59 protein-coding genes (1 of these 59 cut by a window edge) are annotated in these 55,465 nt (G+C 65.2%); 26 read left to right on the top strand and 33 right to left on the bottom strand.

Annotated features, from left to right (window positions below):
- A protein-coding gene (locus ACZY0B_RS19555) for a hypothetical protein (RefSeq protein WP_463765862.1) crosses the window boundary here: on the bottom strand, window positions 1-40 show its start. It extends 434 nt beyond the left edge of the window; only the first 40 of its 474 coding nucleotides appear in the window; the start codon lies at window positions 38-40; its stop codon lies beyond the left edge, outside the window.
- Between the two features lie 36 nt (window positions 41-76).
- Here ACZY0B_RS19555 and ACZY0B_RS19550 point away from each other — a divergent pair, with 36 nt between their 5' ends.
- The 3 genes from ACZY0B_RS19550 to ACZY0B_RS19540 are packed head-to-tail and all read left to right on the top strand — an operon-like array spanning window position 77 to window position 2,890.
- On the top strand, window positions 77-1,393 hold the full coding sequence (locus tag ACZY0B_RS19550; protein ID WP_463765861.1) for an NADH-ubiquinone oxidoreductase-F iron-sulfur binding region domain-containing protein: 1,317 nt from the start codon (window positions 77-79) through the stop codon (window positions 1,391-1,393).
- Window positions 1,390-1,686 carry a ferredoxin gene (locus tag ACZY0B_RS19545; protein ID WP_463765860.1) on the top strand — a complete coding sequence of 99 codons (297 nt, stop codon included), beginning with the start codon at window positions 1,390-1,392 and terminating at the stop codon, window positions 1,684-1,686. The genes ACZY0B_RS19550 and ACZY0B_RS19545 overlap by 4 nt, the downstream gene beginning before the upstream one ends.
- Before the next feature lie 28 nt (window positions 1,687-1,714).
- The gene (locus tag ACZY0B_RS19540) at window positions 1,715-2,890 is read left to right on the top strand and encodes an acyl-CoA dehydrogenase family protein (RefSeq protein ID WP_463765859.1); all 1,176 of its coding nucleotides are present in this window, start codon (window positions 1,715-1,717) and stop codon (window positions 2,888-2,890) included.
- 9 nt (window positions 2,891-2,899) lie between these two features.
- Here the strand turns inward: ACZY0B_RS19540 and ACZY0B_RS19535 are convergent, their stop codons facing one another.
- The 3 genes from ACZY0B_RS19535 to ACZY0B_RS19525 are packed head-to-tail and all read right to left on the bottom strand — an operon-like array spanning window position 2,900 to window position 5,547.
- A complete protein-coding gene (locus tag ACZY0B_RS19535) occupies window positions 2,900-3,856 on the bottom strand; it encodes an LLM class F420-dependent oxidoreductase (protein ID WP_463765858.1) in 957 nt (318 codons plus the stop codon).
- A gap of 12 nt (window positions 3,857-3,868) precedes the next feature.
- Entirely contained in the window at window positions 3,869-4,612 is a 744-nt protein-coding gene (locus ACZY0B_RS19530) for a hypothetical protein (protein WP_463765856.1), read from the bottom strand.
- Between the two features lie 11 nt (window positions 4,613-4,623).
- Entirely contained in the window at window positions 4,624-5,547 is a 924-nt protein-coding gene (locus tag ACZY0B_RS19525; RefSeq protein ID WP_463765890.1) for an NAD-dependent epimerase/dehydratase family protein, read from the bottom strand.
- Window positions 5,548-5,733: 186 nt separating this feature from the next.
- On the opposite strand from ACZY0B_RS19525, the gene ACZY0B_RS19520 reads away from it, so the two are divergent.
- The 7 genes from ACZY0B_RS19520 to ACZY0B_RS19490 all read left to right on the top strand — a co-directional run bounded on the left by ACZY0B_RS19520 (window position 5,734) and on the right by ACZY0B_RS19490 (window position 11,872).
- Window positions 5,734-6,054: a hypothetical protein gene (locus ACZY0B_RS19520; protein WP_463765855.1), complete on the top strand. Its 321-nt coding sequence runs from the start codon at window positions 5,734-5,736 to the stop codon at window positions 6,052-6,054.
- 137 nt (window positions 6,055-6,191) lie between these two features.
- Window positions 6,192-7,847 (top strand): thiolase C-terminal domain-containing protein, encoded by a 1,656-nt coding sequence (locus ACZY0B_RS19515; protein ID WP_463765854.1) that lies wholly within the window; start codon window positions 6,192-6,194, stop codon window positions 7,845-7,847.
- The gene (locus ACZY0B_RS19510; protein ID WP_463765853.1) at window positions 7,844-8,722 is read left to right on the top strand and encodes an alpha/beta hydrolase; all 879 of its coding nucleotides are present in this window, start codon (window positions 7,844-7,846) and stop codon (window positions 8,720-8,722) included. The genes ACZY0B_RS19515 and ACZY0B_RS19510 overlap by 4 nt, the downstream gene beginning before the upstream one ends.
- Window positions 8,722-9,537: an NAD(P)-dependent oxidoreductase gene (locus ACZY0B_RS19505; RefSeq protein ID WP_463765852.1), complete on the top strand. Its 816-nt coding sequence runs from the start codon at window positions 8,722-8,724 to the stop codon at window positions 9,535-9,537. The genes ACZY0B_RS19510 and ACZY0B_RS19505 overlap by 1 nt, the downstream gene beginning before the upstream one ends.
- The gene (locus ACZY0B_RS19500; RefSeq protein WP_463765851.1) at window positions 9,534-10,340 is read left to right on the top strand and encodes an NAD(P)-dependent oxidoreductase; all 807 of its coding nucleotides are present in this window, start codon (window positions 9,534-9,536) and stop codon (window positions 10,338-10,340) included. Before ACZY0B_RS19505 ends, ACZY0B_RS19500 begins: the two co-directional genes overlap by 4 nt.
- Window positions 10,341-10,455: 115 nt before the next feature.
- Complete coding sequence (locus ACZY0B_RS19495) at window positions 10,456-11,661, top strand: cytochrome P450 (protein WP_463765850.1); 1,206 nt, start codon at window positions 10,456-10,458, stop codon at window positions 11,659-11,661.
- Between the two features lie 10 nt (window positions 11,662-11,671).
- The gene (locus ACZY0B_RS19490; protein ID WP_463765849.1) at window positions 11,672-11,872 is read left to right on the top strand and encodes a ferredoxin; all 201 of its coding nucleotides are present in this window, start codon (window positions 11,672-11,674) and stop codon (window positions 11,870-11,872) included.
- 3 nt (window positions 11,873-11,875) lie between these two features.
- Here the strand turns inward: ACZY0B_RS19490 and ACZY0B_RS19485 are convergent, their stop codons facing one another.
- The 9 genes from ACZY0B_RS19485 to ACZY0B_RS19445 all read right to left on the bottom strand — a co-directional run bounded on the left by ACZY0B_RS19485 (window position 11,876) and on the right by ACZY0B_RS19445 (window position 19,561).
- Window positions 11,876-12,169 (bottom strand): DUF1330 domain-containing protein, encoded by a 294-nt coding sequence (locus ACZY0B_RS19485; protein ID WP_463765848.1) that lies wholly within the window; start codon window positions 12,167-12,169, stop codon window positions 11,876-11,878.
- A 19-nt stretch (window positions 12,170-12,188) separates the two neighbouring features.
- Window positions 12,189-12,389: a ferredoxin gene (locus ACZY0B_RS19480; RefSeq protein WP_463765847.1), complete on the bottom strand. Its 201-nt coding sequence runs from the start codon at window positions 12,387-12,389 to the stop codon at window positions 12,189-12,191.
- Window positions 12,386-13,660, bottom strand: a complete 1,275-nt coding sequence (locus tag ACZY0B_RS19475) for a cytochrome P450 (RefSeq protein WP_463765846.1) — start codon at window positions 13,658-13,660, stop codon at window positions 12,386-12,388. The genes ACZY0B_RS19480 and ACZY0B_RS19475 overlap by 4 nt, the downstream gene beginning before the upstream one ends.
- A 156-nt stretch (window positions 13,661-13,816) precedes the next feature.
- The gene (locus ACZY0B_RS19470) at window positions 13,817-14,332 is read right to left on the bottom strand and encodes a hypothetical protein (protein WP_463765845.1); all 516 of its coding nucleotides are present in this window, start codon (window positions 14,330-14,332) and stop codon (window positions 13,817-13,819) included.
- Complete coding sequence (locus ACZY0B_RS19465) at window positions 14,329-14,946, bottom strand: TetR/AcrR family transcriptional regulator (protein ID WP_463765844.1); 618 nt, start codon at window positions 14,944-14,946, stop codon at window positions 14,329-14,331. Before ACZY0B_RS19465 ends, ACZY0B_RS19470 begins: the two co-directional genes overlap by 4 nt.
- A 115-nt stretch (window positions 14,947-15,061) precedes the next feature.
- The gene (locus ACZY0B_RS19460; RefSeq protein ID WP_463765843.1) at window positions 15,062-16,210 is read right to left on the bottom strand and encodes a thiolase family protein; all 1,149 of its coding nucleotides are present in this window, start codon (window positions 16,208-16,210) and stop codon (window positions 15,062-15,064) included.
- 4 nt (window positions 16,211-16,214) lie between these two features.
- The gene (locus ACZY0B_RS19455) at window positions 16,215-17,027 is read right to left on the bottom strand and encodes an enoyl-CoA hydratase/isomerase family protein (protein ID WP_463765842.1); all 813 of its coding nucleotides are present in this window, start codon (window positions 17,025-17,027) and stop codon (window positions 16,215-16,217) included.
- The gene (locus ACZY0B_RS19450) at window positions 17,024-18,190 is read right to left on the bottom strand and encodes an acyl-CoA dehydrogenase family protein (RefSeq protein ID WP_463765889.1); all 1,167 of its coding nucleotides are present in this window, start codon (window positions 18,188-18,190) and stop codon (window positions 17,024-17,026) included. Before ACZY0B_RS19450 ends, ACZY0B_RS19455 begins: the two co-directional genes overlap by 4 nt.
- Before the next feature lie 72 nt (window positions 18,191-18,262).
- Window positions 18,263-19,561 carry an amidohydrolase family protein gene (locus ACZY0B_RS19445; protein ID WP_463765841.1) on the bottom strand — a complete coding sequence of 433 codons (1,299 nt, stop codon included), beginning with the start codon at window positions 19,559-19,561 and terminating at the stop codon, window positions 18,263-18,265.
- Window positions 19,562-19,944: 383 nt separating this feature from the next.
- Here ACZY0B_RS19445 and ACZY0B_RS19440 point away from each other — a divergent pair, with 383 nt between their 5' ends.
- The 8 genes from ACZY0B_RS19440 to ACZY0B_RS19405 all read left to right on the top strand — a co-directional run bounded on the left by ACZY0B_RS19440 (window position 19,945) and on the right by ACZY0B_RS19405 (window position 26,026).
- A complete protein-coding gene (locus tag ACZY0B_RS19440) occupies window positions 19,945-20,478 on the top strand; it encodes a carboxymuconolactone decarboxylase family protein (RefSeq protein WP_463765840.1) in 534 nt (177 codons plus the stop codon).
- Between the two features lie 14 nt (window positions 20,479-20,492).
- Window positions 20,493-21,770, top strand: coding sequence for an aromatic ring-hydroxylating oxygenase subunit alpha (locus tag ACZY0B_RS19435; RefSeq protein WP_463765839.1), 1,278 nt, complete (start codon window positions 20,493-20,495; stop codon window positions 21,768-21,770).
- On the top strand, window positions 21,754-22,077 hold the full coding sequence (locus tag ACZY0B_RS19430; protein WP_463765838.1) for a hypothetical protein: 324 nt from the start codon (window positions 21,754-21,756) through the stop codon (window positions 22,075-22,077). Before ACZY0B_RS19435 ends, ACZY0B_RS19430 begins: the two co-directional genes overlap by 17 nt.
- A 3-nt stretch (window positions 22,078-22,080) precedes the next feature.
- Complete coding sequence (locus tag ACZY0B_RS19425) at window positions 22,081-23,301, top strand: metal-dependent hydrolase family protein (RefSeq protein WP_463765837.1); 1,221 nt, start codon at window positions 22,081-22,083, stop codon at window positions 23,299-23,301.
- Window positions 23,279-23,728 carry a nuclear transport factor 2 family protein gene (locus ACZY0B_RS19420; protein WP_463765836.1) on the top strand — a complete coding sequence of 150 codons (450 nt, stop codon included), beginning with the start codon at window positions 23,279-23,281 and terminating at the stop codon, window positions 23,726-23,728. Before ACZY0B_RS19425 ends, ACZY0B_RS19420 begins: the two co-directional genes overlap by 23 nt.
- Window positions 23,725-24,831, top strand: a complete 1,107-nt coding sequence (locus ACZY0B_RS19415) for an acyl-CoA dehydrogenase family protein (RefSeq protein WP_463765835.1) — start codon at window positions 23,725-23,727, stop codon at window positions 24,829-24,831. Before ACZY0B_RS19420 ends, ACZY0B_RS19415 begins: the two co-directional genes overlap by 4 nt.
- A 73-nt stretch (window positions 24,832-24,904) precedes the next feature.
- A complete protein-coding gene (locus ACZY0B_RS19410; protein WP_463765888.1) occupies window positions 24,905-25,666 on the top strand; it encodes an acyl-CoA dehydrogenase family protein in 762 nt (253 codons plus the stop codon).
- A gap of 45 nt (window positions 25,667-25,711) precedes the next feature.
- Window positions 25,712-26,026, top strand: a complete 315-nt coding sequence (locus tag ACZY0B_RS19405) for a DUF4190 domain-containing protein (protein ID WP_463765834.1) — start codon at window positions 25,712-25,714, stop codon at window positions 26,024-26,026.
- Here the strand turns inward: ACZY0B_RS19405 and ACZY0B_RS19400 are convergent.
- Window positions 26,023-27,198 carry an acyl-CoA dehydrogenase family protein gene (locus ACZY0B_RS19400; protein WP_463765833.1) on the bottom strand — a complete coding sequence of 392 codons (1,176 nt, stop codon included), beginning with the start codon at window positions 27,196-27,198 and terminating at the stop codon, window positions 26,023-26,025. The two genes, ACZY0B_RS19405 and ACZY0B_RS19400, sit on opposite strands and share 4 nt — an antisense overlap.
- A 240-nt stretch (window positions 27,199-27,438) precedes the next feature.
- Here ACZY0B_RS19400 and ACZY0B_RS19395 point away from each other — a divergent pair, with 240 nt between their 5' ends.
- Window positions 27,439-28,089, top strand: a complete 651-nt coding sequence (locus tag ACZY0B_RS19395) for a TetR/AcrR family transcriptional regulator (RefSeq protein ID WP_463765832.1) — start codon at window positions 27,439-27,441, stop codon at window positions 28,087-28,089.
- 163 nt (window positions 28,090-28,252) lie between these two features.
- Window positions 28,253-29,104 carry a mycofactocin-coupled SDR family oxidoreductase gene (locus ACZY0B_RS19390; RefSeq protein WP_463765831.1) on the top strand — a complete coding sequence of 284 codons (852 nt, stop codon included), beginning with the start codon at window positions 28,253-28,255 and terminating at the stop codon, window positions 29,102-29,104.
- 3 nt (window positions 29,105-29,107) lie between these two features.
- Here the strand turns inward: ACZY0B_RS19390 and ACZY0B_RS19385 are convergent, their stop codons facing one another.
- Both ACZY0B_RS19385 and ACZY0B_RS19380 read right to left on the bottom strand, forming a co-directional pair.
- Window positions 29,108-29,524, bottom strand: a complete 417-nt coding sequence (locus tag ACZY0B_RS19385) for a DUF5313 domain-containing protein (RefSeq protein ID WP_463765830.1) — start codon at window positions 29,522-29,524, stop codon at window positions 29,108-29,110.
- A 20-nt stretch (window positions 29,525-29,544) separates the two neighbouring features.
- On the bottom strand, window positions 29,545-30,036 hold the full coding sequence (locus ACZY0B_RS19380; RefSeq protein WP_463765829.1) for a MarR family winged helix-turn-helix transcriptional regulator: 492 nt from the start codon (window positions 30,034-30,036) through the stop codon (window positions 29,545-29,547).
- Between the two features lie 117 nt (window positions 30,037-30,153).
- Here ACZY0B_RS19380 and ACZY0B_RS19375 point away from each other — a divergent pair, with 117 nt between their 5' ends.
- Window positions 30,154-30,993, top strand: a complete 840-nt coding sequence (locus ACZY0B_RS19375) for an SDR family NAD(P)-dependent oxidoreductase (RefSeq protein WP_463765828.1) — start codon at window positions 30,154-30,156, stop codon at window positions 30,991-30,993.
- Here the strand turns inward: ACZY0B_RS19375 and ACZY0B_RS19370 are convergent.
- The 8 genes from ACZY0B_RS19370 to ACZY0B_RS19335 form a co-directional block, all read right to left on the bottom strand.
- Complete coding sequence (locus tag ACZY0B_RS19370; RefSeq protein WP_463765827.1) at window positions 30,990-33,437, bottom strand: CaiB/BaiF CoA-transferase family protein; 2,448 nt, start codon at window positions 33,435-33,437, stop codon at window positions 30,990-30,992. The genes ACZY0B_RS19375 and ACZY0B_RS19370 overlap by 4 nt on opposite strands.
- 2 nt (window positions 33,438-33,439) lie before the next feature.
- Entirely contained in the window at window positions 33,440-34,567 is a 1,128-nt protein-coding gene (locus ACZY0B_RS19365) for a M24 family metallopeptidase (RefSeq protein WP_463765826.1), read from the bottom strand.
- Entirely contained in the window at window positions 34,557-35,801 is a 1,245-nt protein-coding gene (locus ACZY0B_RS19360) for a M24 family metallopeptidase (protein ID WP_463765825.1), read from the bottom strand. Before ACZY0B_RS19360 ends, ACZY0B_RS19365 begins: the two co-directional genes overlap by 11 nt.
- Window positions 35,798-36,862 carry an amidohydrolase family protein gene (locus ACZY0B_RS19355; protein WP_463765887.1) on the bottom strand — a complete coding sequence of 355 codons (1,065 nt, stop codon included), beginning with the start codon at window positions 36,860-36,862 and terminating at the stop codon, window positions 35,798-35,800. The genes ACZY0B_RS19360 and ACZY0B_RS19355 overlap by 4 nt, the downstream gene beginning before the upstream one ends.
- Before the next feature lie 176 nt (window positions 36,863-37,038).
- Complete coding sequence (locus ACZY0B_RS19350) at window positions 37,039-38,283, bottom strand: cytochrome P450 (protein WP_463765824.1); 1,245 nt, start codon at window positions 38,281-38,283, stop codon at window positions 37,039-37,041.
- Window position 38,284: 1 nt separating this feature from the next.
- On the bottom strand, window positions 38,285-38,479 hold the full coding sequence (locus tag ACZY0B_RS19345; protein WP_463765823.1) for a ferredoxin: 195 nt from the start codon (window positions 38,477-38,479) through the stop codon (window positions 38,285-38,287).
- A gap of 11 nt (window positions 38,480-38,490) precedes the next feature.
- Window positions 38,491-39,153 carry a TetR/AcrR family transcriptional regulator gene (locus ACZY0B_RS19340; RefSeq protein WP_463765822.1) on the bottom strand — a complete coding sequence of 221 codons (663 nt, stop codon included), beginning with the start codon at window positions 39,151-39,153 and terminating at the stop codon, window positions 38,491-38,493.
- A 90-nt stretch (window positions 39,154-39,243) separates the two neighbouring features.
- Window positions 39,244-40,053 (bottom strand): SDR family NAD(P)-dependent oxidoreductase, encoded by an 810-nt coding sequence (locus tag ACZY0B_RS19335; RefSeq protein WP_463765821.1) that lies wholly within the window; start codon window positions 40,051-40,053, stop codon window positions 39,244-39,246.
- 137 nt (window positions 40,054-40,190) lie between these two features.
- Between ACZY0B_RS19335 and ACZY0B_RS19330 the strand changes: the two genes are divergently transcribed.
- The 3 genes from ACZY0B_RS19330 to ACZY0B_RS19320 all read left to right on the top strand — a co-directional run bounded on the left by ACZY0B_RS19330 (window position 40,191) and on the right by ACZY0B_RS19320 (window position 43,644).
- Entirely contained in the window at window positions 40,191-41,075 is an 885-nt protein-coding gene (locus ACZY0B_RS19330; protein WP_463765820.1) for a hypothetical protein, read from the top strand.
- Between the two features lie 74 nt (window positions 41,076-41,149).
- Window positions 41,150-41,902 (top strand): SDR family oxidoreductase, encoded by a 753-nt coding sequence (locus tag ACZY0B_RS19325; protein WP_463765819.1) that lies wholly within the window; start codon window positions 41,150-41,152, stop codon window positions 41,900-41,902.
- A gap of 110 nt (window positions 41,903-42,012) precedes the next feature.
- On the top strand, window positions 42,013-43,644 hold the full coding sequence (locus tag ACZY0B_RS19320) for a multicopper oxidase family protein (RefSeq protein ID WP_463765818.1): 1,632 nt from the start codon (window positions 42,013-42,015) through the stop codon (window positions 43,642-43,644).
- On the opposite strand, the gene ACZY0B_RS19315 is transcribed toward ACZY0B_RS19320, so the two are convergent.
- Genes ACZY0B_RS19315 through ACZY0B_RS19280 form a run of 8 tightly spaced genes read right to left on the bottom strand, consistent with a single transcriptional unit; the run spans window position 43,641 to window position 52,774 of the window.
- Complete coding sequence (locus ACZY0B_RS19315) at window positions 43,641-44,459, bottom strand: alpha/beta fold hydrolase (protein WP_463765817.1); 819 nt, start codon at window positions 44,457-44,459, stop codon at window positions 43,641-43,643. The two genes, ACZY0B_RS19320 and ACZY0B_RS19315, sit on opposite strands and share 4 nt — an antisense overlap.
- Entirely contained in the window at window positions 44,459-45,451 is a 993-nt protein-coding gene (locus ACZY0B_RS19310) for a cyclase family protein (RefSeq protein ID WP_463765816.1), read from the bottom strand. Before ACZY0B_RS19310 ends, ACZY0B_RS19315 begins: the two co-directional genes overlap by 1 nt.
- Complete coding sequence (locus ACZY0B_RS19305; protein WP_463765815.1) at window positions 45,439-46,266, bottom strand: coniferyl-alcohol dehydrogenase; 828 nt, start codon at window positions 46,264-46,266, stop codon at window positions 45,439-45,441. Before ACZY0B_RS19305 ends, ACZY0B_RS19310 begins: the two co-directional genes overlap by 13 nt.
- 29 nt (window positions 46,267-46,295) lie before the next feature.
- Complete coding sequence (locus ACZY0B_RS19300) at window positions 46,296-47,600, bottom strand: LLM class flavin-dependent oxidoreductase (protein WP_463765814.1); 1,305 nt, start codon at window positions 47,598-47,600, stop codon at window positions 46,296-46,298.
- An 18-nt stretch (window positions 47,601-47,618) separates the two neighbouring features.
- Complete coding sequence (locus tag ACZY0B_RS19295; protein ID WP_463765886.1) at window positions 47,619-49,316, bottom strand: FAD-binding protein; 1,698 nt, start codon at window positions 49,314-49,316, stop codon at window positions 47,619-47,621.
- Between the two features lie 11 nt (window positions 49,317-49,327).
- Entirely contained in the window at window positions 49,328-50,245 is a 918-nt protein-coding gene (locus ACZY0B_RS19290; RefSeq protein WP_463765813.1) for a 3-carboxyethylcatechol 2,3-dioxygenase, read from the bottom strand.
- Window positions 50,193-51,911, bottom strand: coding sequence for a bifunctional 3-(3-hydroxy-phenyl)propionate/3-hydroxycinnamic acid hydroxylase (locus ACZY0B_RS19285; protein WP_463765812.1), 1,719 nt, complete (start codon window positions 51,909-51,911; stop codon window positions 50,193-50,195). Before ACZY0B_RS19285 ends, ACZY0B_RS19290 begins: the two co-directional genes overlap by 53 nt.
- Complete coding sequence (locus ACZY0B_RS19280) at window positions 51,911-52,774, bottom strand: alpha/beta fold hydrolase (RefSeq protein WP_463765811.1); 864 nt, start codon at window positions 52,772-52,774, stop codon at window positions 51,911-51,913. Before ACZY0B_RS19280 ends, ACZY0B_RS19285 begins: the two co-directional genes overlap by 1 nt.
- A 127-nt stretch (window positions 52,775-52,901) precedes the next feature.
- Here ACZY0B_RS19280 and ACZY0B_RS19275 point away from each other — a divergent pair, with 127 nt between their 5' ends.
- Both ACZY0B_RS19275 and ACZY0B_RS19270 read left to right on the top strand, forming a co-directional pair.
- Entirely contained in the window at window positions 52,902-53,579 is a 678-nt protein-coding gene (locus tag ACZY0B_RS19275; RefSeq protein WP_463765810.1) for an IclR family transcriptional regulator, read from the top strand.
- Between the two features lie 14 nt (window positions 53,580-53,593).
- Window positions 53,594-55,207 (top strand): FAD-dependent oxidoreductase, encoded by a 1,614-nt coding sequence (locus ACZY0B_RS19270; RefSeq protein ID WP_463765809.1) that lies wholly within the window; start codon window positions 53,594-53,596, stop codon window positions 55,205-55,207.
- Between the two features lie 4 nt (window positions 55,208-55,211).
- On the opposite strand, the gene ACZY0B_RS19265 is transcribed toward ACZY0B_RS19270, so the two are convergent.
- The coding region (locus tag ACZY0B_RS19265) for an ATP-binding protein (protein WP_463765808.1) at window positions 55,212-55,465 on the bottom strand (254 nt) is incomplete at its 5' end.

Raw genomic sequence — 55,465 nt, 5'->3', positions numbered from 1 at the left:
CTTCCGGGTCGACGTTGACACGGACCACCGCAGTTCGCATGGGCGCAAGCCTAACTAAGACGATGGCAGGCCAGTTTTGAACACCACCCAGTCCACGCCCATCACCACCGCCACCTTTCCCGGGTGCACGCCGCGGCTACTGAGTGAGCAAGCCGGCCAGGCCCGCGAGGACCTCGCGGCCTATCAGCGGCTCGGCGGTTATCGCCCGCTCGCCGATGCCGACGCGTTTCTGAGCGAGGTCGAAGCCAGTGGCCTCGTCGGCCGGGGCGGCGCGGCCTTTCCGCTCGCGGTCAAGTTGCGGGCGGTGCGCGACAATGGGCGCTTGATGGCGGACGCCGGCGTCCCCGTCGTCGTCGCGAATGGCGAAGAGGGAGAACCGGCTTCGATCAAGGACCGCTGGCTGCTACGCAACCGCCCCCACCTGGTGCTGGACGGATTGCGGTTGGCCGCGGCGATCGTTGCCGCTGACCGCGCCTATGTGTATGTGTCCGACCCGGAGTCAGCACACAGCGTCGAAACGGCGCTCGGCGAGCTCGATCCCGGCACACTCGGCGGCGTCGCGGTCCGCGTGCTGACCGTTCAGCCCGGATACGTGGCCGGCGAGGAGACCGCCGCGGTTCGGATGATCAACGGCGGCCCGGCCAAGCCGACGGACAAGCCGCCACGCCCGTTCGAAGCGGGCGTCGACGAACGGCCCACATTGGTCAGCAATGTCGAGACGCTGGCCAATCTGCCCTACCTGCAGGGCAACGGCTCGGCGGCATTCCGCTCGCAGGGCACGCCGCTGTCGTCGGGCACTTTCCTGGCCACCATCACCGGGGGCGGTAAGCCGCCGGTTCTCTACGAGCTTCCCCACGGCCTGGCGTTCACCGAATTGCTTGCGTTGCATGGTATTACCCCTGAGCAGGTGCGGGGCGCGCTGATGGGCGGGTACTTCGCCGGGTTGCTCAACCGCACCGTGCTGGAGACCACGCTGGACCACGAGACGATGCGACGCCTCGGCAGCGGCCTGGGCTGCGGTGCGGTCTCGGTGCTCACCGACGATTGCCCCGTCGCGGTGGCGGCGTCGGTGCTGGCCTACTTCGACCGCGAGAATGCCGGGCAATGTGGATCGTGCTTCAACGGGACCGCGGCGATGGCCGCCGCGGCCGGCGCCCTGCGCGACGGCGCTGCGACGAAAGAAGATGTCGACCGATTGCGCCGCTGGTCGGTGCTGCTGCGCGGGCGCGGGGCCTGCGCGACGCTGGATGCCGCCACCAATGTGGCTGCCAGCCTGCTCGGTCAATTTCCGGCCCAAGTCAGCGCGCATCTCGACGGCACCTGTCCGGACTGCAGCGGCGGCGCATTCCGCGCCGACCGACCGTATGAGGCGGAAGCGGTGAGGCACGCATGAAAATCCGCCTGGACCGCACCGTTTGCGACGGCTTCGGTATCTGCGCCAAACACGCGCCCGGATACTTCTCGCTGGATGACTGGGGATACGCGGCCCTGATCGGGGATGGCACCGTGGCCGAGGCGGATCGCGACGACGTCATGCGGGCGCTGTGGGACTGTCCGGTGCACGCCATCACCGAGATCGGTGAACGCCGAACCAGTGCCTCCCATCTACCTCTTGCCGACTCAGACGATCCAGCCGAGCATCTCAAAACCGAAGACAACGAAGCCGAATGGGGATTCACCCGGTGAGCATTCCCGGCTCTGTTTCGTAGCATTCATGCAACTCACTTTTGACGCCGAGGTGGAAGCTTTTCGCGCGGAATTCGTCGGCTTTCTCGACGAACATCTGCCGACGCAGGCACAGGCCGCCGAACGGGCTACCTCGTCATCGCACGTACCCGAGTGGTCGCGCCGCTGGCAGCGACTCCAGTTCGAGCACGGCTGGCTGCTGCCCGGTAACCCACCCGAATTCGGCGGCCGCAATGCCAATATCCTGCAGCAATTCGTGCACCGCGAGGAGCTGTCGCGGCGTCGGATCTATCACTGCTTCAATCCCCAAGGCGTCGGCATCATCGCGGCGTCGCTGCTGTCCTTCGGGACCGACGAGCAGAAGCAGCACTGGGCGGTACCGATTCTGCGCGCCGAGATGACCGCGTCACTGGGAATGAGCGAACCGGGAGCCGGCTCTGATCTGGCCGGCCTGCGAACACGGGCGGAACTGGTCGGCGAACACTTCGTGGTCACCGGGCAGAAGGTCTGGACCTCCGGCGCCCACGATGCCGACGTCATCCTGACCTTCGTCCGCACCGATCCAAACGCCCCCAGGCACAAGGGAATCAGTGCGCTGCTGATTCCCACCGACACTCCCGGGGTGGTGTGTCGTCCCTTCGCCTCGGTCTACGACCGCGACGATCTGGACTTCAACGAGGTGTTCTTCAATGACGTACGGGTACCCGCGGAAAACCTTGTCGGCCCGCTCGGTGGCGGCTGGCAGGTCGCGAACGGCTCGCTCGGTCACGAACGCACCTTGATGTGGATGGCCTTCGCGAACCGGCTCGAGCAGCTTCTCAAGGACTACCGGCCGGCCGACGAGGTCAACGCCGACCACTACGCCACCATCGCGATGGACTACTACGCGCTGCGGCTGCTCGGCTCGAGGGCGCTGGGCCGGGCGGCCCGCGGGGAGGTAGACGTAGCGGGCTTGTCCGTGCTGAAGGTCTTCGGCTCGGAGGCCGAACAGAGCGCACTGCGGCATGCGCTGGACGCGGCCGGGGTCGACGGGTTGCGCGATACGGTACTCACCGCGCCGTACAACCCTTACGCCCCAGGCCTTTTCACCGCCAGCTGGTTCAGCCGCTACATCAGCAGTTACGCGGGCACCATCGCGGGCGGCACCTCGGAGATTCAGCGCAATATCATCGCCCAGCGAGTGCTGGGTCTGCCTTCGCGATGATTACGGCGATCATAAAGCGGGGCACAGGGACGACAGAAACTCCTGGGTCCGGCGTCGTGAGTCGATCCGTTGGGTTGTGTCCTTGCCCAACGGCACAATTCGCGCCGCCAGATCGGTGACACCCGCGTCGCGATAGCTGCGCAGCCGGTTGAGGATTGCCGACTCGTCGCCCGCTGCCATGGTGTCTCCGACGTCCTGGGCGTCACCGTGTTCCAGCAGTCGCACATAGTTAGGCGAGAAATCGGCGTGCCCGAGCACCTCGCTGGCGTAGCCGCGAGCATCGTCCGCCTCGCTGTCAGAGCAGATTGCGACGGGCACACCGGCCACGACCCGCGGCGCGGGCCGTCTCGCGTCGGTAGCGGCCGCGGTGATGCGCGGAACGACGTGGTCGCGGATCGCCCGCTCGTCCGCCATCCAGAGCACCGTGCCGCCGGCCCGCTCCCCCGCGAGGCGCAGCATGGACGGCCCCAACGCGGACAACAGAATTGGAATCGCATAGCTGTCCGTCACATCCAACGGCGAGTGCACGGAAAAGCTGCCGTTGTCGACGTCGACCGTCCCCGGCCCGGCGAACGACGCGTCGAGCACCTCGAGGTAGTCGCGCATCACGCGCGCCGGATGCTGGTAATCCAATCCGAGCTGACCATTGACGACCCAATGATGCGACGGCCCGATCCCAAGCGTGAACCGCCCGCCGCACGCGATCTGGGTGGTCAACGCTTGCTGCGCCATGATCATCGGATGACGGGTCTGAATCGGGACGACCGCCGTGCCGATTTCGATACGATCGGTTGCCTGCCCGATCAGCGTCACAGCCGTCATCGCGTCGAGGTAGCCGGGAACCTGCGGCATCCAAAACGAGGTGAAACCACCGCTTTCGGCCGCGGCGGCATCGGCGACCAGTCCCGTCAGCCGGTCGGCACGCGAGCGCTCCTTGTCGGAGCCAACCATCAAGCCGATGCGCATGCGGTCCATTGCTTACGGGACATACCGATCCCACTCGTAGGGCACGACCGCGAAAAACGGTGCGGCAAATAAGGGTTCGACGTCCGACTGGGCCCCACGTGCCGTCAGCACCGGCCGCAGCCGTTCCGCGGTGGCGACCGGGTCGTCATCGAGAAAGCAATACGTGATCGACTGATCCCCTTGAGCACTCGCCAAATTGGCGTCGACCCGACGCGACAGCGCGGACCAGACACCGGCGACACCCTCGACCTCAAGCAGCGGATCCACCGATGCCGAACCTCGCTCGACCAGCAGGAACGCACCTCGCGCCGGCAGCCAGGGCAGCACGTCCGATCCGACCTTGACCCGCGGCGCGGCCGCCCGGCTGCGGACCTCGTACACGCCCCGTTCCACCGGCGGCAGCAATGGGAGTTTGCGTCCGGCATTTCCCAGTGCCGTTGACAATTCGTTGAAATCACGAAGTCCGGCCGCGTCGGTGAAGAAGTACGTCATCACGTGGTCGACCGCGTCCAGCGGCCCGCCGCTGACCGCACGCGCGGCGCGGCAGGCCGGTGTGGACACCAGCCGCAACGAGGCTCGCACCGCGGCCAGCCGATGCTGCTCCGGGCGATGATCCAGGGTGTGCCAACGCAGGTAGTCGGCGTCCGTTCCGTCGGGATGACGAGTCGCCATGGAGACGAACAAGGTGGTGATCTCTCCACGCCCGGTGGCGAGGATATCCGCGACCTCGTCCGATGGCGTGCCGGGAAGCTGCATCGCGTGCGTCCTTAACTCCTGATCGAATCATGCCGGGGCAGCGGAATTTCCGGGTGTCGGGCCGCGATCATGCGCCGGAAACCCTCGCGCCACGGCACCTTCGTGCGGCCGAGTACGTCGTGCATGTGGGTGACATCCGGCCACAACGGTGTGTGCGCCGCGGGCGTGTATTCGAAGATCGGCTCGACACCGACCAGCTCACCCATGAACGTGCAGTAATCCTCGACGCTGACCGTCTCGCTGCCGGCCCAGTTCACCACGACCGGCGGCACCGCGGCGACCTCCATGGCCCGGATGCCGAGTTCCACGTAATCGTCTTCGTAGATCGGGTTGTAGTTGTTCGGCTTGTCGGGATGCAGTCGAATTGGCTTGCCCGCCAGCATCGCATCGAGACGGTCGGCGGGGGCGCCGCCCTGAGGGCCATACGTCGAACAGATCCGGATGATGGTCAGCGGTATCCGGTAACGCCGGGCGATCCACGTGCAAACCGCCTCCGCCGCAACCTTGGACATGCTGTAGTTCGCCCGCAGTGGCACCCCCGGCGGATCGCTCTCGGTCAAAGGTCGCTGGCCCTGGTAGGCGTAGATCGAGCCGGTGGAGCAGAAGACGAAACCCTTGGCAGCGCGGCAGTGGTGGAGCAATTCGCCGGACATCTGCGCGTTCGTTTCGATGCAGCGGCTCCAGTCGTCGGCGCCGGGATCCACGGCCGCATGGAAGACGTAGGTGAAATCGTCAGGGAGACCGGAGAAGTCGCCGGTGCTGATGTCCAGCGCGACGGGCAAGATGTCGGCACCGACTAGTTTTTCCCGGGCCGCGGGGTCTTTCAGGCGGGCGGCCCCCCATACTTCGTTTCCCGCCGCTGCCAGGGCACGCGCGATGGGGAACGCGATCTTGCCCGTCGCCCCAGTGATCAGGATCTTCTCCGCGTCGAGCAACAAGCCCTCCCAGTGTGAAGTACTTGATATACGTTTGGAGCATAACGTCCAGCCGATCGGAGATGGCACGGGTGGTCGGGCTCGATGTTGTGCCGCCCCCGGGATGTTGCTTACCTGGTCGTGGCGATGTCAACGAAATAAGCTGGAACGAAGCAAAGGTCGGGATGGACCAATGGGAGGCCCACCATGAGGTGGTTTGTTCGTCGTTTGACTGCCGCCATCGCGGTCGTATTCATGGCGATGGCGGTTGCGGTGATCGCGACGCCGGGTATCAGCTCGGCGCAGTGCGATCCCAAAATGTCGTGGAACGAGGCGACCGGCGAGTGCAAACAGCCAACGGCGCCGCCAGCGTGGTACGTGCCCCCGGCGCCCTACGCGCCGTCATTCGCCGGGCAGGATGTGCCGCCGCCTCCCCTTCGGCCTTCGTGGTCACCGAACGATCCGATGTGGAGTGTCGGCTTTCACCAGTGGGGTGCCTATTTCAACGGCGTCTGGGTGCCGTACTGACGGCAGGCGCCCACCCACCTGACATGCAGCACGAGCAATGCAACGCGTCTGGATCGCGCCTGCTGGACAGTGATAACGTAATTCTCCGATTCGTATAACGGCCCTACCGAGTTGGCCGTGCGACTCCCGGAGGTGACGTGTCAGCAGCGCCGGGCCGCCCATTGCCCCTGGTCACGCAGGAGAACGAATTCTTCTGGACCTCAGGTGCCGACGGAAAGCTACGGCTGCAGGAATGTAAGGCCTGCGAATCCCTGATCCATCCGCCGGCACCGGTATGCCGCTATTGCCGCTCACTGGATATTGGGGTGCGCGCGGTCTCCGGCAAGGCGACGCTCGCCGGATTCACCATCAACGAGCGGTTCAGTCTGCCCGGGCTGGTGGCGCCCTACGTGATCGCGCAGGTGGCGATCGCCGAAGACCCCCGCGTGCGGTTGACCACCAACATCGTGGACTGCGACCCCGCTCAGCTCGAACTTGGTCAGCAGGTCGAGGTCGTCTTCGAACAGGTCGAGGACGTGTGGTTTCCGCTGTTCCACCCGGTACCGAACGCCGAGCCCGCCGCACTGCCGGCCGACGAGATAGCGCCGGAGCGTTTCGGCGAACACGTGCGACCAATGCTGACCCCGGAGAAATTCGAAGACAAGGTGGCGCTGACCGGGATCGGCATGTCACCGATCGGGCGGCGGCTGATGGCACTGCCGCTGTCCCTGACGGTGCAGGCGTGTGAGGCCGCCATCGCCGACGCCGGCCTGACGTACGCCGACATCGACGGACTGTCCACCTACCCCGGCGCGATCAATGTCGGCGGATTCGGGGAGGGCGGCGTGACCGCTCTTGAGGCCGCGCTGGGTATTCGGCCGACATGGCACAACGGCGCCATGGAGACGTTCGGCCCGGGCGGTTCGGTGATCGCCGCGATGCTTGCGGTCGCCTGCGGCCTGGCGCGCCACGTGCTCTGCTTCCGGACGCTGTGGGAAGCCACCCACGGCGAGCTGATGAAGCAGGGCAAGATCGCCCCGTCGATGGGCCGGATGTCGGGCTGGCAGATGCCATTTGGAGCCACCTCGGCGGCACACACCTTGGCGATGAACGCGCAGCGCCACTTTCACCGTTACGGCACCACGAAAGAGACACTCGGCTGGATCGCGTTGAACCAGCGTGCCAACGCCGAACTCAACCCGACGGCCATCTACCGGACCCCGATGACGATGGACGACTACCTGAACGCGCGGCCCATCACCACGCCGTTCGGGCTGTACGACTGCGACGTGCCCTGCGACGGCGCGATCGCCGTCATCGTCTCCGCCGTCGACGCCGCCCGCGACCTGGCCAAGCCGCCGGTACTGGTGGAAGCGGTGGGCACGCAGATCATCGAACGCATCGACTGGGACCAGAGCACTCTGACCCACGAACCGCAGGTGCTGGGCCAGGCGGCACACGTCTGGACGCGCACCTCGCTACGACCCGGGGACGTCGACGTGGCCGAGCTGTACGACGGCTTCACGATGAACTGCCTGTCCTGGATCGAGGCCCTGGGCTTCTGCGGAATCGGTGAGGCCAAAGAGTTTCTGGATGGCGGCAAGAACATCGCCCGTGACGGCCAGCTGCCGCTCAACACCCACGGTGGCCAGCTCTCCCACGGCCGCACCCACGGTATGGGCCTGCTGCACGAGGCCATCACCCAGCTGCGCGGCGAGGCCGGCGACCGGCAGGTCGTCGACGCCCGGGTCGGCGTGGTCAGCAGCGGCGGCCTCACGCCCAGCGGCGTGCTGCTGCTGCGGGTCGGCACATGAGCACCGCGCCGCGTCCCCGGCTGGTAATCGTCGACGGGGTGCCGATGTCGGCGGTGGTCGCCGAAGCACCCGACCCGAAGGCCGTGATCGTGGCCATTCACGGCGGCGGCACCACCGCGGTCTATTTCGACTGCCCGGGCCACCCGTCGTATTCGCTGTTACGGACCGGCGCGGCAGCGGGATTCACCGTGGTGGCTCTCGACCGGCCTGGCTATGGCAGTTCGGCGCCCTATCCCGAGGCGATGGTCGAGGGCGAACAGCGCGTCAGCCTGGCTTACGGAGCGGTCGATCGCATCATCGGCGAACGACCAAGCGGTGCAGGCATATTCGTGATGGGTCATTCGGGCGGATGCGAACTGACGATGCGGATGGCCGCCGACGAGCGCGGCGCCGATCTGCTCGGCATCGAATTGGCCGGCACCGGCCGGCACTATCACCCCGCGGCCCGCGAAATGCTGAAGACGGCAACGCGCGAACGCCGTCCATCCGGGCTGCGCGAGCTGTTGTGGCACCCGGAGCACTTGTATCCGCCCGAGATCCTCACCGGGGTCACGGTTTCCCCGACGGCTCCCGCCTACGAGGACCAGATGGTGTCGGACTGGGCACGTCAGACCTTCCCGACGCTGGCCCCAGCCGTGCGGGTACCGGTGCACTTCAGCATCGCTGAGCACGAAAAGGTCTGGCAGACCGATGATTCGGCGGTGGAGGAGATCACCGCGATGTTCTCCGCCGCGCCGCGTTTCACCCTGCACCGGCAACCCGAGGCGGGGCACAACATCAGCCTCGGCCACACCGCCGCGGACTACCACGCGGAGGTTCTTTCGTTTGTCGAGGAATGTGTGGCTACCTCGGCGGAGGAAGAGGAGGCCGGTTGATGCGGGTGGGATTCATCGGGCTGGGCAGTCAGGGCGGACCCATGGCCCGGCGGATCATCGAGGGCGGCTTCGACACCACGCTGTGGGCACGCCGGCCCGCGTCGGTTGAGCCATTCGCCGACACCTCGGCCCAGGTCGCTCAGTCACCCGCCGAACTCGCCGCGGCCAGCGACCTGGTCTGCCTCTGTGTGGTCGGCGAGGCCGACATTGAGGAAATCGCCAACGGTGAGCGCGGGCTGCTGGCGGGACTCAAGCCGGACAGCGTGATCGCGGTGCACAGCACCGTGCACCCCGACACCTGCAAGGCGCTGGCTGAAAATGCCGGTAGCAAAGGTGTTTCGGTCATCGACGCACCGGTCAGCGGCGGCGGTCCGGCGGCCGCCACGGGTCATCTGATGGTGATGGTCGGTGGTGAGGCCGAGATCGTCGAGCGCTGCCGCCCGGTCTTCGAAACCTATGGCGATCCGGTCGTCCACCTCGGCGACCTGGGCACCGGGCAGACCACCAAGCTGCTCAACAACTTGCTGTTCACCGCGAACCTCGGCACCGCGGCCACCACCCTTTCGCTGGCGCAGTCCCTCGGCGTTTCCCCGGACCGGCTCACCGAAGTAATCTCCCGCGGCAGCGGAAACAGCTTTGCCCTCAACGTTATTGGAGACGAAGGCAATCTGGACCGGCTGGCCGGTTTGGCCGGCACGCTGCTGCAGAAGGACGTCCGGCTGATCGTCGACCTCGCCGAGGCGGCCGCCGCCCCCGCGGGGGCGGTATTGGACGCGGCCGACGCCGCCCTGACCCTGATGGCTCACCCCCGATGAGAGTCGGATTCATCGGCGCCGGGCGGATGGGCCGCCCCATGGTGGCGCGTCTTGTCACGGCCGGCCATGACGTCCTGGTGTTGGGCCGCAACGCCGAAAGCCGGCGCGACCTCGAGCAGCTCGGCGCGGCCGTCACGAACGACACGGCCGCCGCCGTCGCACATGCCGACGTCGTGCTGCTCTGCGTATTCAACGACGAACAACTGCGACAGGTCTGCCTGGACAGCACTCTGTTGGCCACCATCCCGTCCGGCTCGGCCCTGGTGGTGCACACCACCGCGAGCCCGTCGACGATCGACGCCATCGCCGCCCGCGGCGCCCATCTCGCCGTCATCGACGCGCCGGTCAGCGGCGGCCCGCACGACATCGCGGCGGGCAAGCTCACGCTCTTCGTGGGCGGTGCCGACGACGCAGTGGCACGCGTGTGGCCGGTGTTGGGCTGCTATGGCGACCCGATTCTGCATGTCGGCCCACGCGGCGCGGGTCAGAAAGTGAAGCTGGTTAACAACGCATTGTTCGCCGGCCACATCGGGCTGCTCGCCGAAGCGATCCGCCTGGGCGAGCAAATGGGCCTGCCCGAGGCGACGGTGCTGGGTGCGCTTGCGCGCGGCAGCGCTACCAGCCGGGTCCTGGACATTGTGGCCGCGAGCGGTTCCGTTGCGTCGTTTATCGAGGTGGCCGGCGAATTCATAGACAAAGACGTTGCCGTCGTGCGCAATATCGCCGAAGAACTCGGCAGCGATCTCGGCGCGCTGGACAATGTCATCAATGCCGTCAACATTTTTGGAAAAAGTTTGCGATGACGGCCTTAGAGTTCTTTTCGGTTCGCCTCGAACCCGCTACCGTTAGCGTTACAGTCAGGCATTCGATCGTAACGGTTCCAGCCCGCCCCAACCCTCGCCGCTGAGGAGCATGTCAGTGACAAAACCGAAAGTCGTCTTCGACCCGTACTCGGACGAGTTCTACAACAACCCGTTCGACATTTATGCACGGATGCGCGAGGACGCTCCGCTCTATTACGACGAGAAAGAAGACTTCTACGCACTGACCCGTCATGAGGATGTGGCGGCCGCGTTCAAGGACTTCGAAACCTACTCCTCGGCGCGGGGCTGCGACCTGGCGATGGTCCGCAGGGGCATATCCCCCGAGCAGAAGTCGATCATCTTCATGGATCCGCCGGACCACCGCCACATGCGCAGCCTGCTCAACAAGGCGTTCACCCCACGGGCGATCACCTCGCAGGTGGAGACCATCCACGAGGTGATCGACAAGTACCTCGGTGCTTGCGATCCCGACAACTTCGACGTCGTGCAGGACTTCTCCGGCCCATTCCCGGTGGAGGTCATCACCCGGATGGCCGGCGTGCCCGAGGAATACCGCCAGCAAGTGCGGCACTGGATCGACACCAGCCTGCACCACGAACCGGGCCAGATCGAGATCAGCGAAGCCGGCATGCAGGCCAACATCGACACCGCGATGTACTACTTCGGCCTCATCCAAGAGCGGCGCGGCGACCTACAGGACGACATGATCAGCAGGCTGATCACGGCCGAGATCCCCTGCGAGGACGGTACGACCCGCAAGCTCGACGACATCGAAATCACCGGATTCGCGACGCTTTTGGGCGGTGCCGGTGCCGAAACCGTCACCAAGCTGCTCGGCAATGCCGCGGTGATCTTCGCCCGTCATCCCGACCAGTGGCAGAAGCTGCAGGACGACCGCAGCAAGATCCCGGGCGCGGTCGAAGAGCTACTGCGCTTCGAAGGGCCGGTCCAGTACAACGTCCGCTACACGCTGAAGGAGGCGCACGTAGGCGGTGGCGTGATCCCACCGTTCAAACCGGTCTTCCTTTGTGGCGCAGCGGCCAACCGCGACAGCGACGCCTTCACCAACGCCGACACGTTCGACATCGAGCGCGACCAGACCGAGGCACAGCATCTCGGTCTCGGGTACGGGATCCACAGCTGCCTCGGCGCAGCGTTGGCCCGCCTGGAAAGCCGGATCGCACTCGAGAAGCTCCTCGACTTCATGCCGCGCTACGAGGTGGACTGGGACGGTTGCAGGCGAGTGACCATGCAAAACGTCGCGGGCTGGAAGCACGTGCCTGTCAAGGTGGTTCGGTGAGGGGGTCGCGATGACCAAGAAGATCGAAGTCGATTGGGGACTCTGCGAGAGCAACGGTGTCTGCATGGGCATCAATGCCGATATCTTCGAACTCGGCGACGACGACATGCTGACCGTCCACCAGGAAGAGGTCACCCCGGAGATCGAGAACGACGTGCGCGAGGCTGTCCGTCAATGCCCCCGGCAGGCAATCTCCATCGTGGGAGAGTAGCGATCAGAACCCGGAGAGGATGACCGCGTTGCAGTCGGCGGCCGCCTGGCGTAGTTTCGCCGCCTTTTGGTAGCCCTCGGATTCGTACCACGCGCGCGCGGCATCAACCGATTCGAATTCCAGCACCACGGTCTGATCGCCGTGCCAGGTGCCCTCGATGGTCGTGGGCTTGGTGTCTACCGCAAGAATCGTGGCGCCGCTCATCGCCGAACCGGCGGCCTTGCCGTAAGCCTTCATGCCCTCTGGGTCCTTGATGGCCTCGGTGAGGATGACGTACCCTTTTGGCCCGTTAGCCACTCGAATCTCCTTACTTGTGTCAGTTTTCGTCTCTGATCTCGCTGATGGCCTGCTCGGGACAGCATTCGATGGCCTCCTGCGTGGCCGCCTCCAATTCCGTTGGGACGTCGGAGGTTATCGACTCCGCATAGCCGTCGTCGGTGAGGCTGAACACGTCCGGGCAAAGGGTAAGGCACATCCCGTGACCGCGACAGCGTTGGTCGTCTACCCAGACCTTCATGCCAGCGTGAACTCCAAGTGCAATTCGGTCAGGCCACGCAGAATGTACGTCGGAACATATTGATAGCGGCGGTTATTCGCCGGCCCATGCATATCCTCGTTGATCCTGATGTCGGTCGTGCGGTCCAGCAGCCGCTCGATCGCCACCCGGGTTTCGGCCCGCGCCAGTGGCGCACCGGGGCAGCTGTGGATGCCGCGCCCGAACGAGATGTGCTGGCGGGCGTTCTTGCGAGCCGGGTCGAACGTGGCGGGTTCCTCGAATCGGCGCGGATCGCGGTTAGCCGCGGCCTGCACGATCATCACCGTGGTGCCGGCGGGCAGGTCGACGCCGCCGACATTGACGGGCACCCGGTTCATCCGGAAGTCGCCCTTGACCGGGCTCTCGTGGCGCAGCGACTCTTCGATGAAGTTCGGGATCAGGCTGCGGTCCTTGCGCAACTGCGCCTGAATGTCGGGACGCTCACCCAGGGTCTGCAACGCGGCACCGAGCAGCCGCACGGTGGTCTCCTGGCCCGCGGAGAAGACATTGGCGGCAACGCGGGCGACGTCTTCGACCTCCGGTGTCGAGCCGTCCGGGTAGGTGGCGGTCGCGAGACCGGTCAGCACGTCGTCGCGGGGCTCGCGGCGGCGGTCGGAGACGTAGTCGGAGAACAGGCCGTAGAGGAATTCCAGCGGACTGTGCGAGAGCGACTCCTTGCCGGTGCCCCCGATGCCGCCACCCGCGTGCTCGGCGATGCCCTTCACGAACTTGTCGCGATCCTCCATCGGCACGCCCAGCAAGTCGGCGATGACCAGCAGCGTGAAGGGACTCGAGAAGCCCTTGATCCAGTCACCCTTGCCCGGCGGCAGGAACTCGTCGAGCACCTCGTCGGCCAGCGCCCACATGGCGTCCTCGTTCTCCTTGAGGCGCTTGGGGGTGATCAACCGCATCAGCAGCGAGCGGTGGTTGGTGTGGGTCGGCGGGTCAAGCGTGGGCAGCTGGTCGCTGAACGGCAGCTCGTCGCGATGCTCTTCGATCAAGTCGGTGATGTCGTCACCCTCGAGCGGCACCGGAAAGCCGGGGAAGGGGCCCGTCACCGAGATGCACGACGACCACGTCGCGGCGTCGTTGAGCACGGCGCAGGCCTCGTCCCAACCGGTCACCATCGTGACGCCGTGGTGGTCTTCCCGGGTCACCGGGCACTGCTCCCGCAGCGCCTCGTAGTACGGGTACGGGTCCGCGATGAGCTCTTTGCCGCGGAAGAAGTCCAACGTGGAGAAGTCGTTCGCCATCTTGCTCCGTTCGAATCTCAGCAGTGAGAATGAGCCTCTCAGAGATGAGTATTAGATTTCCACACGGCGTGATCGTCGTCAACGACGGGGTGCCGCGGTCGGGTATGCGACATGCCGAAAAGGTCCCGCGTTCGGGCCGGCCGGCGGAGGTGTGATTCAGCCGGCCGGGACCAGATCGGCGGCCACCGACGGGCATGCCAGCAGCCCGCTCCGGAAGTTTTCGGCCTGACCGATCGAGTACTCCGGTATGGCAGCGGCGGCCAGCGCCTTGCCCTTGAACATCTGCGCGGCCATGCTCAGCCGGTGCTGGACCAGGCCGACGCTGCCGTCAAGCTCGGCGGGCCAGGTGTCCCCCCACAGCGTGACCTCGGTGACCCCGTGATCGAGGGCTTGCAAGACACCTTGCCGCACCCGCGAATCGCAGCCCACCAGATCCGCCGCGGCCGCCAGGGCCTGTGGACGGGGACGATCCTCGACTGACGCGAGGGCGTGTTCGAGGTCAAGAGTGCGGGCTCCGATGATCTGCAGTGGCCGAATATCGGGGTGGTCGGCCAGATCGGTGAGCAGGACGGTGACGTCCCATCCGGCCATAGACCGGTCGAACAGCCATCCCCCGGCGAACCGCACCACGTCGACCACGCTCGAGGCGACGACGTCGAGCCGATACCTCATGTCGTGCTCAGGGGCTTGTGGGGCGGCGCGAAGTCCCGCGCCAGCGTCTCGGCGTACTGCTTGAACACCTCGGTCAGCGGTATCGAAGGATCGAGTAACCATGTGGTTTCCATTCCGTGGACGAAGGCGAGTATTTCCACTGCCTTGATGGTGGGGTCTATGTCGGCGCGATACCGGCCATCGGCCTGGCCATTGCGGATGAGCTGGGCGACGATGTCGACAGCTTGCCGGTGCCGGCCGAGCATGCGGTCGTGCAGCGGAGCGTCCGGAAGGATGTTCTCGACCAGCAGCACCGTGAACGTGCCGACCAATTCGGGCGCCCGGCTAAATCGGTCGGCGACCGCGGAGATCTGGGCCATCAGGTCGCCGGCCCGGTCGGCGTGGGAATCGTCGTCCTGATCGCGGGCGTCCAGGACCGCGTGCAGCAACTGCTCCTTGGACTCGAAGTGATGCAGCAGCCCCGCGGGGGTTACGCCGGCCTCGCCGGCGATCTGGGCCAGTGTGGTGTTGCGCCAGCCGTTGCGCGTGAGGAGCCGTTGCGCAACCGTGAGAATCCGCTGCTTGCGGTCCTCACCTTTGGCGAGAAGCGTGTCATAACGCCGTGCGTCGGGCACCGAACTCCTTTGACCGATTGGCAGGGCCGAACCAACCTAGTGAATACACAGTAGGTAGGTTTGCCTGCTGTGACAAGGGTCTCAGCCGGACTCTTAAAAAGTTCTTTGGTCGGTGCTACGCGACCAATTCGACCAGGGTGGCGTTGGCTGTGCCCCCGCCTTCGCACATGGTCTGCAGGCCGTAGCGAATGCCGTTATCGCGCATGTGGTGGGCCAATCGCGTCATCAGCACCGCACCGGAGGCGCCCAGCGGGTGCCCCAACGCGATGGCGCCGCCCAGCGGATTGACCAGGCCCGGGTCCGCGCCTGTCTCGGCAATCCACGCCATGGGGACCGGCGCAAAGGCCTCGTTCACCTCGAAGGCGCCCACTTCGGCGAGCGAGACGCCCGCCTTGTTCAGCACCTTTTCGGTCGCCGGAATGGGGCCCGTGAGCATGAGCACCGGATCCGCCCCGGTGACGGCCCCGGCCCGGTACCGCACGATCGGGGTCAGCCCCAGCTCGACCGCCAATTCCGAGGTCGTCACCAGCAGCGCGGCCGCACCGTCGGAGATCTGCGAAGAATTGCCCGCGTGGATGACGCCGTCTTCGGCGAACGCGGGCTTGAGTGCGCCCAGCTTCTCCACGGTGCTCCCCCGCCGCACGCCCTCGTCCGCCGCGACGATGGCTTGGTCATCGGTGATGACGGGGATCATCTGATCGGTGAAGGCGCCACTGTCCTGGGCCGCGGCGGCCCGTTCGTGGGATTGGACGGAGAATTCGTCGAGCTGGCTGCGGGAGAAGCCCCACTTCTTGGCGATCATCTCCGCCGACAGGCCCTGGTTGAAGGAAAAGTCGTCGTAGCGGGCGAGCACCTTCGGCCCGTAGGGCATGCCGGTCGCCCTGGCGGAACCCAGCGGAACGCGGCTCATCACCTCGACCCCGCCGGCCACCACGACGTCTTGCTGGCCCGACATCACCGCCTGCACCGCGAAGTCGAGGGCCTGCTGGCTGGAACCGCAGGCCCGGTTGACCGTGGTGCCGGGGATGCTCTCGGGCCAGCCGGCAGCCAGCACCGCGTAGCGCCCGATGTTGCTGGACTGATCGCCGACCTGCGACACGCATCCCCAGATCACGTCGTCGACGATCTCGGGCCCCACACCGGCACGCGCCAGCACCTCGTTGAGCACGATCGCGGACAGGTCCGCGGCGTGCATGCCCGACAGCCCGCCATTGCGTTTCCCGACCGGCGTACGCACCGCCTCGACGATGACCGTTTCCCGCATATCCCTAGTCCGAATCCTCGTCAGATTTTGATAGCGCCCACCGGCCAGTAAACGACGGCTCCCGTCGCTCGCTGAAGGCGGCATAGGCGGCCGCCGCATCCGCTGTCGCAAAGTTACCGATCTGCGCTCGCGCCTCGTTGGCCAGCGCGTCGCGCAGGGTGCGGTCAGCGCCCTCGTTCAACAGCGCCTTGGTCTGGGCCAGCGCGACGGGCGGACCCGCCGCGAGCCGGTCGGCCAGGTCGGTGACGAAAGCGTCGATCTCGGCGGCCGATACCACCCAGGTGACCAGGTTCAGTGCGGACGCTTCCGCGGCGTCGATGGTCTCGGCCAGCAGCGCCAGCCGCTTAGCCTGTTGCAAGCCAACGAGTTTCGGCAACAGCCAGGAACCGCCAAGGTCGATTGACAGGCCGCGCTTGGAAAAGATCTGGGAGAACGTCGATTCCGGCGTCGCGACGACCAGGTCGCAGCCCAGCGCCAGGTTCCATCCGGCGCCGACCGCGACGCCCGTCACCTTGGCCACCGTCGGAATCGGAAGTTCGTGCAACGCCAGCGCCACATCGGTCAGCCGCTGCAGCTTGTATTTCGGATGAATGTCGTCCGGAATCCCAATGTCGGCGCCGGAGCAAAAGGCCCCGCCTGCACCGGTGATCACCAGCGCCCGCACATTGCGGTCGCGGCCGGCATCGTGCAGCGCGTCCCGCAACGCAATCCACAGCTCCGGGTTGATGGCGTTTTTGCGCCGCGGACGATTGAGGGTCAGCGTGCGTACCCCTCCGCAGTCGTCGGACAGCAGCACGGGGTCTTCGGGGGACGTCAATAGCTTCTCGGCAATTTCAGCACGTTGGATCCCAAAAAGTTCAGGATCATCTCCTGGCTGACCGGCGCGATCTTCATCAGCCGGGCCTCACGGAAGTAGCGCGTGATGTGGTACTCCTCCGCGTAGCCCATGCCGCCGTGAGTCTGCAAAGCCCGGTCCGCAGCAGTGAAGCCGGCATCGGCACATAGGTATTTGGCGGTATTCGCCTCGCGCCCACAGGGTTTGCCGTTGTCATAGAGCCAGGTCGCCTTGCGCAACATCAGCTCGGCGGCGTCGAGCCGGGCCAGCGAATCCGCGAGCGGGAACTGGATGCCCTGGTTCATGCCGATCGGCCGGCCGAAGACCTCGCGCTCGTTGCCGTACTTCACCGCTTTTTCGAGCGCCACCCGCCCGATGCCGAGCGCCTCGGCCGCGATCAGCATGCGTTCGGGGTTCAGGCCGTCGAGGATGTACTGAAATCCCTTGCCCTCCTCGCCAACTCGGTCCTCTACCGGTACTTCGAGGTTGTCGATGAACAACTCGTTGGAGCTGACGGCGTTGCGGCCCATTTTGCGGATCGGGCGGATATCGACGCGGCTGCGATCGAGGTCGGTGAGGAACAGCGTCATCCCGTCGGTTTTCTTGGCGACCTCGTCGTAGCTCTTGGTGCGGGTGAGCAGCAGGATCTTGTCGGACTCCATCGCTTTGGAGATCCATACCTTGCGGCCATTGACGATGTAGCGGTCTCCGTCGCGCTTGGCGAACGTCGTGATACGCGAAGTATCAAGCCCGGCACCGGGTTCGGTCACTCCGAAGCAGATGTGCACATCGCCATTGGCGACCGTTGGCAAGGTGCGCGCCTTGAGTTCGTCGGAGCCGTGCACGACGACCGGCTGCATGCCGAAGATCGACAGATGAATCGCGCTGGCTGCGTTCATCGCGCCGCCGGACCTGGCGACCTCTTCGAGTAGCAGTGTGGCCTCGGTGATTCCGAGGCCATGGCCGCCGTATTCGGTCGGAATCGTCATGCCAAGCCAGCCGCCGTCGGCGATCGCCTTGTAGAACTCGGTCGGGAACTCGTGCGCGAGGTCCTTTTCCATCCAGTACTGGTCGTCGAATTTCCGTGCCAGCTCGGCGACCGACTTGCGGATCAGCTCCTGGTCGTCTGTCAGCTCGAAATTCATTCCACCGCCGGGCACTGCTGGATCTCCTTAAGTCAGTTCATGCACCGGCGCGCGAACTCGTCCGGTAGGGGGTCAATCCTTGTTGCCTGAAAGGGCTTTCGCGTTCGCGGCAAAGTCTTGGAACGACGACCCCGCCCGGGTGTCCTTTTGGTGGCCCGCCGCCTTGATGGACACGTCGTGTCCCTCGGCCGCCTTGCGCAGTGCGCCGACGGTGGCCTGCTCGCGCGGGATGTGGGTGAACGGGTCGAACGAGTACCACCGCATCGCGTTCTCGTAGGTCATCTTGTTGATCTCGTCGTCCGGAACGCTGTTCAGCGACAACACATCCCACAACTCCTCTGGGGCGCCCGGCCACATCGAGTCGCTGTGCGGGTAGTCGGCCTCCCAGCAGATGTTGTCGATGCCGATCATGTTGCGCAGCGCCACACCGACCTTGTCGCTGATGAAGCAGGTCAGGAAGTGGTCGCGGAAGACCTCGCTGGGCAGCTTGCCCTTGAAGTCCTGGTGCGTCCAGGTCGAGTGCATCTCGTAGGTGCGGTCGGCACGCTCCAGGAAATAGGGGATCCACCCGGTTCCGCCCTCGGAGAGCGCGACCTTGAGGTCCGGGTATTCCTTGATCGGCTTCGACCACAGCAGGTCCGCGGCGGCCTGCACGATGTTCATCGGCTGCAGCGTGATCATCACGTCCATCGGCGCATCCGGTGCCGTGATGGCCAGCCGGCCCGAGGATCCGATGTGCACGTTCATCACGGTGTCGGTGTCGCACAACGCTTTCCACAGCGGGTTCCAGTACTCATTATGGAAGCTGGGGTAGCCCATCGCGGCCGGGTTCTCGGTGAAGGTCAGCGCGTGCACACCCTTCTTGGAAACGCGGCGCACCTCGGCGGCACAGGCCTCGGCATCCCAGATCACCGGGATCGCCATCGGGATGAACCGCGCCGGGTAGGCGCCGCACCATTCATCGATGTGCCAGTCGTTATAGGCCTGCACCAACGCGACCGAGAAGTCGTGGTCGTCGGTGGCGAACAGCCGCCCGGCAAAGCCCGGGAACGACGGGAAGCAAATCGAGGCCAGAATGCCTCCGGCATTCATGTCCTTGACGCGTTCGTCGACGTTGTAGCAACCGGGCCGGATCTCATCGAGTCCCGTCGGCTCGATTCCGTACTCTTCCTTGGGCCGGCCGGCGACGGCGTTCAGCGCCACATTCGGGATGACCGTGTCGCGGAACTTCCACATGTCCGAGCCGTCGTCGTTGTGCACCAGCCGAGGCGCGTCGTCCTGGTACTTCTTCGGCAGGTTGTTCTTGAACATGTCGGGTGGCTCGACAGTGTGGTCGTCGACGCTGATCAGCATCATGTCTTCTTTGTTCATGAGCTTCCCTCTCCATCGGTCGTCTCGCCCCGCTACCTTTGAAAACTATCTTCTCGCCATTTGAGAATCAACATCCACAGGTCCGTCCGGACAAATGCGGACACTGTTCCGGTATACCCCATGTTGGCGCGGATGGCCCTCTCACGTGCGACTACGCAATCCCGGAAATGCCAGCACCGGGCTGGCGGCCAAAGATAAAACCAAAGATTTGTTACTGCGCGATCGGACGGAGCGGCCCGCGCTGCCGACAAACCCCTCGGAGCGGCACACCAGTCGGTCGGCATGAGTCCCTGCCTCGCCGGCATTGACCAGCCGAGCGAATCGTGCCAGTCTGTTAGTTACAAATGAGAATCTGATTCTCTTTCACCGAGAGGGCCCTGTCGATGCGCTTGTCGCCGCTCCCCGCTGACCAGTGGGACGAGGCTACCCAGCGGGCACTCTCGGCAATGAGTGGCGCGGACACCAACAATGCGCTTTCCACGCTGGCTCACCACCCGGCGCTGGCCAAGGCGTTTCTTCGGTTCAACGTTCACCTGTTGATGTCGTCCACGCTGCCGCCGCGCATCCGCGAACTGGCCATCCTGCGGGTCGCCCACCGTCGCGAATGTGCCTACGAGTGGTCTCACCACGTCAGCATGGCCAAGGACGAGGGAATCACCGACGACCAGATCGCCGCGGTGCGGCGTGGCGAGGCCGACGACGCGTTCGATTGCGCGGTGATCGCCGGGGTCGACGAACTCGACGAGCAATCGCAGATGTCCGACCAGACCTGGGCAGCACTCGGCGAGCGCCTGAACGACCAGCAACGGATGGATTTTGTCTTCACGGTCGGCTGCTACACCCTGCTGGCCATGGCCTTCAACACTTTTGGCATCCAGCTCGAACACGCCGCCTCAGCCGCTAACAACGTCGAATAAGAGGAGCAAGAAAGTTGCCGCACTTCCCGAAGCCAGCCGCCGGCAGCTGGACAGAAAACTACCCCGACCTGGGCACCGCGCCGGTCGACTACACCGACTCAATCGACCCCGCATTCTTCGAGGCCGAACGCGACGCGGTCTTCAAGAAGACCTGGCTCAACGTCGGCCGGGTCGAGCGACTCCCCCGCACGGGCAGCTATTTCACGAGAGAACTGCCGTCAGCCGGCAAGGGCACGTCGGTGATCATCACCAAGACCAAGGACGGAACCGTCAAGGCCTACCACAACGTCTGCCGGCACCGCGGAAACAAGTTGGTGTGGAACGACTTTCCCAACGAGGAGACGTCCGGCACCTGCCGGCAGTTCACTTGCAAGTACCACGCCTGGCGCTACAGCCTCGACGGTGACCTGACCTTCGTTCAACAGGAAGACGAGTTCTTCAATCTCGACAAGGACAACTTCGGCCTGGCAGCCGTCCGTTGCGAGGTGTGGGAAGGCTTCATCTTCATCAACTTCGACAGCAATGCGGCGCCGCTCGCCGACTACCTCGGGCCGCTGGCCAAGAGCATCGAGGGCTACCCCTTCGGCGAGATGACCGAGACCTACTCCTACCGGGCCGAGGTCGGCAGCAACTGGAAACTGTTCATCGACGCGTTCGTCGAGTTCTACCACGCGCCGATCCTGCACCAGGGGCAGTACACCAAGGAAGAAGCCGCCAAGATCCAGAAGTTCGGCTACGAGGCGCTGCACTACGAGTTGGCCGGCCCGCACAACCTGCAGTCCACCTGGGGCGGTCAGGCACCGCCCCCGGACATGTCCATGGTCAAGCCGTTGGACCAGGTGCTGCGCAGCGGGTTGTTCGGTCCGTGGGACAAGCCGGAGATCATCGAAAAGCTCGAGCTGCCACCGGGTGTCAACGTGAAACGGGTGCCGCAGTGGGGTATCGACTCCTGGCTCTTCTACCCGAACTTCATGCTGCTGATCTGGGAGCCGGGCTGGTACTTGACCTACCACTACTGGCCTACCGCGGTCGACAAACACATCTTCGAGTCGTCGCTGTATTTCGTGCCGCCGCGCAATGCGCGCGAACGCCTGGCCCAGGAGCTGGCCGCGGTGACGTTCAAGGAGTACGCGCTGCAGGACGCCAACACCCTGGAAGCCACCCAGACGATGATCGGCACCCGGGCCGTCAAGGAGTTCCTGCTGTGCGACCAGGAAATCTTGATCCGTCACCTGCACAAGACAACCGCTGATTTCGTGAAGGAGCACCAGCGCAATGTCGCTACCGTCTGAATTCTCGGCCCTGGAGCCCTATTTGGAGTGGGATCTGGCCACCGAGCCCGAGCGCTACGCCAAGCGGCTGGCCTCGACGATGGCCGAGATGCAGAAGTTTTACGATGTCGCGTTCCCGATGCTGCCCGACGTGATTGCGTACTGTGACAAGTACCCGCTCGACGACCTGCCGGAGGACGCGAAGACTCTGATGCACATCATGCAGTCCTTGGTGATGGTGTCTTTCCCCATCGAGGCATGGAAGCAGCCGCGCGTCCCCGATAGCGGCGCGGCGTGGGTCGAAGTGCTTCGGGAACCGGTGATCTAAGCGGTGCTCACGCTCAAGGCCGCCGGGCTGCTCGACGTCGACGCCGGTGAGATCCTTCGGCCCGGCATCCTGAAGATCGAGGGCGACCGCATCGTCGGTGTCGGTGGCGACCCCGAAGGCGAGCTCATCGACCTCGGCGACGCGATCCTGCTGCCCGGTTTGATGGACATGGAGGTCAACCTCCTGATGGGCGGGCGCGGCGAGACGCCCGGGTTGTCCCAGGTGCAGGACGACCCCCCGACGCGGGTGCTGCGCGCGGTCGGCAATGCCCGACGTACATTGCGCGCCGGTTTCACCACCGTGCGCAACCTCGGCCTGTTCGTCAAAACTGGCGGCTACCTGCTCGATGTCGCCCTTGGCAAGGCCATCGACGCGGGGTGGATCGACGGGCCCCGCATTATCCCGGCCGGCCACGCGATCACGCCCACCGGCGGGCACCTGGACCCGACGATGTTCGCCGCATTCATGCCGGGCGCGCTGGAGCTGACGGTCGAGGAAGGCATTGCCAATGGCGTCGACGAGATCCGCAAGGCCGTGCGATACCAGATCAAGCACGGCGCGCAGCTGATCAAGGTGTGCGTCTCCGGCGGCGTGATGTCGTTGACCGGTGAGGCTGGCGCACAACACTATTCGGACGAGGAACTGCGCGCGATCGTCGACGAGGCGCACCGGCGCGGGCTACGCGTCGCTGCCCACACGCACGGAGCGGAAGCGGTCAAGCATGCGGTCGCGTGCGGTATCGACTGCATCGAACACGGCTTCCTCATGGATGACGAGGCCATCCAGATGCTGGTCGACAACGATCGGTTCCTGGTGACCACCCGCAGGCTCGCCGAGGCGATGGACGTGTCCCGCGCTCCGAAGGAGTTGCAGGACAAGGCCGCCGAGATGTTCCCCAAGGCGAAGACCTCGATCAAGGCCGCCTACGAAGCCGGCGTGAAGATCGCGGTCGGCACTGATGCGCCGGCGATACCGCACGGCCGCAACGCCGATGAGCTTGTCACCCTGGTCGAATGGGGCCTGCCGCCGTTGGCGGTGCTGCGGGCGGCCACAACCACCGCGGCCGAGCTGATCAACTCCACCGACCGGGGTCGGCTGGCGCCGGGCCAACTCGCCGATATCATCGCGGTACCCGGAAATCCGTTGGAAGACATCACCGTTACCCGCAACGTCAGCTTTGTCATGAAAGGCGGCAAGGTCTATGTCGACACCCGATCAGTCTAAGAGCGGCCCAACCAGAACTGACGACCTGGTCGAGATCCAGCAGCTACTCGCCCGCTACGCCGTCACCATCACCCAAGAGGACATCGAGGGGCTCATCGGGGTGTTCACACCCGACGGGACCTACAGCGCCTTCGGCTCCACCTACGGCCTGGACAAGTTCCCGGAGTTGGTCGCCGCCGCGCCAAAAGGCTTGTTCCTCACCGGAACAGCCTTGGTCGAGAACATTGACGGCGATTCGGCGAGCGGCACCCAGCCGTTGTGCTTCATCGACGGGTCCACGCATGACATGCGGATCGGCTACTACCGCGACACCTACTCGCGGACCGCGGACGGATGGCGACTGCATACCCGCGCCATGACGTTCATTCGCCGTAGCGGTGTGCACGACTCCGGGCGCCCGCACGCCATCGGCCGCCCCACGCCGTGAATGTCGAGGAGTTCCGGACCGGTCTGCGCGCGTGGCTCGACGAACACGACCTGACCCCCGGGCCCGACCACTCGCTGCAGGGCCATATGCAGCAATTCCTCCGGGTCAGCCGGGCGCTGTACGACGCAGATTGGATGCGTTACGGATGGCCGAAAGAGGTCGGCGGATTGGGCGGGCCCGCGGTGCTCCGTGCGATCGTCGGCGAAGAGGTGGTGGGCCGTCGGCTGGCCGAGCCCGGCCCGTATTCCATGCTCGAGGTGCTCACACCCACGATGATCGATTACGCCCCGGCGGAACTCGCCGCGGAAATGGTGCCGCGGCTGCTGCGTGGTGAGGAGCAATGGTGCCAAGGCTTTTCCGAGCCGGGTTCGGGCAGCGACCTGGCGTCGCTGACCACTCGCGCCACGCAGCAGGGCGATAGCTGGATAGTCAACGGGCAGAAGGTCTGGACCAGCTTCGCCCAGTTCTCCACCCGTTGCATCCTGCTCACCCGCACCGGACCCGGCCACGACGGAATTACCGCGTTCTTCGTCGACCTTGACACCCCCGGCATCACCGTCCGCCCGCTGCGCACGATGCACGGCGTCGACGAGTTCTGCGAGGTGTACTACGACGATGTGGTGATCCCGTCGAGCCGGATGCTTGGCAAGCCGGGCGACGGCTGGCGGCTCGCGATGGACCTGCTCCCCTTCGAACGCTCCACCTGCTTTTGGCAGCGGATCGCCTATCTCTACTCCCGATTCGATGCGCTCATCGCCGAGGTTTCCGGCGGCAGCAGACACGGCAGCCACGACGAATACGAGCTGGGCGCAGCGTATCTCGCGCTGCACACGCTGCGTTGCCGCTCCCGCGCCACCCAATACCGGCTACGCGACGGAGCACGCCTGGGCCCCGACACCTCGATCGACAAGGTGCTATTGGCTTCGGCCGAGCAGCGGCTTTACGACACCGTCCGCGATCTGCTGCCCGGCGACCTCGAACTCGACGAGACGCCGTGGCGCTCGGAGTACCTGTACTCACGCGCGTCAACCATTTACGGCGGCACCGCAGAGATTCAGCGCAACATCATCGCCCGCCGGCTGCTCGACCTCGGGAAGGAGTAGAGCCGTGGACCTTCCGAAAAACACTGCGGACTCCGAGGAACTGCAGCTGCTTGCCGAGTCGATACGTACCGCGATGACTACAGCATCCGGCGCCAAGCTCGACGCGGCGTTGACCGACCTCGGCTGGCGCGACATGCTGGCCGAAATCCCTGATTTCGCAATCCCTCTGGTGTTTCGGTTGCTGGGTGAAACCGGTGCGCATGCGCCGGTGCTGAACGACGTGGTGCTGCGCGCGGCCGGAAAAGCACCGGGCGCAGTCACCCCGCTTCCGTTCGCGGGTGGCTCCTGGGTGGTGTGGAAGCGCGACGACGTTCCGAGTTCGGCGATCGACGATGAATTACCGATACACCCTGTCGCAGAGGGTGATTCAGCTGCGCAAGCCGGGCTCGCCGCGGGGCGGCGGGCACTGGGCTGGTGGCTGGTCGGCGCCAGCCGCGCGATGCTCGCGCTGGCGCGTCAGCATGCCCTGGATCGTGTCCAGTTCGGCCGTCACATCAGCTCGTTTCAGGCGGTCCGGCACCGGCTGGCCGAGACGCTGGTCGCGATCGAGGGCGCCGAGGCGACCCTGCAGGCCGCCGGCACGGCATCCGACGATCCGGACGACCTGGCCAGCTTGCTGGCCAAGGCGGCGGCCGGCCAGGCGGCGCTGACCGCGGCGCGTCACTGCCAACAGGTGCTCGGTGGTATCGGGTTCACCGCCGAACATCAGCTGCATCGCCACGTCAAACGCTCGCTGATTCTGGACAGCCTGCTCGGCAGCGCACGCGAACTGACCGGACAGGCCGGAGCGGCGTTGCGGGCCAACGGATCTGCGCCACGGCTGGTCGAGCTGTAGCAGCTGGGTTCGCGCGCGGAAGCGTACTGCCTAGAATTGGCGTGTATGCGCTACCCCGTGGAGCCCCGAAATCAGGCCGGCGTCACCTCGGTGATCCTGGGCGGGTTGGCGCTCGCCACCTGCTGGCTGCTGATCGGGGTGCCGTTGGGTATCGCGGCGCTGTTGGCCGGTGACATCGCCCGGCGGCGAGCCAGCCGCGGTGAGGCGACGAATCCCCGGGCCGCGATAGCCGGGATGGTGTTGGGGACGGTGGCGATCGTGGCGGGGCTCATCGCGATCGGCTACTACTCCTGGACGGACTCCCAGGATCCGGGCCGTTTGCAGCGGTGCCTGGACAACCCCGCCACGAACAACTGCTAACCGCGGGGCAGCCCAAGGACTCGTCCGGCGATGATGTTGCGCTGGACTTCGGAAGTGCCGCCGGCAATGGTCGCGGCGAAGGTGCGCGTGTACCGGTCGAACCAGCTGCCGTAGTGGCTGTCCAGGTTGAGCGGGGCGAACGGGGCGGTGACCCCACGAAGCACGAGTCCATCGCCCCCCTTGCCGTTGAGCGCGTCCTCACAAGCGCGTTGCATCGCCTCCGAACCGAGCAGCTTGAGCACCGACTGAGCGGGCACATCCTCTTCGCCCCGCGCGGCTTTGGCCAAGGTCGCCGAGCCCAGCAGCCGCATCGCGAGCCAATCCATCACCAAAGTGGCGTAGCGATCGCGCTGCACCGCTCCCGCGGGGCTGGACTCGACCGTCAACGCGTGCAGCATGTCGGCGTAATCCAGCCACAACATGGCACGCTCGTGACCGAGCGAACCGGTCGCGACGCGCCACCCCGCGTTGAGCTCCCCGACCAAGTTCTCGGCCGGCACCCGCGCATCGGTGAAAAAGACCTCGTTGAAGTCGACGTCTTCGATGTCGCCCACCGACGCGAACGGACGGCGGACCACACCGGGAGTATCAGTCGGAATCAGTAAAGCGCTGATGCCCTTGTGTTTTGGCGCGTCCGGATCGGTGCGCACGAACGTCAACAGAACATCGGCGTGATGGGCACCCGAGGTCCACACCTTCTGTCCGTTGACGACGAAGTGGTCCCCGTCGAGTACCGCGCGCGTCTTCAGCGATGCAAGATCGGAGCCCGCGCCGGGCTCGCTCATGCCCAGCGACGCGGTCATCTCCGCGCGCAGAATCGGCACCGCCCAGCGCTGCTTTTGCTCGGGGGTGCCGAACGACAGCAACGAAGCCGCGATGATGCCCACGCCTTGCGGATTGAAACTCTGATAGATCCGCCGTCGGGACAACTCTTCGAGGTACACGTATTGCTGCAGCAGCGTGGCGTTGCGCCCACCGAACTCCGGCGGGTTGCCGGGCAGCAGCCATCCGTGGTCGAACAGCAGCCGTTGCCACCGGCGGGCCCACTCCGGAATGTCCGAACTCGACTGCGGCCGCTCGCCTGTCACCGCCGGGTCGAGCGGATTCGCGTCGAGGAAAGCCGCGAATTCCGCGCGGAACTCCTCGACCTCGGTGTCGAAGGTCAGCTGCACAGCACTCCCATGAGATTCGCCAGCGCGTAGAACGTCGGCAGATCCGGGTTTCCGCCGACGGTGCGGTCCACTCTTGCAATTCCGCTTCTATACACACGTCTAGGAGAATAGTATTCTCGTGGCAAGAAAGTTACAATCTCCGACACATGTTCCGTGAGGGGGTCGAGCGCAGCGATGTCACGGCGTTCTCCGGTAGAGTCCAACCATGTTCTCCCCTCGCGGCAATCATCCGAGCCTTCCGTGAGCAACCCAAGCGAAGAGCCGGCCTGGAAGCAACGCGCCGTCGAGCGATCCATCAAAACTGCGAAATTGCGTGCGGCGCAGCGCGTTCAGCGCTTCCTCGACGCGGCGCAGGCCATCATCATAGAAAAGGGCAGCACGGACTTCACCGTCCAGGAGGTCGTGGACCGCTCCCGCCAGTCGCTGCGAAGCTTCTACCTGCAGTTTGACGGTAAGCACGAACTGCTGCTCGCGTTGTTCGAAGACGCACTGAGCCGGTCGGCCGACCAGATCCGGGCTGCCACCGAAGGCCAGTCCGACCCGCTCGAGCGGCTGAAGGTCGCCATCGAGCTGTTGTACGAGGCCTCGCGACCGGACCCCGCAGCCAAGCGCCCGCTGTTCACCGACTTTGCACCACGGTTGCTGGTTACACACCCGGCCGAGGTCAAGATCGCCCATGCGCCGCTGGTGGCGTTGCTGACCGAGCTCATGGAAGCGGCCTGCGACGCAGGCAAGTTGCGCGACGGACTCAATCCCAAGCGGATAGCCGCCATGACGATGCAGACGGTCATGTTCATCGCGCAGTCCAGCGGGGGCTCCGACGACGCGACCATCCACCCGATCACCGCCGACGAGGTGTGGGACTTCTGCTCATCCGGATTCGTCGGCTAGCACTCACCAGCGCGGAGCCCTTCTCGCCCACCCGACCTGAGCAAATAGCGCACGCGATTTGCCTCGCGAGAATCGGATTCTCTAATATCTAGAATTACAGCTAGCCGAAACGGATTCGTCGTTGACACCCGTTGGTGGGTGCAAATCAGGAATTGAGGTAGCGATGACTGGACGTGTTGAAGGCAAAGTTGCTTTCGTCACCGGGGCGGCGCGTGGTCAGGGCCGCAGCCACGCGGTTCGGTTGGCGCAAGAAGGTGCCGACATCATCGCCGTCGATATCTGTAAGCCCATCCGCGAGGGCCTCGTTGAGGGGTCGGCGATCCCGGCCTCGACGCCCGAGGACCTGGCCGAGACGGCCGACCTCGTGAAGGGGCATAACCGCCGAATCTTCACGGCCGAAGTCGATGTGCGCAACTTCGATGCGCTGAAGACCGCGGTGGACACCGGCGTGGAGCAACTCGGCCGGCTGGACATCATCGTGGCGAACGCGGGGATCGGCAATGGTGGTGAAACGCTCGACAAGACCAGCGAAGAAGACTGGACGGAGATGATCGACGTCAACCTGTCCGGGGTGTGGAAATCCGTGAAAGCCGGTGTCCCGCATATCCTTGCGGGCGGCCGCGGCGGGTCGATCATCCTGACCAGCTCGGTCGGCGGACTGAAGGCCTACCCGCACACCGGTCACTACGTCGCCGCCAAGCACGGTGTGGTCGGACTGATGCGCGCCTTCGGAGTTGAGTTGGGGCAGCACATGATTCGCGTCAACTCCGTGCACCCCACCCACGTCAGCACTCCAATGATCATGAACGAAGGTACGTGGAGGATGTTCCGCCCGGACCTGGAAAACCCGGGCCCCGACGACATGGCCCCGATCTGCCAGATGTTCCACACGCTGCCGATTCCGTGGGTGGACCCGATCGACGTCAGCAATGCGGTGCTGTTTTTCGCCTCCGACGAGGCCCGCTATGTCACCGGCGTGACGCTGCCGATCGATGCGGGCAGCTGCCTCAAGTAGCCCTTAGAACGGGCTGCTGTTGTTCTGCCATTCCGCCGATTCGGGTCGCGGCCCGTAACGGCGGATGTAGTCCTCGTGCATCCGTGCCTGCTTGCGGCGGTTGATCACGTCGACCAGGTTCGGGTCCAATCCGTGGTCCGCCAGTCGGTGGCGGCGCCAAACCTTGTTCAGGGCAAGGGAAATCAGTAGCGCCCAGATGTAGAGCGGCGCTGTCATCTCGGTGTGCACGTAGAGCGAGGCGGGTAACAGCCACAGCGGAGCAAGGACAAACAAGGGCGGTATCGCCCACCGCAGCATGTGCCGGCGGACGGCTCCATCGCCGGCCAGATCGTGCGCGACCCAGCTGCGCATCGAGTCGGGCAGGCACCGGCCATACGAATAGCCGATGTATTGCCAGAGATTGGGTTTCGCGGCGGTCATGATGGCTCCTTGAGAGGGTGTCAGGATTGCAAAGCGCCGGCGGCCACAGCGGCCGCGTTGACGCGGGTGAGAACCTGATGCAGGTTCTCGAGTTCGGCCAGCTCGACGCCCAGACGCGCCACGACGGCCGGCGGAATCTCGAGTGCGCGCTGGCGCAAGGCGATTCCGCGTTCGGTGAGCCTGACATCGGTAGTGCGCTCGTCGACGGCATTCTTGGCGCGAGTGATCAGGCCAAGTCCCGCCAAGCGTTTGAGCATCGGCGACAGCGTGGCCGAATCCATCTGTAGGGCGGTGGCGATCTGCTTGACCGACAGCGGAGAGTGGTCCGCCCCGGGCGACTTGCGGTGATCCCACAACGCCAACATCACCAGATACTGCGGATGAGTCAGGCCGAGCGGCTCGAGTAGAGGTCGGTACACCGCCAAGACCGCCCGGTTGGTGGTCGACAGCGCGAAGCACACCTGATGCTCGAGGGCGAGGGGATCGATCTCGCGGGCAGTCAGACTGGCCATGGTTACATAGTGCCCTAATGGTTAGCGTCCTAACAATATGGGATCTCTCACATCCGCCCACGCACTCGGCTGGACCGCGATCGAGTCTTCGGGTCGGGGGTAATACGCTCGGAATCCATGGATGAATTCCAAGGACGCGGAGCAGTCATCACCGGCGGAGCGAGCGGAATCGGCTTGGCCACCGCCACCGAGTTCGCCCGCCGCGGAGCCCGCGTGGTGCTGGCCGACGTCGACAAGTCCGCGTTGGAGCACGCCGTCGCCCGCCTCAAATCCGAGGGTGTCGATGCCCACGGGGTGACGTGCGACGTGCGGCACCTCGAGGAGATGGTTCACCTCGCGGACGAGTCGTTCCGCCTGCTGGGCCAGGTCGACATTGTTTTCAGCAACGCCGGCATCGTTGTCGCCGGTCCGCTCGTGGCGATGACACACGAGGACTGGCGCTGGGTGATCGATATCGATCTATGGGGTTCGATCCACGCCGTCGAGGCGTTCGTACCCAAGTTGATCGAGCAGGGCAAGGGCGGCCACATCGCCTTCACCGCGTCCTTTGCCGGGCTGGTGCCCAATGCCGGACTCGGGGCGTACGGCGTTGCCAAGTACGGCGTTGTCGGCCTGGCCGAGACCCTGGCCCGTGAGGTCAAGGACAACGGCATCGGCGTCTCGGTGCTCTGCCCGATGGTCGTGGAAACCAAGCTGGTCTCCAACTCCGAACGCATTCGCGGCGCGGATTACGGACTCGCCTCAGCGCCCGACGTGACGAGTGCGTTCGGACCGCTTCCGCCGACGCAGGACGACACGGTGTCGGTCGACGCCGTAGCGCGGCTCACCGCCGACGCGATTGCGGCCAACCGGCTCTACATATTGCCGCACGAGGTGGCCCGGGCCTCGGTCAAGCGCAGGTTCGAACGCATAGACCACACCTTCGACGACCAGGCCGCCGAAGGGTGGAAACACTAGCCTGACCGCATCGCGGGTGCCCGACCGATGACTCCGTTGGCTTCCAGCTCCGCTATCTCCGCGGTGCTCAGGCCCAACTCGGCCAGCAGCTCGTGGTTGTGCTGTCCCAGTGTGGGTGCGGGATTCCCGTGAAACAGCTCGGGCCCGCTGGAGAACCTCATCGGCACGGTGCTGAGCCGTGCCCGCCCGTTCAAGGGATGCTCGACTTCTTCGAAGAAGTCGCGAAACGTGAGCTGCTCCATCTCGGTCTGCCGATGTGGTTGCAGGACCTTGGCCACCGGCACGCCGGCGTTCCAGAGGGTCGCGACGATGTCGTCGCGCCCGCGGTTCTCGCACCAGGCAGCGAGGTGCTCGTCAATGGAGTCCTCGTGCATCCGCCGGCCGGCGTCGGTAGATAGCCTGGGATCGGTTGCCCAGGAAGGTGATCCGAGTGCCCGGCAGAGCGTTTCCCACTGCGCGTCGGTTGCCACGGCAATAGCGACCCAGCTGTCGAGCCGGCCGAATTCATCGATGTCGGCACTGCGGTAGAGGTTCTGGGGCGCGGCCGTCGGCCCCCGGTTGCCGGCACGCTCCAGCGCCGCCCCGTATGCCGAGTACTCGATTACCTGCTCGGCGGAGATGCTCAGCGCCGCATCGACCATCGCCGCTTCGACGAACACACCTTCACCGGTGCGGCGTCGATGCTCCAGCGCCAGCAGCAGCCCATTGAGCGCATGCACGCCGGCGCATGCGTCACCGATCGAATACGGGTCGTACGGGGTGCGGTCCGGGTAGCCGGTGAGCCAACTCACGCCGGACGCGGCTTCGATGACGTAGGCGAATGCCGGGTTGTCGCGCCACGGCCCGTCGAGGCCGAAGCCGGGCATCCGCACCATCACCGCGTCCGGCCGAATCGATTTAATGGCAGCGAAATCCAGACCGGCCTGGTCCAGCACCCGCGGTGTGAAGTTCTCCACTACCACGTCACACGTGGCGATGAGCTCACGCAGTAGTTCCTGGCCGCGCACACTCTGCAGGTCGAGTGTCAGGCCCTTCTTGTTGGTGTTCAGGGCCTCGAAGATCGGCGACTTTTCCCACCACTGGTCTTCGGTGATCGGTATGCCGGCGATCAGCCGAGTGCCGTCCGGGCGACGGGTGGATTCGACGTGGATCACCTCAGCGCCGAGCATGGCCAGGAAGTGGGTGCAGAAGGGGCCCGCCCAGAACGTCGTCATGTCCAACACCCGAAGGCCGCTGAACGGCAGCGGCTTTGCCACGCCGGCCGGTTCGGGCCGTGGCGACAGATTCGCGGCGAGGTAATGCTCGGTGTGCTCACCGAGCAGCGGCGCCGGACGCGGCTGACGCAATTGCGCGGGCCGCATCCGATACGGGTGACTCGGCTGCCAGAAGCCGTCGCGCGGATTGCGGACGAATGAATCGCGCTCGACGAACTGATCAATGGAAGTGACATTCGCACCGTTGGCGACGGGCGCGTTGGGAATCCGGAATGCCGTTGCCAGTTCCCGGATTTCGTCGACCGTGGTGGCGGCCAGCCAGGCAAAGATCTCGTCGGCGTAGACGTTGGCCAGCTCGGTGATCGACAGCGGCGACTCCTCGTCGATCCACTCCGGGTGGCCGACCATCGCGCACAAGTCGAACCACTGCTGCGCCGTTCCACACCCCAGATCCACCAGGCCGTCTTTCGCCTGAGCCACTCCGGGCACCGTCGGCCGGCGGGTGTCCCGCCATGGTCGGCCGAGCACCTCGAAGTAGGTGACCGGGTAATACGTGAGGCACAGGATCTGGGTTTCGAGCATCGACAGGTCCAGCAGTTCTCCTGCCCCGCCGTCGATTCGGCGGTATCGCGACGTCAAGGTGGCCGCGCTCGCGTAGGCTCCGGCCAGATACTCGCCGACCTGACCACCGATGAAAACCGGTGCCCGCTCCTGCTCGCCACGCCCGAGCCCGACGATTCCCCCCGACCACGCCTGCAGCGTGAACTCCGTCGCGGCGCGGTCGCGCCAGGGACCTTCCAACCCGAACGGCGTGATCGCGGTGACCGTGAGATGCGGGTGGCGGCCATGGATGGCGCGTGGCGTGAAGTCCGGGTGCTCGGCGACTTTCGAACCCGCAGACCAGACCACCGCGTCCGCCGCTGCCAGTAGCCGGTTCACCAGGCCGGCGTCGGCGTCCTCGGCGGGATTGGCGACGACACTGTGTTTTGCGCCGGCCAGGAAGCTGAACAGCGCACCGTCACCGCCGGCCGGGATAGCGGCACCCGAGGCCGACCACGAGCGCAGCGGATCACCCTCTGGCGATTCGACTTTGACGACGTCGGCGCCGCCGTCGGCGAGCAACTTGGTGCAGTAGGCGCCCGCTATACCGGAAGACAAATCGATCACCGTGTAGCCGGCCAGCGGGGGTTCGACGCGGTGCTCGGCTGCCGGCTCCAAGGGGTCAGGCATGGCTAGGGCTGCCAGAACGGGCTCGCGGTGAGCACTTCGGAGCCGTCGGCGGTGATCAGGACCGCTTCCCGCCCGAACACCGCGCCGACTCCTTCTTCCCACACGTAGCCCGTCACGGCGAGCACCATCCCCGGCTCCAGACGTTCCTCGGCCGCTGTCGCGGGTAGGTGCTTGGAAACGACGGGTGGATCGAACCCCATGCCCAGGCCCCGGGCCACCGGCATCGGCGGCTCCGGCTCCCCGGCCGCCTGGTAGGCGGCAAGCAGTTCGCCCGCTCCCGCACCAGGCCGGCAAACGGCGATCAGCTTGCCCCACAGGCTCTCCCAGCGACCGTACAGGGCCGCGGCGCCGTTGGGGGCGTGCTTCCTGTCCGCCGGCCAGGTCCGTCCCACCTCACCGACATAGCCGCCCGCCAGGACTCCGGCGGAGAATGCCACCAGATCGCCGTCCTCGATCCGACCGTCGCCGTCGGCGCGTCGCCACGGGTGTGTACGCGAAGTCACCCATGCCACATCTTGATTCGACGGAGTGCTCACGCCGCCGGCCGCCGAGGCCTCCAGCAAGACGCCGGCCAGCGCCTGTTCGCGCACGCCGGGCCGCAACTCGGCGACCGCGGCTGCCAGAGCCGATTCGGCCACCGCGACGGATTCCCGCAGCGCGGCTATCTCCTCGGCCGTCTTGATCCGGCGGGCGGCCCGCATGGCCAGCTCCCCATCGACCAGTTGCGCGTTGGGAAACGCGGTTGGCAGCAGCTTGGCGAAAACCGGTGAGAGCGCATCGGTTCCGACGCGTCGGGCGGTTGCCGCACCGTCGATGCGGCCCAACGCCGCCATGGTGTTCATTGGATTCCACGAGATGCCGTAGAGGTTCTCGTGCGGGATGTCTTCGGGAATGCCCTCGTCCCAGGTGCTGAGGAGGTGCACGGCACCGGAATCCCGCACCAGCACGCATGTCGGACCGAACGGCCGGGTACCGGCGACCCACAGTTGCGGCGCCCCGGTCACGTAGCGGACATTGGCCTGCCGGCCAAGGACCAAGACGTCGAGATCGTGTGCCGCCATTTGCTCTAGCGCCCGCTGGCGACGCCCCGAGCGCAGCGTGCGCTCGTCGGGCAGGACTTCAGTTGCCATAGGGGTCATAGGGATAGTTGGTCAAACGAATCCAGCCTTCCTCGGTAATCACCAGGACCTCTTCGCTGCGATAGCCGCCGGTGCCGTCTTCCCACACCACCGGCTCCAGTACCAGCACCATTCCGGATTGAAGGACGAAATTCTCGTCGAAGTCCTGACCGAGATCTGTTCCGATCATCGGCATTTCGGCGGCGTTGACGCCGATGCCGTGGCCCAGGTAGAAGTGCGGCAGCCACGGCTTGGTGCCGCCGTTGGCCTTGATGGCGGCCCGGCCCAGATCTGCGGCGGTGGCACCGGCCTTGGCGACACCGAGCACCGCGCTCATGATCTCGAACCATTTGTCGAATTGCGCCTGCTGACGCGGCGACGGGTCGCGGCCGACGATCCAGGTGCGCCCAAAGTCGGAGCAGTAGCCCTGGTAGGTGATGCTGACGTCGGTCCACAGCACGTCACCTTCGACCAGCTCACGCTCAGTGGTCAGCAGTGGCAGCGCCAAGTCGCCGTGCGTGGTCCACACGCCCTCTGCCTTGCTCGGCGGCATCACCTGCCAGATCGGTTCGAGCATGCTGGCCGTGGCCCCTAACTCGAAGGCACGTCGCAAAAAGCTTGCCGACAAATCGATCTGACGGATTCCGGGCGCCAGCTGCTTTTGGACTTCGACCATGGCTTCGTCGGTGATCCGGATGGCGGTGCGCATGCACGACAATTCATCCGGGGTCTTGACCGCCTTGGCCGCACTGACGACGGCCGCTGCGTCGACGGGAGCGCCGTTGGGGAACAACAGGTTCGCGGCACGAGACATCGCGCCGGTGCACTCGTCGACCGCAATCACCGCTCCGGCTGGAATCAGGCAGGCAATCGTCTGTGCGAAATTCGCTACGCCTTCTTCGAATTCAAGATAGACGGGCCCGTGCAAGTGATCGGCGGGCAAGTCGGACTCCTGCGACGCTCCCTCGCGGAACGGCAGGAACAGATGCGGCCACTCGTCGTTGGCGACCACCACGGCCACCGGTCGCTCGACGTAGGACAGGCCGGCGTCGCCGAGCGGCCAGCTGGCGCCGGTGGCGTAGACCACGGCGTTGTTGCCCAGCAGGATCATCGCGTCGACGCCGCGGTCGGCCATGGCCGACCGCAACCGGGCCCCGGTCTCGCGACGTAGACGACCCAAGTCGGGTATTTCGGGAATCACCAGTCCGTTACCGGTGCTGGTGTCCAATTGCGCGAATGTCGTCACTGCAGACCCAAGAACTTCGTGATGTTGTCGCTGACGATCTTCGCCGCGTTCGCCGGCCCAACGGCGTCGACAACGGCTTTCAGCGACTTTTCCGAATAACCGTAGGTGCTTTCGTTGTGCGGGTAGTCGCTGGACCACATCACCTTGTCCACCCCGATCTGGTCGATCAGCGCCAAGCCCAGCGGGTCGACCATGAACGATGCGCTCATATGATTGTCCCAGTAATAGCGCACATCGTGTTCCAGCGGCCGGTTGAACATGTGCTGGTAGGACGCCACCAGGTGCTCGGCGTCCTGCAGCGCCCATGGGACCCAGGCAATGCCACCCTCGAACCAGCCCAGGCGCAGCGACGGGTGCCGGTCGAGGATGCCGCCAAAGATGTACTTGGCGAACGTTTCCCGGAATCCGTCGATGTTGATCATCATGCCCACCACGACGCTGTTGAACTCGGTCGGACTTTTCGGCGGGGTTTCGCCGATGTGGTGTGTGATCGGTAGGCCGGACGCCTCGATCTCGTCCCAGACAGGGTCCATCGAAGTGCTGGAATAGTCGATCGGGTTACCGTCGTCGTCCTTGCCCGGGTTCAGCGGCATCAGGAACGTCTTGAGCCCCAACGACTTCAGCTCTTCGAGCGTCTTCCTGGTGCCCTGCGGATCCCACCAGTTGATCAGCCCGGCACCGTAGAAGTGGCCGTTGGAGCGCTCCTGCAGCTCGGCGATGTATTCGTTGTAGATTCGGAACGCCAGTTCACGAAGTTGCTTGTCGGGGTAGTGGAACAGCGCAAGTATCGCGTTGGGGAAGGCCAGTTCCTTCTCGACGCCGTCGTCATGCAACTCCTGGATCCGGGCCTCGATGTTGGTGCTGGCGGCTCCGGGCAGGTCGTCGTACTGCATCAGCACCGCGCTGAAGTCGCCCGGCAGAAATGACTGCCCCTTGCGCCCGACTTGGTAGGCGCCGTCCTCGTACCAGATCCGCGGAGCCTTCTCCTTGAGATCTTCTGGGAAGCGCTCGTAGAAGATGTCGTCGGCCAGGGAGATGTGGTTATCGGCCGAGAAGACCACGGTCCCTTCGGGCAGGCCCACATCGCTGTCCGCGGCGTGGCCGCGGCGGTCCTTCGGAGCGCCGTAGCCTCCGGGCGGGTAGAGCGAAGCGGTGGTTGTCGGCGTTGACATTATTGACCCTCCATTCGGATCGGGATGTGAAGCGTGATCATCTCGGGCTGCTCAATGAATTTCGCTTACCAGGTAACCGGCAGTTCGTAAACGCCGTAGGCGAGCCGGTCGTGTTTGAACGGGATGTCTTCGATCGGTACGGCCAGCGCCATGGTCGGGATACGGCGGAAGAGCGTGTGGAAAACGATTTGCAGCTCCGCCCGCGCCAGTTGCTGACCCACGCACTGATGGCGGCCGTAACCGAAAGCGACATTGCGGTCGGCCCCGGAGCGGTGCAGGTAGAGCCGATCGGGCTCGGCAAAGGCGTCCGCATCCCAGTTCGCCGGAGCCAGGTCGATGATGATGCCGTCGTGCGCGCGGATGGTCTCTCCAGCGATGTGGATGTCTTCCAGGGCGACCCGGCGCTGACCGTTCTGGATGATGCTGAGGTAGCGCAGCAACTCCTCGACCGCGTTGGCGATTATCTTGGGCTCGTCGGCATTGCGGATCACGGCGGCCTGGGCGGGATTCTGCAGCAGGGCAAGCACTCCCAGCCCGATCATGTTCGCCGTCGTCTCATGCCCGGCTATCAGCAATCCGGTGCCGAGCTGCGCGGCCTCTTTCACGCTGAGCTCGCCGGCCTTGACCCGCTCGGCAAGGTCGGAAACCGCGTCCTCCGCAGGGTTTTCCATCTTTGCTTCGACGAGCTGAGCCAGGTACTTGTGCAGGCTCATCGCGCCTTTCATGGTGTCCTCGGCGGCGGCGTAGCGAGCGAGGCCCACATTGGCGTGATGCTGGAACATCTCGGCGTCCTCGTAGGGCACGCCGAGCATCTGACTGATCACCAAGGACGGGACCGGCAGTGCGATCGCGGAGACGACGTCCGCCGGCTGCGGCCCGGCCAGCATCGTGTCGATGTGGTCGTCGGTGATCTGCTGGATCGTCGGCCGCAGGCCTTCCACGCGCCGGAAGGTGAACGGCTTCGACAGCATCCGCCGGAAGCGGGTGTGCTCGTCGCCGTCGGCGGTGAACACCGACCGGGGCCGCTTGTGCACGGTCGACAACATGCCTTCGTTCCAGTGCGGAAAGCCGGGCACCCGGTCGTCGACGCTGACCCGAGAATCCGAGAATAGTTCGCGCACTTGCTCATAGCCAGTGATCAGCCATGGCGTGCTGCCGTCCCAGATCCGGACCCGCGACAGCGGCCGCTCTTCGGCCAGCGCCATGACGTCCGGGGGTGGGGCGAACGGGCAGCGCGGGTCGCGGGCCATCGGGTAGTCCGGGATCTCGGGAACGACCTCGGTTGTCGTGCTCGTCAGTGCGTCTGACATTTCATTCCTCGATGTAGATGGCCTGTGCCGGGCACGCCGCGGCTGCCTGGCGTGCCCCTTCGGCCTGCTCGGCGGACGGGTGTTCATTGAGCAGCATGACGACGCCGTCCTCGTCCCGCTGGTCGAACACCTCGGGTGCATTCATCACGCAATTGCCCGAGGACGCGCAAATGTTCTGGTCGACAGTCACTTTCATCAGCATGCTCTTCATTCGTACGGAGTTACCGGCGCCAGCCACAGGCCCACAATCGCATCGATGAGCCCGAATGCGGCTGCCCGCCAAGAGGGTTGGGCCATCGGAGAACCTGCAGCGAGAGCACGTTCGCGGTCGGCGCAGGTGTGCATCAATAGATTTCGGGCCATGATGTTGCGTTCGAAGTGCACATCGGCCGGCAGGTTGGGCAGGCAGCGGTTGAAGCCATCGACGACCTGGACCAGCGACGGCGAGCTCAGGGCACCCTTGACGATGATGTTGTAGTAGGCCGGGTCGGTCATCGCCTGCGCGGCGAAGCGCGCGTACCAGGTGGGGTTGCCGAGGTCGTCCAGGTGATCGGTGAGTGGGCGCACCAAGCAGGCTACCCAGGCTCGCAGTTCGCCCGACCTGCCCGATGCCTCTAGCTCGGACACCATCTGCTCGCGCAACTCCTCGACGGGTCCGCGGTGCTTCTCCTCGATGGCGCGCACCAGGTCGGCCTTGGTGCCGAAGTGGTAGCCCACCGCGGCGTTGTTGCCCTGCCCCGCGGCCTCGCTGACCTGCCTGTTCGACACCGCGAACACGCCGTGCTCGGCATACAGGCGTTCGGCCGCCACCAGGATCGCCTCCTGCGTGGAGCTGGCGCGTTCGGTGCGAACGCTCCTGGCCGTGGTCATTGGCTCAGTCAACCTCGCCTACCTGTTTAAGTCAAGCGCTTGATTTAAATAGATTGGCCGCGCACCCGCCACGACCTCGAGGCCGTTGGGTCATCCCTCGCGCGTCTTGGTCCGGATCGGCTTGCCGGCCACCGTCCCGCCGTCCACCGGCAGCACGGTTCCGGTGACATAGCGCGACCGGTCGGTTCCGAAATACAGCGCCGCCTCGGCGACGTCGTCGGGCGTGCCCTCGCGCTTCAGCGGGCGGTCATCGCGCATCCCCGCGCGAATCCGCGCCTCGAACCGCTGCAGCTCTTCCGGATCCATGCCCGCCGCCGACTTCCCCAATATCGGCGTGGGTATGCTGCCCGGAGCGATGGCGTTGACACGAATCTCGTAGCGCGCCAACTCAATTGCCGCTGACTTGGTGAACTGGATGACGGCTGCCTTGGACGCGCGATAGATCATTACGCCACCGCCGGCCTGGATGCCGCCGATCGAGGTGATGTTGATGATCGACCCGCCACCGTTTTCGGCCATGTGCTTCGCGGCATCTCGGGTGCCCGCCATCACGCCCAGCACGTTGACGCCCATCACGCGGTGGAAATCGGCCAGGTCGTCGTCGAGCAACTTCCGTAGAGGGCTGGAAACCCCGGCGTTGTTCACCATGACGTGCAGTCCGCCGAACTTCTCGACGGCAGCGGTCACCAGCGCCCCCACCTGTTCGGGATCGGAGACGTCCGTCTTCTGGAACAAAGCGCTGGCACCTAGGTCCGCAGCCAGGGCCGCACCTCGATCGGCCTCGATGTCGGCGATGACGACCCGCGCGCCCTCTGCCACAAACCGCTCCACGAGGCCTCGACCGATGCCCGACGCCCCGCCGGTGACGATGGCGACCTTGCCATCCAATTCGTTAACCACACGGAGAGTTAATCGGCGTCCACGGGTTTAAGTCAAGCAGTTGATTTAAGACAATGATCGTCACGCTCAATCAGCAAACATTCGGCTTCGTCGGCTCCGGGTCTGGCTAATGTTTGGCGCATGAGCGAGCGGCGCCGATGAATCCCGATACCTTTTGCACCTCCGACGAATGGAGCATGATCGCGTCGGCGGCGTCGACGTCGCAGCTCGCCGGGGTGCTCGGCGGGTTCCTCATCACCGCGATCGCATTGCTGTTCGACCGCAGCAGCCGAGAAGGCGTGCACACCCTGGCGTTGTTCGCATCGGCGGTGCTGATCCTGATGCTCAGCAGCTTTCTGTTCAGCCTCATCAGCGGCACTCACCCGCCGGACAACGGCGACCGCCAGGCCATCTGCGGGATCGCCTGGACCCAGGGCGATCTGGCGACCGGCATGCTCGCGGCGGGCACGACCGCGCTGTTCGGCGGACTGGGCTGGATGCTTGCCAGCCACGCGGTGAACAAGGTGCCCAGGGAGGCCCCCCAGGAAGACACCGACATCCGCGCCTACTGTTTCCTCGCCGACCTCGGCGGGTGGCTGACCTTCGGCGCGGCAATGGCGACGACGTTGATCATGAGCGAAACGAGCATCGACTACCTGCATTTCGTGCTCGGTCACCGGCCCGCGCTCTGGCTGACGGGGACGATCGTGACGTTCTGCGCGCTGATGATCCTGCTCGATTTCGTGGTGGTCTATATCCGCACGAAAAACCTCAACCGCTCGCTGGCCAATACCGCCGAGCCAACGCAGTTGGCGTTGCGGTCGATCAAGGTCGCCACGGTGGGAACGTTGTTCCTCGCCGTCGCCGCGTCATGGCTTGCCATCACCCTGGCACGCCTTCCAGTCGGCTGGCTGACGACCCCCAACCGCGCCTTCGTCATGTTCGTCTTCGGGCTCGCGCTCGTCGTACCGACGATCATCTCGACCGCGGCGTGCTACTCGGTGGCCAGCACCGACGACGGGATCGCCCGGCGTTTCGCCTAGCGGGGGTTCCGGTCAGACAGCGGAGACGCCATGCTGAATACGGCAGTTCATCGGGAGACTGGAAGGGCGTACTCATGAAGATTTTGGTAGTCGGTGGCAGCGGGCTGATCGGATCGCAGGTTGTCGGCATGCTGACCGAGCTGGGCCACGAGGCTGTGCCGGCATCGCCGCGCTCGGGTGTCAACTCCATCACCGGCGAAGGCGTCGCCGAGGCCGTCGCCGGTGTCCACACGGTGGTGGACGTTTCGAACTCACCGTCCTGGGCCGACGACGACGTGCTGGAGTTTTTCACCACCTCCACCCGCAACCTGCTCGAGGCAGAGCGCGCTGCCGGCGTGGCACACCACGTCGCACTCTCGATCGTCGGAGCCGAGCGGTCGCCCGACAGCGGCTACATGCGGGCCAAGGTCGCCCAGGAGAAGGTGCTCGTGGAATCGGGGTCTCCGTATTCGATCGTGCGGGCGACGCAGTTCTTCGAATTCGTTGGCGGCATTGCCGATTCGCTGGCCGATGGCGACACGGTCCGCGCGCCGCACGGAGCATTCCAGCCCATTGCCTCGGCGGATGTCGCCACGGCCGTCACCCGCGCTGCAACTGGCGATCCGACCAACGCGGTGATCAACATCGCCGGCCCGGAAAAGCAAGGCATGGACGACTTCATCCGGACCTGGTTCGCCGCAACTGGCGATACCCGCCAGGTGGTCACCGACCCCGATGCCCGCTATTACGGTGCGGTGCTCGACGACCGCAGCATCGTCCCCATCGACGGCGAAAAACTGACCGTCTACCCCACCAACTTCAGCGACTGGATACCGTCCCGGGCCTAGGCCGGTTGAGGCAGGGGAACACTCCTACATGTCAATGGTTGCGTTCTGGCTAACTCCCTAGCACGGTATAACTCGCCGGGCACGTATCGACCGACGACGAGGAGCGATCAATGCCGCTACCCACCAGTGGGGTTCGGATCGACGGGGCGCGGCTTACCCGGCGCGGCTTCATGGCAGCCGGTATCGCGGGTGGATTGACCCTGGCGGCCTGCGGCCACTCCGAGTCGCAGGCACCGAGCAGTGCCACCAAGATGGCGGCCGCGATCGCTGCAGCGGAAGCGGCGCGGCCCCACAGCGGCCGCACGGTGACCGCCAGTTTGACTCCGCAGCTGGCCCAGATCGACCTGGGCGGGCCGGTCGTCCGGACGCTGGCCTTCGGCGACAAGCTCCCCGGACCGTTGATCCGGGCTACCGTCGGCGACGAGCTTGTGGTCAAGGTCTCGAACAAACTCGACCATCCGACATCGGTGCATTGGCACGGTATCGCGTTGCGCAACAACATGGATGGCGCGGAGCCGGCCACACCGAACATCGAGGCCGGTCAAGAATTCACCTACCAGTTCTCCGTGCCGAATTCGGGAACCTACTGGGCCCATCCGCACACCGGCCTCGACGAAGACATGGGTCTCTACCTGCCGGTGATCATCGAGGATCCTACGGAGGGTGATTACGACGTCGAATGGGTTGTGGTCCTTGATGACTGGACCGACGGCATCGGAAAGAGCCCGCAGCAACTCTACGAGGAGCTCACGAACCCGAACAAGCCCAGCATGTCCAACATGCCCGCCGCACCCGAGACGACCTCGTCATCCCCCACCACCTCGACGACCTCCACCACGTCCACGACCGAGACGACGTCGACAACCCCGACAACGTCGACGAGCCCGACAACGTCGGTGGCGGCGATGCCGACAGCCAAGGTTGGTAACAGCGACCTGCTTGGCGGCGACGCCGGAGACATCCCCTATCCGTACTATCTGATCAACGGCCGAATTCCCGCGGCTCCCACCAGTTTCAACGCGAAACCGGGCCAGCGAATCCGGATTCGTTTCATCAACGTCGGTTCCGACACCGCATTTCGCGTCGCGTTGGCCGGCCACACCATGACGGTCACCCACACCGACGGTTATCGCGTCGTGCCCAGGCAGGTCGACGCCCTGCTCATCGGGATGGCCGAACGGTACGACGTCATCGTGACCGCCGCCGACGGCGTCTTCCCACTGGTAGCGCTCGCGGAAGGTAAAGGCTCGCTGGCGCGTGCGCTGCTGTCCACCGGACAAGGCAGCCCGCCCGATCCGCAGTTCCAACCGGCCGAACTCACCAAACGCGTGGGGACCGTCGACATGTTCACCGCCGCAACGTCGGCCATGCTGGGGCGGCCCCAACCGGGTCTCGACCTTCCGGTCGTCCTGGGCGGCAACATGATCCAGTACGACTGGACGATCAACGGCGAGCCCTACAGCAGGACCAATCCGCTCCACGTTCAGCAGGGTCAACGGCCCACGATCACGTTCGACAACACCACGATGATGTATCACCCAATCCACCTGCATGGGCACACGTTCCAGCTGATCAACTCCGACGGATCTCTCGGCGCCCGCAAGGACACCGTGATCGTGCTGCCCAAACAGAAGATCCTCGCCGTCCTGGTGGCCGACAACCCCGGCGTGTGGCAGATGCATTGCCACAACACCTACCACCAAGTCGCGGGAATGATGACCCGGTTGGAATACGTGTTCTAAGAAGCCAGGAATTCCAGCAGCAAATCGTTTGTCGTCGGCGCCTGCTCGATCTGTGGACAGTGACCGGCGTTGGCGACGACCGCCGAGCGGGCGCCGTCGATCTGCTTGGCGATCTGGGCGGCCCAGCCCGACGGTAGCAGCTTGTCCTCTCCGCCTTCGATGAGAAGCGTTGGCACACAGATGCGTTCGTAGGCTCGCGTGGTCGACGGGGTCGGGGGCCGCGACGAACCCGGACGGCGGAAACGCGCCGCGGCCACCGCCTCCCATGCCCCTGGCGCGGTGCTCGACTCATGGCGGCGCCGCACGTATTCCTCGTCGGCCGGATACCCGGCGTCGTAGAACAGTGCCTCGACGATGCTGCGCATGGCCGCAAACGTCGCGTCGTACTCCTGCAATGCCTCAAAGTACTTGTTCTGCTGGATCTCTCCGCCTCCGCAGATGATCATCAAGCTACGGACCGGCAGCCGAGGCGCCTCCGACGTGGTGTCGTTGAGAAGGTTGATGGCGCCCATGGAGTTGCCGGCGAAATGCGCCGAGTCGATGCCGAGCACCTCGCAGAAGCGGGCGATGTGGCGTATCCGCATCCCGCGGCCGTCGACGAAGTCGATCACCTTCGCCGAACTTCCATACCCCAGCATGTCCGGGGCCAGCACTCGATAATGCGCGGCCAGCGCGGAAATATTGCGTTCCCAACCGAGTTCGGCGCTGGCGCCGAACTCGCCGCCGTGCAGGAGCACCAGGGGATCTCCTTCGCCGGCCTCAAGGTAGCCGGTGGTAAGGCCATCCACCAGCATGGTCTTGCGCGCGAAGTCCATCACTTGATCGCGATCGGGTTGACTGGGGAGCCGACTGCGCCCACCACCCGCAGGGGCGGGGCGACAAGCTGGAACTCGTAGACGCCGTCGGCCGCGCAGTCCGCTGCCAGCGCGGTGAGATCCCAGTATTCGCCGAAGATCATCCCCATGTCGCGCAGGCAGAGCAGATGCAGCGGGAAAGTGACCCCTTCGACTCCGGATTCCAGGTCTTCGACCTGAAGGTTGTCTGCGGCCACGGCGGCGATCTGGTGATCGTGCAGCCACTGGGCACATCGCCAGTCCAGTCCGGAATACCCTTCCGTCTTGTTTCCGGTCATGAGAAACCTTGTCCACCAACCGGTCCGGATCAGCACAATGTCGCCTGGCCCGATTGTCACGCCCTGCGCGCGGACCACGTCGTCGAGTTCTTCCGGGGATATCGGGTTTCCGGCCTCCAGGAAGACCTCCGCCCCGCGATGGCGAACCAAGTCCAGCAGCACACCGCGCGACGTGATGCCCTTGACGTCGACCTTGTCGATGCCGCAGTGGTAGGCGCCCAAGCTGGTCACCGAATCCGCGGGGAACCCGTTGTAGAGGAAATCGTCGTAGTAGACGTGGGACAGCGCATCCCACTGGCTTGCCGCCTGCAACGGCATGATGATGATGTCGTCGTTGAAGCGGAACGGGTTGTCGGCCGTCATGTAGCTACTCAGCTGCTGGGCCAACGGATTACGGGGCCAGTTCGGCCCGTACTTGGCCAGCGTGTTCACATCGCCGCCGTCGACAGTCATGATGTGCACCGGGTTATGCCGAAACTCGAAGGCGCCCTGCGGCCCGGAAGCACCGAAGTCGACGCCGAGCGGGAACACCTTGCCATGCTTGACCAGGCTCGCTGCTTGGGCGACCTTGTCCGCGGTGATGAAGTTCAGGGTGCCGAGCTCGTCGTCGTCCCCCCACCGCCCCCAATTGGAGACGTCACTCGCGACCCGCCGAAAGTCAGTCAAGTCGGCCATGGGGCCCGTCCTTCCTCGAGTTCACGGGCGATCGCGGCGCCCACGTTTCCGCCGTCGACCCAGAGGATCTGTCCCGTGATGTAGCTGGCTGCACGACTATTCAAGAAGAGCAATACCGCAGCCTGCTCGGCGGGGTCGGAAACCCGCCCCAGAGAGTTGGGAATGTCGTCGAGGAAGCCCTGTCCGTACGCCGTCCGCAGCTGATCAAGGATCGGGGTCTCGGTGACCCCGGGGCCGGAGCAGTTGATGCGGATACCGTTGGCACCCAACACCGTGGCGCTGCGCATGGTGTAGAGGATGATCGCTTCCTTGGACAGTTGATAGCCGTTGCCCAACTCGTCGGGATGGGCCTGACACCATTCGATGCCCTCTTGCATCGTCGCGGTTTTCAGCAGCGGCGCCACGGCTTCCACATGCTCTCGATAGGCGGCCGCCGCGAGCGAGGACACGCTCACGATGGAAGACCCCGCGGCCATCTTCGGAACCAGCGCCTCGGTCACCTGCCGCAGGCCCAGGAAGTTGATCGTGGCGACCAGCGTCGGGTTGCCGATCCCGGAGGAGACACCGGCGACATTGAAAAGCGCGTCGATGCGCCCGCCGATGGACGCTACGGCACCGTCTATCGACTCCGGGTCAGCCAGGTCGACTTCATGAAACTCGTTGACCTCGAACGGCGGTCGGCGCTTGTCCAGCCCGATGACCTCGGCCCCGAGTTGGGTGAGCTGTCGTACCACCTGTTCGCCGATGCCCGACGCACATCCGGTCACCACCGCGCGGCGGCCGTCGTATCGCCATAGCTCGTCGATTTCGCCCACGCCTTCCTAAATCCAGGGGCCGTCCGGAATCATTTGCCGCGCTCCTCCTTTGCGCGCTGCGCCGCCTGAACGCGGCCCTCGTTGATCTCCGCCATAGCCTCGGGAATCTCGCTGGCAGTGAACTTACCGCCACGACCGGTGGGCAGGCCGCCGAAGGAGTAGTTTTCATCGAACTTCGGTGCGGTCGACTTGGGCCGTCGCGCCTCGACCTTCTCGATGACGGGCTCGAGCCGCTTGGCCTTCTCAGCGACCGCCTTCTTATCGCGCTCGATGAATTCGGGCAGCACCTCTTTGCCCATCAGCTCGATGGACTCCATCGTGCCTTCGTGGCTGCGCGGATTGAGCAGCAGGATGATCTCGTCGACGCCGCTCTCCTCGTAGCCGCGCAGGAATTCGCGCACGGTGGCCGGGGATCCGATCGCGCCACGGCCGGGGCCGTAGGCCAGCGTCGGGTCTTTTTCGACCTCTTCGAGGTAGCGCTTCCACACCCCGGTCCGCCCGGGGGTGTGCACGCCGGTCATGTAGTAGTGCATGATGCCGAACGAGAAGAACCCGCCGCCCTGGCCGAGGCGTTGCAGGGCTTGCTCATCGGTCTTGGCGACCATCATCGACAGGTCACCACCGATGGCCAGGATGTTCGGGTTGATCCGCGGCGTGACCGGCACGCCGTTCTCCTCGAACTCCTTGTAGTAGCCGTTGACCCGCTCGGTCAGCGGCCCGGGACCGGTGTAGGCGAAACTCAAAGCGCCAATGGCTTTTTGGGCGGCCATCTGCACGCTGGCCGGCCGGGTGCAGGCGACCCAGACGGGGGGATGTGGCTTCTGCAGCGGCTTGGGCACCACGTTGCGGGCCGGCATCTGGACGTGCTGGCCATCGAACCCGGAGAAGGGCTCTTCGATCATGCATCGGATCGAGACCTCGAGCGCCTCTTCCCACTGCGCGCGCTTGTCGGCGGGATCTATGTTGAACCCGCCCAGCTCACCGACCGAGGAGGATTCGCCGGTGCCGAACTCGACGCGCCCGTTGGACAGTAGGTCAAGGGTGGCAATGCGTTCGGCGACCCGCGCGGGGTGATTCACCAAGGGCGGCAGGTGCATGATGCCGAATCCGAGCCGGATGTTCTTGGTCCGCTGGCTGGCCGCGGCCAGGAATATCTCCGGCGCGGTGGAATGGCAGTACTCCTCCAGGAAGTGATGCTCGGTCAGCCAGACGGTCGAGAACCCCGCCTTGTCGGCGGCCTCCACCTCGTCCAGACATTCCTGCAACATGACATGTTCGTCATCCGGCACCCACGGGCGCGGCAGAGCGAACTCGTAGAACAGTGAAATTTTCATTGTTACCTCCTCAAGAGACTAGGCCTGGCTGGCAAGGTGTTTCGCGGCGATAAAGCCGAACGTCATGGCGGGACCGATGGTCGCCCCGGCGCCCGCATAGCTGCGGCCCATCACCGGCGCGGAGGTGTTACCCACCGCGTACAACCCGGGCACGACGGTGCCGTCGGGACGTACAACTCGGGCATATTCGTCGGTCAACAGACCACCGGAGGTCCCGAGATCGCCGAGAACGATTCGAAACGCGTAGTAGGGCGGGTCACCCAGCGGATACAGATTGGGGTTGGGCAGGGTCGGATCGCCGTAATAGTTGTCGTAGACGCTGTCCCCTCGGTTGAAATCGTCGTCGTGACCCTGGTTCGCGAGCTCGTTGAAACGCGCTGCGGTTGCCCGAAGTTGGGCGGCCGGGACGCCGATCTTTCCGGCCATTTCGTCCCAGTCGGTCGCCGCTTTCACCACGCCGGATTCCAGCCAGGCCGACGGAACCTTGCGGCCGGTGGGCACCGGAGCGCCGGGGATTTTCGGGATCGGTAGGTGGCCGCCGACGACGTAGCGGTTGAAGGATCGGTGATCGGTGATCAGCCAGCATGGGATATGGGTGACCCCGGACTGCTGTCCGTCGATCATGGCGTGGCCGAAGTCCATATACGGGGCGGCCTCGTTGATGAAGCGCTTGCCGTCGCCGTTGACGATGAATTGGGACGGCATCATTCGCTCGTTGAGCATGAATTGCATTCGGCCGTCCGGCCATTGGATGGCCGGGAACCACCACGCCTCGTCCAGAAGATCGGTTGCGGCGCCCACCTTTTGGCCCGCGCGGATGCCGTCGCCCATGGCGGCCGGGTTACCGAAGCTCCAGTCCTGGTCCACAACAGGAAGCTGCTCCTTGCGCCAGGCAAGGTCGTGATCGAAGCCACCGGAAGCCAGGATGACGCCTCGGCGCGCACCGATCCGCTGCTTGGCGCCGTCCCGTTCGAGCACCGCCCCGGTCACCGATCCGCCTGTGTCGGTGAGCAACTCGGTCATTGGAGCGTCCAGCCACAGCGGGATGCCGCTCTCTCGCATCGCGAGCCGCAGCCGTGCGGCCAGCGACTGTCCGATCGCGGCCATCCGCTCATTGAAGACTCTAGCCTTGACCATCCGCCAGATCAGTTTCACCAGCACGCCCTTGCCGGCCCACGACTGCCTGATTCGGTAGAAGGTCCGAAGGTCTTTGGGGCCCAGCCAGATTCCCCGGGGAGCAAGCGCCAGCGGCTGCAGCAGCGTCTTCTCGTCTGCGCCGAGCTTCCGTAGATCGATGGCCGGGACATTGATTGTGCTACCGAGTTCGGAGCCACCGGGCAATTCCGGGTAGTAATCGGCATAGCCTGGCTTCCAGACGAATTCGAACCATCCGGAAAGCCCTTCGAGGAACTCCAGCATCTTCGGGGCGGACTCGACGTACTGCCGGATGCGCGCCTCGCTGACCAAGCCTCCGGTGATCTTGAGCAGGTACTCGACCACGCCTTCGGGATCCGGCGAGTAGCCCTCCCGGCGTTGCGAGGGCGCGCCAGGTACCCAGATGCCGCCTCCGGACAGGGCGGTGGAACCGCCGAAATGGGAGGACTTTTCGACCACCAACGTGTCCAGTCCGGAAGCGTGCGCGGTCAGGGCGGCAGTCATGCCGCCACCGCCAGACCCGACGATCAACACGTCGACGACGTGATCCAAGCCGGTCATGTCCGCACCGGTCATGTCGGCATCGCCGTCCTGATCGCGAACCCGGCGATCAATTCCTCGGCCGGTCTGTAATAGCGCAGCGCCGTCGCATACTCGCCTGCGGTTTTCAGCGCGGCGAAAGCCGCTATCCACGTGCGCACTTCGTGCGCGGAGGTACCGCCCTCGTAGAGCACGAACGAGTTCGACCAGAGGTCGAACTCGGTGAGCCGGCCGCCGTCGATGATCTCCAGGAAGCGGTGGTCCCACGCCGGGTTGAGAGGTTGCAGATCACTGCCGCCGCCGGCGAAGGCCTTGGCCGCCTCGACGACGGCGATCTGCCTGGCTTGCCGCTGCTCGGGTGTCATCGGCCGGCCCTGCACGATCCGCTCCAGGACCGCGTCAGTCGCGGTCGCCAGGGTCGGCACCGGCGGACTGTGCGAGAGTCCACCGGATCCAATCACCAGGACCCGCTTGTCCAAAGTGGCTAGGTAGTTGCCCACGGCGGCGCCCAGCGCCCGGCAACGGTGCAGCGGTCCCAACGGCACCGCAACCGCATTGATGAAGACCGGTATGACGGGACGCGCCAGCGCGTCCCCGAACAGCTTCTCCAGCGGCTGGACAGTCCCGTGGTCGACGTCCATGCTGGCCGATACCGCTACGTCGATGCCCGCGTCGAGCACGGCCTCCGCGCACTGCGAGGCCAGGCCCGTCGGAACATCCAGCGGACCAGCATGCGTGCCGTAGTCGCCAACTCCGTTGGCGTTCAGGCCGATACAGAACGGTGGCATCGCCTTGTAGAAGAACCCGTTGTAGTGATCCGGAGAAAAGATGACGACGAGTTCGGGATCGTAATCGCGGACGAATTCCCGAGCCTGCGCGATGGCGCCTTCGATGTCGTCAAGCAGGTCCCGCGACGGCCCCGGAAGATTCAGGAGCGGGCTGTGGGACATACAGCACAGAGCCATTGCCACTGTCGACATCACCCCCTCCCGGGATGAGCGTGAGGGCGTCCAGCAACGATGCGCTGAGCTCGGGAGAGAGCTGGGCGATACAGGCACCCGCAATGCAGCGATCGGGACGCAGGAACACCACCGATTCGGAGTGCACGTCGAACCAGGATTTGAGCCCACCGGTGCGGTCGCCGACGATGATGACATCCGGATCGTCGTGTCCGGGCCAGTGCAGCTGAGTCAACGGCCGCAGCGCAACAAACCGTGCGCCCAGCGCTTTCCACTTCGCAAACGCCTCGTCGCCGAGAATCCTGCGTGGGTTGTTGTTCCAGCACAGCAGAGCGAACCCCGGGCCCAGCACGTCGTCCAGCAGGACATCTTGCTCAGTCCGGGTATCGACCCGTGGCTGAATGAACAGCGTCCCGACGGGCGATTCGGTGCGCGCTTTGGGATTCGCCGAGTGCACGACAGCCCCATGCTCGTAGCGCGGCATCGGCTTGAACCGCATCTCGAGCACATATCGCTTGAGCGTGGGCACAATTGACGCCGAACGCACCAGCACGTCGCGCGCGGTGGCGACTCGACGGTTGGTCGGCGAGATGACCCGGCCCACCATGGTGGAAAGGTCGATCATCGCGCGCGCGTGCTTGCGGCGCTCCATGTCGTAGGTGTCCAGCAATTTATCGCCGGCCCGGCCGTTGACCACCGCGGCCAGCTTCCAGCCCAGGTTCGCCGCATCCCGGATACCGCTGTTGTAGCCCTGCCCCTGCCACACCGGCATCAGGTGCGCGGCGTCGCCGGCCAGCAGCAGCCGGCCGCTGCGGAACGCCCCGGCGATTCGCGAGTGATGGGTGTACACGCGGCGCCGGATCACGTCGACCCGGTCGGGCTGCGGCACCATGCGGGCCAGCATCTGCTCCAGGAACGCCGGATCCTCTGCCTGCTCGTCGGTCTCGTCGGCGTGAATCATGAACTCGAAGCGCCGAATTCCGTGCGCGATCGAAATCGAGGCGTATGGACGTTCGGGGTCGGCACCGACCTCGCTGTTCGGATGGCCCAGCGGATCGTTGGCGATGTCCACCACCAGCCAGCGCGTCGATGATGTCGTCCCGTCGAAGGACACGCCCATCACCCGCCGGGTCATGCTGCGGCCGCCGTCACAGCCGACGACGTAGCGGGCCCGCACCGTGGTGCTGGCCCCTTCACCGCCGAGCTCGACCGTGACCGCGTCGGCGGTTTCCTTGCAGCCCGTCATCGGCCGGCTCCAGCGCACCTCGACACAGTCGAATCTGCGCAGACCGGCCAGCAATTCGGCGTCGACGAGCGGTTGGACGAACCCGTTGCGCTTCGGCCAACCGAAACGCGCGTCGGGCGGGGCCATTTCGGCTAGCACCCGGCGCTTGCCGTCGAAGAAACGCAGAATCTGGTTCGGGACCGTATGCGGCAGGACACGGTCGACCAGGCCGATCGACTGGAAGGTTCGCAACGACTCATCGTCCAGGCCGACCCCGCGCGGGTAGTCGATGAGCGTGTCGCGTTCGTCGACCAACAGCGTTCGGACACCTTGCAGGCCAAGGATATTAGCCAGGGTTAGACCGACCGGGCCCGCGCCGACGATGACAACGTCGACATCTGCTACTGGTGGCTGGGGCCCGCCGGTTCCCATCAGCGGCCCAGCAGGAAGTCGAGATGCAGCTGGTTGAAGGTCTTGGCGTCCTCGTATTGCGGCCAGTGGCCACAACCGGGCATCACCTCGAACCGCGCGCCCGGAATCATCGATGCCATGCGGCGTCCCTCTGTCACGTCGGCGGTGGGGTCGTCACTGGTCCACAGCACCAGCGTCGGTGCGATGATGGAGCCGTATTCGTCCGGGCCGAGGATGTTGCGCGCACGAATCTCGGGGTCCTGCAATGCCATGATGTCGCTCATCGCGGAGACGAATCCCGGTTGGCGATAGACCCGTTGGCGACTGGCGACCAGGTCGTCGTAATCCTTGGACTTGTCGGCCATCAGCCATTTGATGCGTGCTTGCACCGTTTCCCAGGTCGGGTCCTCCGCGGCCGCCATGGACAGCGTGATGATCCGTTGCATCACCGCGGGATCGGCCTGGGAGCCACCGGCGGTGTTAAGGACCAGTCGCTCAACCACATCCGGGTTGTCGACCGCGGTACGGGCGGCCACCCAGCCGCCCAGTGATTCGCCGCTGAGATAGGCGCGGTCCACACCGATGGTGCGCAGCACGGCCATCAGGTGCTCGACATAGTGGGCGACTTCCAGCGGGTGGCCCGGCTTGTCGGTATACCCGTGGCCCAGCATGTCGATCGACCAGGTCCAGAAATGCTCGGCATGCGCGCCCAGATTGCGCACGTAGGCCTCGGCGTGGCCGCCGGATCCGTGCAGGAGCATCAGTACCGGCTTACCGGGATCACCGGCACGCAGGTAGCGGGTCTTGACTCCCCCGGCGTTGAGATAGCCCTGCTCAAACGCGACACCCTGGAGATCGCTCCAGATGCTCTCGAACTCCGCCACGGTTCCTCTCTGACCACTACTGGTGGAAATCTGGTTCTCGCTTTAGACTTACCTGGTGTGCGAATATCGCACACTGGCGTGCGTTATATAATAGAGCTTCGCTCTCGCAGGGAGGTCTGTCAAGGCTGTGACGGCTTCGGGTACCGGCTCGCAGACGCTGGCCAGGGGAATCACCGCGCTGCAGATGGTCGCGGATTCCCCCGCTGGGCTGACCGTGCAGCAGCTCGCCGACCAGGTCGGAGTGCACCGGACGATCGCCTATCGCCTGCTGTCGACATTGGCCCAATTCCGCTTGGTGGCCAAGGGCGAAGACGGGCGTTACCGGCCGGCCGCCGGCCTGGCGGTACTCGGCGCAGCGTTCGACCGCAATGTGCGCCAACTGAGTCTGCCGACGTTGCGTGCCCTGGCCGACGAGCTTGGCACCACGGTGTCGTTGCTGGTCGCCGAGGGCGATCAACAGGTCGCGATCGCGGTGATCGTGCCGAGCCACGTCGCCTACCAACTGTCCTTCCACGAGGGCAGCCGGTATCCGCTGGACCGCGGCGCCGCCGGAATCGCCTTGCTCGCAAGCCTTCCGCCGCGTCCGGGCGAGCGGGATCTGGTGTCGCGGGCGCGCGAGCGTGGGTGGGTGACGACCTACGGAGAGATCGAACCGAATACGTATGGCCTGGCCGTGGCGGTCCACCGCCCAGCGCCGTCCCCGCCGACCTGCATCAACCTCATCTCCCATCGGGAAGACGTCGTCATGCGCGGCAGGGATGCGGTCGTCAAAGCCGCGAAGCAGTTGTCCGAACTCCTGAGCTGAAGGGACAGCAATTGATGTCTTGGGACTCCGAAGTCGATGTCGTCGTGCTCGGCACTGGCGGGGCCGGGCTCACCGCCGCACTGTCCGCGGTGGCAGCCGGCGCCTCCGTCGAGGTGTTCGAGAAGGCGCCGACAGTCGGCGGGACCACCGCGGTGTCGGGTGGCGTCGTGTGGATTCCCGCCCATAACCGTTCTCCCGGCGGCGAATTGACTCAAGACGCCGCGTTGCAATACCTGCGCGCGCAGTCCCTGGGCACTATGGACGATGCTCTTGTCGAAACGTTCGTGCGGACCGGACCGGCCATGCTGGAATTCGTCGAGGGGCACAGCGGCCTGCGTTTCGAGATCGCTGCCGGCTTCCCCGACTACCGGCCGGAACTGCCGGGCGGACAACCGACCGGAGGCCGGTCACTGAGCGCGGGGCCGTTCGATCTGAACCAAATCGGTGAGTGGGGCGGCCGAATCACCTCGTTTCCCGCCGACTGGTCCAACGTCGGTATCGACGCCGAAACGCGGGCGCGCTTGCACGTGACGGTCGAGGAAGGCAGCGATCTGTGCGTCGCCGGCACCGCGCTGATCGCGGGGCTGCTCAAGGGGTTACTCGACGCCGGGGTCACACCGCACACGAACGCCCGGGCCGAAGAGCTCATCGCCGAGGACGGAGAAATCGTCGGGGTGCGCATCGCGCTGTCCGGGCAGAGCGTCAACGTGCGTGCGCGCCGCGGAGTCGTGTTGGGTGTCGGCGGATTTGAATGGGATCCGGGCCTGGTGCGGGCATTCCTGCGCGGCCCGATGCACGGGGCGGTCTCCCCGCCGAACAACACCGGTGACGGGTTGCGGATGGCGATGGCACATGGCGCGGATCTGGCGAACATGGGCGAAGCGTGGTGGGTGCCGATCGTGCAAATCCCCGACGACACCATCGAGGGCCACCAGCGCAGCCGTAGCGTGCGGCTGGAGCGAACTCGGCCGCGGAGCATCATCGTCAACCAGGCCGGGCACCGATTCGTCAACGAGGCCTGCGATTACAACTCGATGGCCGGCGCGTTCCACTACCTGGATCCCCGCGGCGGGTACGTCAACGATCGCGGATGGATGGTCTTCGATTCAGTTCACCTGCAGCGCTATGGATTTCTGGGCATCGCGCCCGGGGAGCCGGTTCCGGACTGGTTCTGCGAGTCCGCGGACCTGGGCGAACTGTCCGCCAAGACGGGTATCGACGCCGAGGGCCTGATCCGCACGATCGACGGGTGGAATCGCCATGTCGCGGCCGATGCCGACCCCGACTTTGGCCGCGGTTCCAGTGCGTACGACGGCTATTGGGGCGACGACAGCGCCACCACCGCCGCCGGAAAGACGCTCGGCCCGATCGACACCGCACCCTATTACGCGGTGCCGGTGTGCATCGGCGCGATGGGCACCAAGGGCGGGCCGCGCACCGACTACGACGGCCGCGTGCTCCACGTCAGCGGGGAACCCATCCCGGGCCTGTTCGCGGCGGGTAACACGATGGCCGGCGCGACCGGCCGCGCCTACGGCGGCGCCGGCGGAACCATCGGTCCGGCAATGGTTTTCGGATACCGTGCGGGTTACGCTGCCGCCACCGGGAAATCGGTCGACCTGCAGTAGCGGTTCACGACTTCAGCGGCACTTCCACGCAGATGTGAGTGCCCACCGCAGTGTCGAGGAAAACGAACACGCCGCCGGCTGCGTCCACCCGGGCGCGATGCGACGCCAGCCCGATGTGCCCCTCCCCCAATCGGCGTGCCATGGTCTCGGTGTTGAATCCCACCCCGTCGTCGACCACATGCAGAACACATCTGTGGTCGGTGACGCCGAGCGTGATCGATGCCTGGCCGGCGTGCGAGTGCTGCACGACATTGGACA

Source organism: Mycobacterium sp. IDUB_19, from assembly GCF_055419445.1.
This window is presented reverse-complemented; position numbering and strand designations above follow the sequence as displayed.

Coding starts and splice junctions, on each gene's coding strand:
- ACZY0B_RS19545 (WP_463765860.1), top strand. CDS start 1,390: ATGAAAATCCGCCTGGACCGCACCGTTTGCGACGGCTTCGGTATCTGC.
- ACZY0B_RS19540 (WP_463765859.1), top strand. CDS start 1,715: ATGCAACTCACTTTTGACGCCGAGGTGGAAGCTTTTCGCGCGGAATTC.
- ACZY0B_RS19535 (WP_463765858.1), bottom strand. CDS start 3,856: ATGCGCATCGGCTTGATGGTTGGCTCCGACAAGGAGCGCTCGCGTGCC.
- ACZY0B_RS19530 (WP_463765856.1), bottom strand. CDS start 4,612: ATGCAGCTTCCCGGCACGCCATCGGACGAGGTCGCGGATATCCTCGCC.
- ACZY0B_RS19520 (WP_463765855.1), top strand. CDS start 5,734: ATGAGGTGGTTTGTTCGTCGTTTGACTGCCGCCATCGCGGTCGTATTC.
- ACZY0B_RS19510 (WP_463765853.1), top strand. CDS start 7,844: ATGAGCACCGCGCCGCGTCCCCGGCTGGTAATCGTCGACGGGGTGCCG.
- ACZY0B_RS19505 (WP_463765852.1), top strand. CDS start 8,722: ATGCGGGTGGGATTCATCGGGCTGGGCAGTCAGGGCGGACCCATGGCC.
- ACZY0B_RS19500 (WP_463765851.1), top strand. CDS start 9,534: ATGAGAGTCGGATTCATCGGCGCCGGGCGGATGGGCCGCCCCATGGTG.
- ACZY0B_RS19490 (WP_463765849.1), top strand. CDS start 11,672: ATGACCAAGAAGATCGAAGTCGATTGGGGACTCTGCGAGAGCAACGGT.
- ACZY0B_RS19480 (WP_463765847.1), bottom strand. CDS start 12,389: ATGAAGGTCTGGGTAGACGACCAACGCTGTCGCGGTCACGGGATGTGC.
- ACZY0B_RS19475 (WP_463765846.1), bottom strand. CDS start 13,660: ATGGCGAACGACTTCTCCACGTTGGACTTCTTCCGCGGCAAAGAGCTC.
- ACZY0B_RS19470 (WP_463765845.1), bottom strand. CDS start 14,332: ATGAGGTATCGGCTCGACGTCGTCGCCTCGAGCGTGGTCGACGTGGTG.
- ACZY0B_RS19460 (WP_463765843.1), bottom strand. CDS start 16,210: ATGCGGGAAACGGTCATCGTCGAGGCGGTGCGTACGCCGGTCGGGAAA.
- ACZY0B_RS19450 (WP_463765889.1), bottom strand. CDS start 18,190: ATGAATTTCGAGCTGACAGACGACCAGGAGCTGATCCGCAAGTCGGTC.
- ACZY0B_RS19445 (WP_463765841.1), bottom strand. CDS start 19,561: ATGAACAAAGAAGACATGATGCTGATCAGCGTCGACGACCACACTGTC.
- ACZY0B_RS19440 (WP_463765840.1), top strand. CDS start 19,945: ATGCGCTTGTCGCCGCTCCCCGCTGACCAGTGGGACGAGGCTACCCAG.
- ACZY0B_RS19430 (WP_463765838.1), top strand. CDS start 21,754: ATGTCGCTACCGTCTGAATTCTCGGCCCTGGAGCCCTATTTGGAGTGG.
- ACZY0B_RS19420 (WP_463765836.1), top strand. CDS start 23,279: ATGTCGACACCCGATCAGTCTAAGAGCGGCCCAACCAGAACTGACGAC.
- ACZY0B_RS19410 (WP_463765888.1), top strand. CDS start 24,905: ATGACTACAGCATCCGGCGCCAAGCTCGACGCGGCGTTGACCGACCTC.
- ACZY0B_RS19405 (WP_463765834.1), top strand. CDS start 25,712: ATGCGCTACCCCGTGGAGCCCCGAAATCAGGCCGGCGTCACCTCGGTG.
- ACZY0B_RS19390 (WP_463765831.1), top strand. CDS start 28,253: ATGACTGGACGTGTTGAAGGCAAAGTTGCTTTCGTCACCGGGGCGGCG.
- ACZY0B_RS19385 (WP_463765830.1), bottom strand. CDS start 29,524: ATGACCGCCGCGAAACCCAATCTCTGGCAATACATCGGCTATTCGTAT.
- ACZY0B_RS19380 (WP_463765829.1), bottom strand. CDS start 30,036: ATGGCCAGTCTGACTGCCCGCGAGATCGATCCCCTCGCCCTCGAGCAT.
- ACZY0B_RS19375 (WP_463765828.1), top strand. CDS start 30,154: ATGGATGAATTCCAAGGACGCGGAGCAGTCATCACCGGCGGAGCGAGC.
- ACZY0B_RS19370 (WP_463765827.1), bottom strand. CDS start 33,437: ATGCCTGACCCCTTGGAGCCGGCAGCCGAGCACCGCGTCGAACCCCCG.
- ACZY0B_RS19365 (WP_463765826.1), bottom strand. CDS start 34,567: ATGGCAACTGAAGTCCTGCCCGACGAGCGCACGCTGCGCTCGGGGCGT.
- ACZY0B_RS19350 (WP_463765824.1), bottom strand. CDS start 38,283: ATGTCAGACGCACTGACGAGCACGACAACCGAGGTCGTTCCCGAGATC.
- ACZY0B_RS19345 (WP_463765823.1), bottom strand. CDS start 38,479: ATGAAAGTGACTGTCGACCAGAACATTTGCGCGTCCTCGGGCAATTGC.
- ACZY0B_RS19340 (WP_463765822.1), bottom strand. CDS start 39,153: ATGACCACGGCCAGGAGCGTTCGCACCGAACGCGCCAGCTCCACGCAG.
- ACZY0B_RS19330 (WP_463765820.1), top strand. CDS start 40,191: ATGAATCCCGATACCTTTTGCACCTCCGACGAATGGAGCATGATCGCG.
- ACZY0B_RS19325 (WP_463765819.1), top strand. CDS start 41,150: ATGAAGATTTTGGTAGTCGGTGGCAGCGGGCTGATCGGATCGCAGGTT.
- ACZY0B_RS19320 (WP_463765818.1), top strand. CDS start 42,013: ATGCCGCTACCCACCAGTGGGGTTCGGATCGACGGGGCGCGGCTTACC.
- ACZY0B_RS19315 (WP_463765817.1), bottom strand. CDS start 44,459: ATGGACTTCGCGCGCAAGACCATGCTGGTGGATGGCCTTACCACCGGC.
- ACZY0B_RS19310 (WP_463765816.1), bottom strand. CDS start 45,451: ATGGCCGACTTGACTGACTTTCGGCGGGTCGCGAGTGACGTCTCCAAT.
- ACZY0B_RS19300 (WP_463765814.1), bottom strand. CDS start 47,600: ATGAAAATTTCACTGTTCTACGAGTTCGCTCTGCCGCGCCCGTGGGTG.
- ACZY0B_RS19295 (WP_463765886.1), bottom strand. CDS start 49,316: ATGACCGGCTTGGATCACGTCGTCGACGTGTTGATCGTCGGGTCTGGC.
- ACZY0B_RS19290 (WP_463765813.1), bottom strand. CDS start 50,245: ATGTCCCACAGCCCGCTCCTGAATCTTCCGGGGCCGTCGCGGGACCTG.
- ACZY0B_RS19285 (WP_463765812.1), bottom strand. CDS start 51,911: ATGGGAACCGGCGGGCCCCAGCCACCAGTAGCAGATGTCGACGTTGTC.
- ACZY0B_RS19270 (WP_463765809.1), top strand. CDS start 53,594: ATGTCTTGGGACTCCGAAGTCGATGTCGTCGTGCTCGGCACTGGCGGG.